The organism is Gottfriedia sp. ABJ_BB2_2 (genome assembly GCF_055484705.1).
Map to the genome: position 1 here is coordinate 57,672 of NZ_JBVFKR010000011.1, position 57,671 is coordinate 115,342.

Consider the following 57,671-nt stretch of genomic DNA (forward strand, 5'->3'; position numbering starts at 1 on the left):
ATTATTACTTATTTACTAAAAGGTATCTTCATTAATCTATATTATTCGAATAAAAAAACATAGGGAGATTTTAGTCTTCCTATGTTTTCATTCATATTATTTATCTGTTTGTTTTTGCTTCTTTTTCAAATACTCTGCACGCATTTTCTCAAGTTGCTGCTTTTTATCAAATTTGGCAGGCGTCTGTTTTTCATGAAACTTTGTCACAGCTTTCTGACCTTTAGTATCCAATTGATATTTTCCCACTTTGTTCACCTACTTTTCTTGTCTTTAAAGAGAGTCTATTCAATTAATATAATATACCTTATTTGCTGAAGTAAACCTTATTACTTTATTTGTGTACTGCTAACCTTGCATATATGCAAAAAAACAGTGACTTTTATGCCACTGTAAGATATATCAAACTGTAAAAATACTTGTTTTCTCTTTTAATTCCTCAGCCATCTTAGATAATGCAATTGAAGAAGCAGCAATTTCTTCCATTGTTGCTAACTGTTCTTCCGTTGCAGCAGAAATATTTTGCGTTCCGGCTGATGAAATTTCAGCAATATTACTTATTTCACCAACTGCTCGTCCGATTTTCTCTGTTCCTGCAACTAATTCTTGGACAGAAGAAGAAACCTCATGTATTTGATTAGTCACTTCATTAATTGAGCTTTGGATCTTACTAAACGAAACTCCTGCGTTATTTACGCTTTCTGTTCCAATTTCTACTTGTTCAGTTGTTATTCCCATTGATTCCGTTGCATTTTTTACTTCTGTTTGAATTGAATTAATTAGTTTTGCAATTTCCTTAGCAGAATCTGCTGATTCTTCCGCCAATTCACGGACCTCCGCAGCAACAACTGCAAATCCTTTACCTTGCTCTCCTACACGTGCTGCTTCAATTGCAGCATTTAGTGCTAGTAAATTCGTTTGATCTGCAATATTTGTAATTACACTTACAATATCACCAATTTCATCAGAGCGTTCACTTAACACATGAATAACTTGACTTAATCCACCAATGGTTTCATGAATTGAGGACATTTGTGCAACTGCTCTTTGAATCACTTGACTTCCTTCAGTTGAAAGGTCTCCTGCTTCTATTGCAGCATCATTAACTTTTATTGAATTATTTCCGATAGTTTGAGCTTCTCCAATCATACTTTGAACAGTGGTTACTGTTTCTTCTACTGCCCTAACCTGGTTATTTGAACCACTTGCCACTTCTAATGTAACAGAAGCAATTTGCTCACTAGATTCACTAGTTTGTTCAGCACTGGCAGATAACTCTGCCGAAAATGCAGCTAGCTGATCAGTCGTGGCTTGAACCTGTCCAATTAGTTGTCTTAATGTTTCAGTAGTTTGATTAAATGCAGACGATAATACACCTATTTCGTCCTTTGAAGAATAATCAACTGTATGAGTAAAATCTCCATCTCGAGCAGCTTCTAACGCTTCTACTAATCTTTTAACAGGATTAACTATTTTACTTGCGATAAAATAACCTATTATAATTGTTAAGATTAATATGCCAATAAATACGCCAACAAATTTTATAATGGCTGAATGAAATGTCTTTGTACTTTCATCAATAATGTCTTTGGCATATTTTATATTTAATTCATCTAATTGATTTCCTTTTGCAATGATTTGATTCAAAATTGGTTCAGTCTTTTCATGAAATAATTTAATACCTTCATCATTCTTATTAGCTTGTCCTAATAGAAATACTTCATCTATACCAGTACCGAATTTTGGAAATAAAGTATTTATTTCATCCAGTACAGCTTTCTCATGATTTGTTAGATTCGCTTTTTTTAATTCTTGAAGTAACTTTAGATTTTCATTATATTTGCTTTTCAAATCCTTACTTATTACGATTGATTCGTTCGCATTTATAACTGTTAGACTTTTCCATATATTTACTAAGATAGCTCGATTATTTAAGCGATATTTCGCTAACGTTATACTAGGTTGTAATCTATCCCTATATAGTTCTTCCGTATTGTTATTTAAAGTACTCATACTTTTAAAACCAATAATTAATAGTGTTGACATAGCAATGACAGAAACTATAACCAAAATCCCAATTTTTTTAAAAATGCTTAAATCCTTAAGTTTCATATTCATACTCCTACTCCTTTCAAAATTAATATTTATTTTCTAATACTCTACTAGTACCTAAAAGTAATAATTTTTTTCACAAATATAACTGTGTATTGTTTATAGTTAGTATGATTAACATAGTTCATCTTGTTTGCTAAAATAAACTTTTCTCCTTACCAATTTTGAATGGCAACTTTTAAATTGTGCTAGAAGCTTTACAATTCTTTGTTTTTCTAGTGAACTACTTAAAGACTTTGCAAAATATCGATCTAATTTAATAAAGTCTGGATCATATTCAATCAAATTTTTAAATGAAGCTGCTTCAGTCCCTATATCATCAAGCGCAAACTTAAAACCTAACTCTTTTATTTTTTTTATTGTTTCTTTTAGAATCGATTGTGACCAAAGCTCATGCTCATGATAGTCTTCGTTTAATTCGAAAACGATTTGGTTATTATTAATACTATTGCTTGAATTTATTTCCTCAATTATTGAGAGAAAATCCGAGTCAATAACTGTAGAAGGAAATATATTAATAAAAAAATTACAATTTAAAAATTTATTCATTTCAATTAATGCTTTATTAATAGAATGCGTATCAAATTTAAAAAGTTGATTATTTTTTCTCGCATTTGAAAATAATTCTTTTACTTCGTAATCTTTTGACCTTAGTAAAGCCTCATAACCAAATATCTCTCCATATCTCATATCAACTATCGGTTGATATACATGAAATATATTTTGAGTAGTGTTTTCCTGGTAATTTGAAGTCAATATTTCTTCCATAAAATTAATCTCCTAGGTATAGCTTTATGTTATATATGGTTACTTACAAACCTATTATGGTTAATAAATAAACCAATTTTCATGGTGTTGCTTTAACTAATTACACTATTGATATATTTAGCAAAAAAAATTAAATTGGGGTGCATAAAATCGATTAAAAATTTACAGACTCAATTAAAGAAAAAAGAATTAACATTAAACTTTGATGATTATCTTTTTTTCACAATTTTAATCCCTTCTATAGAAATTAACTTCTTCACTCCATATGTTAAATAGTGGTTTTGTGAAAAAGTATTTGATCATGCGCGCTGAATAAATAATAATATAAACCTGAATGTACATTATGACTACGTCTTTTTTTACCGGATAAAACGATAAAAAGATAACAAGTTCTAATAATTTTTTTCTTTACGAGACTATTTCTTCAATAAAACGAGACACAATTAGATTATTACTAGACTTCTGTTATTAAGGCTCAGTCGTATTATTTATAAGATCAAATATGATGAATTTCTTTAGTCATTTCAATGTAGATTATTATTTTTTATTGTTCACAACGGTAAAAAAATACGTGGTAAAAAAGTATGGCAGAGTTTATATTTTAGTTGTCCACTCGAACTAGTTAACCAGACAAGTTTACGTGACCAAATACACAAATAAGCCAGGAGTGACATATATGTTAACAACTAAGATTAACCATACGAATAAAAAGCAAAACACTATTATTTTTGTTGAAAATGAATTATTTTTATCTGGTATTGTGAGGATATTGGAGTGTTATCTAATTGAAGTAAAAAAGTTAAGCGATATTCAGGAAGCTTTTCGCCCTAACATTGAAGGCAAGATTTTAATTTGTACAGTGCTATCAAATGAAATGGAAAGTAGCGTCAAAGAAATTCGTAAAAATATTTCAATAAATATCATCATTATTAAAGACCAACTTGATTTTAATGAAATCGAACAGTTCATTGATTTAGGGGTAAAAGGCGTTCTCTTAGCAGATTTAGATGAAACTCATTTAGTCAATACAGTTAAAGAAGTTCACTCAGGTAATTTATTTATTGATTTTCGATTTACTAATACAATTATGAACGAATATAGATCGTTTAAAAAAATATGTAATCAATTAAAACCAGTTAATACAAATGTTCTTTCAACTATCTTAACCAATAGAGAATTAGAAATATTTAAGTTATTAGTGGAAGGATGCTCAAATAATGAGATTGGAGAAAGGCTATATATTTCAAGCAAAACAGTAAAGAACCATGTTTCAAGTATTTTAAACAAAATGGAAGTGAGCGATCGTTTAAATGCAGTAATTAAAGCCGTAAGAAACAATTGGATTAAAATAGAAGCTTGCTAACAATTAATTTTATTATCTGGATGAATACTTTCAGTCGGTCCAGCAACTGAACGTTGAGATTTTGTTTGTTCAACAGATCATTCGTCAAACACGATGCTGTTAGATGAGTGCATTCAAGCGATAATGTTTTACTTAATGGACAATCTATCCTGCCATTTAGTTGAATAAGGACTTTCCATTAATATAAGAAAAGAGGCTAGTGTAATTATTACACATAGCCTCTTAAATATTATTAAGCTTTTATTGGTTTTCTAATAACTACACGCTCATCAATTTCACTTACATGAAAATCTTCTTTAGTTGGAATATTTTCATTTTCGAAATTCATCATGCTATCCAACTCCCATATTGGTTGTTTATCTGTATACGAACAATAAAGTTGGAAAAAAATATTATTACATTATTAATAAATATTTTTATGAATAATTTATTATTTACAAAAAAAGTTGGAAATTTTTTTCAAGTTCCTATAATATAGGTACTTATATTATCATTATGAGGAACGGATTTAATATTCAATTATACAAAAAGACGTTGGAAATACTCCTACGTCTTTTTATTAATTTAATTTAGATAAAATTTAATTATTCTCCAAATCATCAAAAGATAATTGAGTATTTTCAAAAACTAATTCTGCTAAATTTAAAAATTCGGGTGTAATAATATAAGATCTTATTTTTCTTGCTGTTTCCTGGTTCACTCTCTTAATAACATATGCTTGCTTGGAGCTGTCAAAATCAAAACTCAAACCTTTATTACTCAATTTCGTAAGTGCTTCTCTAACATACTTTTTAATAAGCGGTTTCATATGCTTTTGTGCTTCACTAGACCAAACATTCCATACGGGGATCGATTGTTCATATAATGTTTTTAACTTTAATTCAAATTCGATATAACCAATATTTTTACCGATTAATCTACTTAAAGTTAAGCTTACCTTTTGCTGCAGTGATTTCAATGCTTTGGGGTCTTTTTTATTAATGCCTGGATCAATTGGTATCAAATTAATTAACATAGGATTACCATTTTGAATTATTTTAATTCTTTCTTGCTTATCTTCTTCTACTATATTTAAGTAAACATCATTGTTATATACTTCGATTCCCGCTATAGTTACAGGTAGGTTGTCTACTCCTGCATTTTGAACAACCTCGGATAAGCTTGTTAAAGTTTCTTTTTGTAACTCTACATCTTTATTTGATACTGCATATATAATTTTATTTTGCTTACTTAAATGATTTGATTCATCAGTTGTTGTTATTCCTAGATATTGCTGAACATGATTATTGTTACAACTTAAATAGCCCAAAGCTTGTTTTGTATTTCGTTGATTATAATCAACATTAAAACCGTTCACCTTACATTCAAGCAATATTAATGAATTAACTTCTTTGTTTTCATATATTATTTCAGGTTCAACACTTGAATTAATTTTGTGCTCAATATGATTTTCTATTTGAGATTTGTTGTCTATTGGAACAAGAATTTTCTGACCTATAATTTTAATAACATAACCTTCTCTATTAAGGTATGGATAAATATTAGATCCATCTGGATATTCTAAGCCCATATGAATAAATGTATTTAGTTGAAACAATGGATCAACATTAATCATAAAAATTATCACCTTTAGAATAAATTGTTAAATTTTTATTAATCATATCCTCATACTTAGTATTCCCTATCCAAACTTCTAAACTAGGTTGGATAAATCTCTGAATATTTGTAGCTAATCTATGTATTGTATTACCACATGTTCCCCTTGGTAAAAATATAATAAATTCATTTATTCCTAAATCCATAATTACTTCTTGCCATAAGTGTAAATCAAGTCCATAAATGTGAGCTCTATCTTCCTTAACCCATTTTGGTTCTGCAAGAATCCTAAAAGGTTCTTTTCCTTTTGCAATAATGTTATTTACGAAATTCCTTAATACGTTTTTGGAAATTTCTTTCTCAAACTTAAATACAATTGGTCTCCCCTTAAAAGACATTGATACATCATTTTGAGGGGACTTTATAGTTTCATAGTCCAACCAGGCACTGTATTCTATATCTTCTGTTACCTTTTGATATGCTTTAACAGTCTGTTTTATTTGAAATCTATGATCATAAAAATTATTCGATCTATTAGTTACTTTACCATTGTGGTAAAATAGATGCCCACCTTTTCCATTTTCTGCGTAGGTAGGAAATCTCATCGAAGTTATAGAATTAAACTCCGGAAATAATTTTCGTGCTGCACCAATATGCTCAGTAATTTGCCCTATCTCTTTTGATAAAGTAATCTTTGAAGGTTCATCTGAAAATAGATAGTCCTCTTCTGGCTCCGATTCATTATTATCCGAGTTAAAATTAAATAAATTTTGATACTCAAAATTCATTTTTATATATTTACGTGGATGATGTAATTCTTTAACTTGGTTTAAAAATGAATTAAACATTTTTCCAGATATCCATAAGGAATCTATAAAGGTTGAATTCTTAGATAAACCTGTTGCAAATTTGTCTGTTATATCAGCATTCTGTAAAGAATAAATTGTAAAAAACCTATTATTTATAAGTTCCAAATATCCATAAGGAGTACGACTATCACCAAGCAGAAATAGGCCCTCATCGATTTGTTTATAATCAAGTTTTTGAAGTTCGAAAATTTCCTCTAATCTAAAATTATCTCTTAATGTAATTCTAGATGAAATTTCTGAATCATCATTGAAAGTCTCGAAAATATATGATTTTAATAGTGACTGATTTGTTCTGTAATTATCTATTTCACTTTTCGAATTATTAACATATTCATCTAAATAATTAAATATTGAATCTCTCGTTAAGTTCATTTTCACACTCCTTAACATTTTTTTAATTTAAAAATTCTAGCAAGATTAGTCTAATAATAAAAAAAATCCCCACTAAATTAGAGGAGATTTTTTCGAAGGAAGAAATTCTTCAACCTTCCGTAAAGCTGCGCACAGTGCGCGGGGATGTAATAATCCAAAATATATATAATTTATTATATTCTAATTTTAAGAATGGAGCAAGGAATTTTTTGAAATTTAAGAATGAATTTTTTCTGCTTCCTGGTTTTTATAATTAGCTATTTCTAAACAAGCTTTATCATATAATTGTTTTAGCATTTGGTATTCATTAACCAGTTCAGATTGTTTTTCCTCTAAATTTTGATATTTTTCCTTTTCTTTTTCTAATTGTTTATTCAGTTGGATTCTTTCTTCAAAAACTTTAGGTAGGAAATTCTTTAATATAATTTCATCAATCTGATCTAGTTTTTCACTACCAATATTTATAATGGAATTATCTTTCTCCAATGGTCTAACTACTCGGCTTTTATTAATTACTCTAATTTCATCCACTAGAGCTGCACATGGATGATAAAGTCCATTTGATTCATCTAAATCAATATGCATTTCTTCTAAATCATTGTACTTAGAAGTTGTAATAGGAGCAACTAACATAATATTTTGATTATCATACAATACAACTGCAAAATGTTCAAAAGTTAATTCACTACTGTAATGACCAAACAGCTCCACTAAAACTACATTACCTCTAGAGTAATTTGCATAAGAAATATCTCCTTTTTTATCAGAAATGTAACTTTGTAATCCCTTCATCCACTTTAAACCATACTCCTGATTATATGTAATAATAGTAGAATAGAGCTCATCCAATAAATCCTTTATATCTATCTTACATTGAGCATCCTCACTTACTTTTGGAACTACATATGCAGAATTATTTTTTTTAGCCTCCTCATGCTCTTTCAATTTAAATCTAACTCTTTTTTTGAACTCATTTATTTCTTTAATTGTTTTTATCGTCATTGCTTTTCCCCTAATATTTTTACCTTAGGATAACACTATATACAAAATAGTGTAAACAATTTGATAATACTAGTACATAATGTTGTTTCAGTACAAGAACCTGTCACGCTGGTTTCATTTTTCTTCCCTTTTTTAATAAGATAAGGTGCATTAATGTACTTTAGATATTGTTTAAATGATTGATTCTATTAATTATATAATCTCTTACTTCATTGCTACAGTTTTTATAGAAGTCACTATCTGACATTAAACTACTAAGCGTAATATTCTTACGACCTTTCTTCCTTAGTCTTTTAATTTTGTCATCCAATTTCCTTTTTTGATATTCTTCAATTGGTTCAATGTATTTTTCTATAGTAGCTTCAGATTTGGGCAAATATTCTCTTGTGAAGTCCTTACCTCTTCTTAAGCGATTTTGATCTATACTAGATAATTTATTAATCAGTTGTGACTTTTTAATTCGTATTGGTGGAAGTTCTTGGTAAATTTCTTCAGCAATTACTTCTATTTTACTTACAAGTTCCTTATCCACTGTTTCCCAACAAAATTGATTTCGAATCTTCTTACCTAAGCTACTTTTTTTATTATTTAACTTATATTCTTTGCCATAAGAGACTCTAAATAGGTCATTTCCTTCCTCTTCCGTGAGTGCTGAATTCTCTTGAGTACTTTTTTTAATCTCTCCCTGTATATTGTTTCTAATAACAGTTCCAACTTGTTTAGATGATACTCTGGCCTTTATAGCAATTTCTTTTATTTGAGTACCACTTGTGTAGTCATCAAATATGCTTTCCTCAAACAACCAACCAAACCTTATTTTCTTTTCGCGATTATGTAACTCTCCTTTGTTATCTTTATCCCATACTCTAGAGTATCTCATTCCACAACATTCACACTCTATTACTAATGAATTGTGGCTATGCCTATTTACTCTTCTTTTATATGAAAGAATGGTATTCCTTCTATAATTTTTACAATATACATTTATACATGGCCATGGACCAGACCTTTTTATAATAAAATCACCTGACTCATTAAATCGGGTAATTCCCAATCTTTCTTCGAAAAATTTTTTAGTATTTTCTTTGAAAAACATCATAAGAAGAATATATAACTGGTAACGTTGCATTGAATTCTTGTGAAAAACTCCATAAAATACGTACTTTGATTTTATGTAATTTATACTTAAACCAATTTTATTAATGGCATCCTTACCATAATGATTTATCAAGTCATCGGACAAACTATCAATCCTTATCGTATTTTCCGAGATAAGATAATTTTTTCTTTCTATTAAAATCATATACTTTTTTATTATTTCCTCTTTATATATGTTCATTTTTTTGTCAAGAATGTATTCTATATTTCTTAAAAAGGTTAATTTAAATTCATCTTGATATGAAATAATTTTCTCCCTTAAATCATGTCCATTATTACATTTATGTGATGATAATAATATTGTATTATTAGCATTACATAAGTTTATTAGGCAGACAGGACACTTAGTTATTAACTTATTTTTGTGTGTAGGACAAAAATCTAAAAAATCTAATTGATGAATCCTATGTATATAAACTTCACCGTATCGATTAGTATCATCATCTAAACAACTTGGACAATATCTAATATCTTCTGATAATATATTTTGACTTCTATTACTCAAAAGACTTGCAAGATTACTTGGGTTATTTCTCCTCCCATAATTGATTTCATTCAGTATTAATTCAATTCGATCTTTTGAAATAAATGGGTAAACGAGAGGCAAAAATGTATGATTCTGAAGAATATTATATACAAAGTCATTTGATGATTCTGGTATTTTATTAACTAAGTTTTTTAGATTTCTTGGAAGATGTCTGTTAATATGTGTATTTAGATTAAACAACTCCTGTTTACTTTGTCTAAATGTAATGTTTCCAGAACGTTTATGATATCTGTAAACCAAGCTTCTAAAATCTTCGTCAGAGTATGGCTTAGGAAAAAAAGATAAATCCTCTCCCAAAATTATCTCCTCCAATTGTTTCTCTATATTTAATTATTTCTATCTAGATATTCATCTATCTTCTCATTAATAACATTAGAGATAGTAGAACCTAGGCATGCTTTTCTGATTATTTTCCATTTCTTTATTTCAATGTTATTACTTTGCATATCCTTAATAACTCTTTTAATTCTTCTATCTTGATACTCACTATAAGATTCAGAAAGCATGATTAAAACGATTTTAGATAGAAACAATTTATTTGTTTTTTTCTCAAGAAGGCTCTTATGTCGTCCCACTATTCTTCTTAATAAACTTTTAGTAACCCTCCCATGATATTCAGAATTTATCAAATCTATTGAAGTTTTATATATAATAGATGCTAAATCACTATCTCTTTTTTCCCAATCTACTTTTGTTTTACTAGTTATATTCTTCCTTTTGTCTGGTATTTCTTTCTTTAGGTTATTCAAACCAAAATTTGAACTTTTATCTACTGATTTAATATTCAGGTTCTTTTGTTCGATTTTAGAATATTTTATTACTGTATTGACATCAACTCCTAATCTTCTTGCAATTTCTCTCATAGAAATACTCTCTTTAAGTAGCTCATCTAGTTTTATAAACCACAAATTCCCGAAATTTTTAATTCTACCAATCCTGAATTTATCGTCTCCAGAAGTATCTGGCCCCCGCCTTGAATAAGAAAAACCACAAACACACGTAAATGTACCAACAGGTAAGCCGGTTTTTGATTCTCTTTTTATTTCTACATTATCGATTATAAATTCTCTATAATGATGTGAAGCTTTGTTTAAGCATGGAAATGGTGCTTTAAATATGCAAGCTTCCGTGCACCCAATTCTTTTACCTATATTCTCCAAGCTGATTTTCCCTAAAAAATAGAATAATATCATATATCTTAATGGATGTTCTTTCTTCGATGCTTTTCCCCTTACAAATTTATGGATCCAGGTTTCTGAGATATTATCATCAAGATCTACTTGCAGAAGTTTTAAAGTTGAAATTCCACAAAATCTGTTTATATCCTTAATTAATTCCTTAAATCTAAATCTATTAGTAAAAGTGATATAGCCTTTTTCTTTTAATTGATACTTAATTATTTCTTTCAACTCAATTATATTAGGAAGTTCTCCTATACCGTTTAGAATTAATGAAGTTTCTTTCGATATAAATAATAGTAGATCTCTATTTACATCGCTTGGAATATCAATTGAGTTTCTGTTTATAACCCCTTTATCTAACGTAATAAACTCATGCTTATTCTTCCTACCATGCATTTCAACAAATGAGTGTTTTAAAAAGCACTTGTGTATGTCACATATAAATACTCCTGGTAATTGATGTACTCTATGCCAATAAGCTTGTCCGTACTTGGTAACTTCTTGTTTATAGCATTTTTCACAGTACCTTAATTTTTCTGGGTAAGAGATTCTACTAGCTATTATCCCTAATGACATATGTATTTTATTGATATTATTGTAACTTTTCATCATCGCTTTTAATTCTATATAGCATTTATCCGATAGGAAAGGTTTATAGTAAGGTAATAACGTATGCCTCTCAATTAACATATTTGAATCAGTGTTATTTAAAGGAATATTTTCTACTAACATATCTAAGTTACAAGGAAAATCAACAACTGCACATATTGAGTTTTTAGCATATAATTCTCTTGTTGTACTTCTAATATTGATGTTCCCACTGAAATAGTGATATCTTGCCAGAATACTAAATAATAATTCATCATGATTCATGTTTGGAAAATAGCCAGACACTATATCTCTCCTTAAGAAATAAACTCATCAAACGGTGCAATAAACTTATTCTTTTCTAACTCTTCATGTATCGATAACTTATTTTTTTTAGCATTTATTCCGATTATTGGAAGTATTCCTTTATTCTCTGTTGAGTGATCTTTGTTTTTCTTTTTAGGTTGCTTTTCAATACTTTCATTCTTCTGTTTAAATAAAACTCTTTCTGCCACTTCTTTAAATACTTCAGACTCTGCAATCTCCTTGTTATTTAAAATATCTGATACAAGTTCTACTGCACTAGAATCATCTAACCCTAATGAGTTTGCTAATTCTTTTAATTTAATAAAGTTTATATTCTTATTCAAAGTACTACTATGAACATTATTAATATTTCCATATAAATTAGTTGAAGGTAATTGTTTAAGAATATCATCTACGGTCAGCCAATCTGGTTGCAAGTCTTCATACTTTTTCATATCAGTAATGTTTCCTATTCGAAGCGCCTTGAGAAATGGTTGTAAGACTTTAAAATTTTTCAGTGCAGTTTTTTTAATTAAAGATTCAGTTATTTTCTCTTGCCCTTCAATAATGGCTTTGAATTGAACATGAATAAATAAATTTACTATTAGACTTGTAATTCCTTGTGTTTCGTTATAAATAGTATTTTTAATTTTTTCTGTTAATAGAGCTTTGTTTGTTAAGTATTGAAATTCCCATAGTCTATTTATGAAAAACTCATACTCATTATCATTTTTCATTCTATCGACAATTTCCATTCCTTGCTGACTAATTCGTCTTCCATTAGCTAGTAATTTATCAAACAAATGCATGCTTTTATATGTTCCAACAAACAACAATGGTACCCCAAGTTGATTATGCATTTCTACGAAATAATCCAAGGTTTTCTGTCCCTCTTCACCTTTATTCATTCGTTGAATTTCATCAATTACTAATAAACCTAAGCAATGTAATGAGGCAACATGTGCCATTCTTTCTATTAACTCTGCTTCTGTAAGCCTCCTAAACTTTTTCAAATAATCTGTTTTTAGTATAGAATCTACTGCTTTGAAAAAATTTTTACATAGACTTGATCTTGATCCATTAAAAGGACATTCAATTTTTAGCCATACAATCTGTTTCAAGTACCCTAAATTAGGATACATATCTCCCTCTCCTGTATGAATTATTACCTGTGGATACAAAAGTAGAACTTCTTCAACTGCTGTAGATTTGCCTATTCCACTAATCCCAATTATTGCGTTACTAGAGGCTGTTGATCGATTTTTGTTTCGATTATTTTTTTCGTTTACAATATCTTTAAACCCTTCAATAAATTTTCTTGCAAATACTGGTGATGTAGGATTCCTTCCTACATATCCTGTTCTAATCATTCTTGAAACTGATAATTCAATATTAATATGGATAGGGAGAGGTTGTAAGAAATCACCTCTTATCTGTTCTACATGATGAAGTTTTACTTCTATAGGAGAATCTATGTCTTCTTTTAAAACTTTTGGTGATCTTGTTAACATCTCTACCACTTGTTTATTAGTGTATATTTGGGGGAGTGCTTCAATAAGTGGATTCTCACAATAATTTTTAACTTCTTGTTCTACATAGCTTGCTTTAATTTGATATCCCATTAATACTGAGCTTGCTAGCGAGTCATAATTACTTTCCATTTTCATTATTCTAATCTCCAATTTGCATAATAAGGTTTAATAGAGTATTCCTTGAATCATCAGTTTTTTCTTCATAATCTTCTTTGTATCTATGATTATTATTTAATTCATCAGAATTTAAGGTTTCATTCCCATTTAAATTATTCCAACTCTGTGAAAGCCTAATTTCTTCATTTTCCTCTTTACGATTTTGCTTAATATCTCTTCTTCTAGAAGATTGAGATTGAAAAGGATTTTGGGACTCTTTAGTCTTATTTTTTTCTCTATTTATTATGTTTTTCACTTTGTTATTAATATCACTCTTAAACTGCCTTTGTTCAGTGGATTGTAATGATATTTGGGTCGAAAAATAACGTTCCTGCTCAATTACATCTTCCAACCTTATATCCTTTATAAATGTAGCTGTATTGATTTGATCTTCAATTATATTAGCAGTAATAATTTCATTTTTTCCCAAAGTAAAGTGTATTTGACTCAAATTTCTTGGGTCATACACTACATTCAGCTTCCTTCTTTTCCTTCTTGCTTTTTCAAACCATCCTTCTTTTATCGCTACTTCACACGAATAGTTCCTCTTATTTAAAAATATTCCATCTGAGGTGACCGTGGCATTTTTATTGGGAAGCAATGAGAACTTAACAATATTTTCATCTGCAACTCTTAAAATACTACTTCTATTCACTCTACCCCAGTTCCAAATATTTAATGGCGTTGGGATTATATTCTCTTCCATCATCTCTCTTTCAAGTGGATAACTCTTAATGATTGTATTGTTATGCTCTAATATGCTGTATACTAAAAATTCTTCAAATGATTTTAAGGTCAATACAGCATCTAAAGCATAGTCTTTGCCTGTTCTCTTTTTGTGATCTATTTGAACTGCTCCTGGTATCCATTCTTTAATTTTTTCATTTAAAGTCCTAAAATGCCTCTCAACTATACTTTTTAGATCCCCCCTATATGGAGGAGTATTCTTAATCCTTATTCCTAATATTTCAGTTAAACGATCTGATGAATTACTAAGCATTTCACCTCTATCCGCACAAAAAGACCTGGGTATATGAAAGCACGGCCAATCCTCATTTTCTATTTCAATATTCAGACTTTTACAATACTCTTTTTTATTCTTAGTAGCGTTTTCTATAGCCATCATTGCACATATCCAGGAAGGTCCTTCTAATGCAACATGTAAACCAACTACCATTCTCGAATAGACATCTTTTACTATATAAACAATTGGTCTACCTAATAACCTTGAACGATCAATCGCACTTACTAAATAAACATCTGCCATAGTTGCATCTATTTCAAACACTGCCCCAGGTCCATAAGCTTTTCCTGTAGCGTTTCCAATTGTCCTCCTATGTTGTAGTTCAAACTCAAGCTCACCTTTTCTATTTATCATACGTTCTTTAAAATTGAAGTTATTAGCATACCAAAATTGAAATTGTCTAAATGTAGGTGTATATTCGTCTTTTTTTAAGATAGGTGTCAATTCCCCGTATTTCTTTTTATAGCCTTCAATATACAGTTCCTCGCGCATTTTATTATAGGTCTGCATAAGATTTAGTTTTTGATTTATATGAAATTTTTTTATAGCAAATCTAAATAACCTCTCGTCCTCTAACGAGACACCTACTCCGGCCATTTCTGGGTGAAGCTTACTCTTTAATGAGGGTCTGCCTAATTTCTTTCCTTTATATTGTCTTTTTTTTCCCTGTCCGCCACAATTATCATAGTTAGGCAGTAAAGCGTTAATATGCTTACCACCGATCCAGTATCTCCTTAGTAAATTATTTAACCTTTTATCACCAATTCCAAAATTTGATTTTATATCCCTTAACATCTCAACTCTAAATTTTTTATAATAGATATGTGGTTCCTCAATTACTACATCTTTAATAAATTCCCAAGCAACATCTCTTATTTTTTTGTGCTTTTCTAAATAGTCATTCTCTGGATAAACCTTATAAAAATATGGATCTTGTTTAACAATTTTTACTTTTACTTCTTCTAATGAACTTATAAGAGAATCATAATCTCTTATATATGGATTTTCATTTTCAACATCAATCCTTATCAATACAACGTTATCTTTCTTTGGTGACACCCATAGGATTCTTTCAATTGAAGTTACTTCCATTTCTTCGTTACGCCATTCTAAAATTGTATTCTCAAAAATTTGTTGCAATAAAATCACTTCCTTTTTGAGAAACATTCTCTTTACATATCAATATCCGGCTGGGATTAATTTTTTCACTAGAAATGTCTGTTAACCAGATTTTATTTGCTAATAAATGACGAACCACGAAAAGAGATGTACCTGGATCTAGACCTAATTTTTCGTCAAATTCAGATGTTATTTTTGCTAAACCTCTTTCTCGTTTGTTTATTTCTTGTAACAAGTACTTCGCTATTCTATCTATGGAATTTTGCTCTAAGTCATTTCTTAGATCTAAATTCTTGGCATCATGCAGCCACTCTATGTTCTTCACAAAATTTAGATTTATATTTTTATCAGTCACAATACACCAATCAGTTACCCCTTGCTCTAAAAAGAAAACACGTTCAATCTCAAATTTATCAAGTTGTCTACTATCTAAGTCGTTTTCAGATTTAATTGTTCTAACAACTTGCTTAATACCTTCAGGGGTTTGAAGTGTTATTAAAAAATCCGTGGTCATTACTTTATATTCTCCATCTAAATATGGATGATCAATCCCAAGACTTTCTGCGATTTTTATAGTTCGTTCTATAGGCAACAACGGATATTGTTCACGAATATCGATAACATATGGCGACCATTCTAAAGTTAAAAAGTAATTAAATTCCAAATTAGAAAGAAAATGGTGTACCCTCCCTGTTTTCCACCCTTTAGTCCTATCTGTATATGATTTGTTTATTTTAGTTCTAGCGTTAAGCCATGGTTTATAGAGTGAGCCTTCTCCTTGACCTCTACCTTCTTTAATTAATTTATCAATGTTTTTTGGTGAATTTAGATTCCTTTTTCTTCCCATATTGATCTCCTTCAAATAGTGAAATTGTGATTTAATTAAAAACAAAACATTAACATAATAAAATGTCGTAAAATAAGAGAGGAAACTTCAGTATAATTATTTTAGTTCTTTATACCTATTCATAAAAAGTGTAATCAAAATAAGTTAACCTTATATTTATAGGTATAGTTATATATTATTTACTTTTCACCCATTTTTCAAGTTTAGGAGGAAATTTATGGAATCTATAGCAGATCGTATCAAAAAAATTAGAGTAAAATTTAATATGAAACAAAAAAACTTTTCAGAGCACATCGGAATATCGCAAGCAGCATTGAGTGATATTGAAAAAGGTAAATCCAAACCGTCAATAGATACTGTAATTTCCTTAAGTAAAAAATTCGAAGTCTCAACTGACTGGATTTTAAGAGGTGACCCTATTAGAAATGTTACATACCATGACAATGAAGTAATAAACTCCTTATTTATAAAATTATTTAATAATCTTGCTGAATTTTATTCAGTTTTAACTTTCGATGAAAAAGAACTACTAAGTAACTTAAACAATTTGGATAATGAAGAAAAAATTAAAGTACTAGAGAAACTAAAAGACCAGATTTCTGAACATTAGTCTAATTATGTTACTAAAAAACAGTCACCCATATATGAGTGACTGTTTTTTAGTAACATAATTAGAGAGACTATCTTATCAAATTATTTTTTATGGTAAGCTAACTTTTACCGAATTTTCTTATTATTCTATTTCTTATACTTCACAAAAAATTTAGAGGTTGAATCAGTTTCAAGTCAATTCTCTATTGTTAGATTCTTATAATTAATTCTCATTAAAGTCTTTCTTTTTTACTATATCAATCTTTATCTTGCCTAATAGTTATTATGGTTTTACTACTAACTCTTTCCAGTTTCCAATTACTGGAAATATACAAGTACCCATTTTTCTCTGCAACAACTATTCCTTCCAAATACTTTTTATTTTTATTATTCTTTTCTTTATCATTACCGTTAATTTCTAATTTATCATAATCAAAATATACTTTTTCTAACTTTCCTATTTTACTACTAGAAAAACTTGCTATATCCCTAACGAAAATTGACGATCGCATTATGCCAAATGGTAATATTGTGGTTATAAACATGAGCAATATAGGTGTGAATACTAACAAAATTTTCATATCATTGACAAAAATTTTTTTTGTAATTTCTGAGTTAGTCTTTGTATTATTTTTAGAGCTATCTGAGACATGCTTTTTCTCATTTCTATCTTTATTAATTCCTGTAAGAACAAATAATAAAGTAATGAAAACATTCATGATTATTAAAATTACAAAATTACTTTTCTCTGAAATATGAAGCACTTCGTTAATAATTATCTTTATTATCAAAGGAATAAGGAATAGCACGGGAAACATTATCGTAAACTCAATTAATCTATTATTTTTATGTTTATCTTTAAATAGAGTAAACAAACATCCAATTAGTAAAATAAAAAATGGATATATTGCAATTATCAATTCTTTATAATTAGTTTGTTTAGTTGCAACCACTATAATAAATCCAATATAGAATCCCGTTAATGTACCAGAAATTGCTGGCAACCAATATTTTGGTGCATTGCTCATGTAGAATCCAAAAGCAAAAAGTAAAAGGGGTGCAATCCAAATTACTGCAAATTTAATTGTATATATGTCTATTGATAATAGGTTAACGAAAAATGTTGATACACCAAAATGTAATAGAACACAAAATGCAATAAATACTATAAATATAACTATTTTTTCCTCTAATCGCTTAAGATAGGGTTTACTCGATTTCTCTTTCACATAAATTAAAGTTCTAAAAAAATAAATAATAACTGAACTAAAAACACAGCAAAGAACTATAAATATTCCCACAATAATTACTGAATAAAAATTTATTGGTACAGGATTAATAAATATTTCCAAAAGCGAGGTTGGGCTATCTTCAGTACCACCAAATAAAAATCCATATAAAAATATGTATCCAATTGTATATATGAAGAAACTAATTATAGAGACTAAAATTGAAAGCTTAAAAAGCTTATTATGTTTCATAATATATCTTTGTAATAACCAGTAAACAAAGCGATGTAACTTATGTTTCTTGTAATAGTAATAAATTCTTAAACAAGCAAAATACATTCATACTACTCCTTAATTTTTTCTTACTATATTAATTCGGTTACAACATGCCTTTTATTAATAATTTCAAACAAATTTTAAAAAAAAAAAAAAACAAAAAGACGCCTAAGTTGATTATTTTTTACTGATGTTGCACATAGAAGAATCCGACGAAGCGTAGAACTCAAATTAAAATCTGTATTTGAACTTACAAAAAATCATACTCTAAAAAGAATTTAATCTTTAATTCAAACTCATTACTACCAACGCCATGCTTAAATCCTGTACTTACTTCAAGAGAATGAAGCAAAATTCCTTGAAATTTTATCATTTTGACTTTTTGTAGCTCTGAAAGCCCATTTAATATTGTACTTAATTTTTGTATATTAACTGATTCCAAAAAGGCCATCCAATAACGCAAAACACCTACAATCAAGTCAGATACTTGCACTAAGCGTTCATCTTTTGAATCTACAAATTTATAATTTATAGCTTTATGTCCTGATAACTGTATTCGATTAGAGTTCAAAATTTGTTCAACATACAACTCGTGATCCAAAATATGTACTGCCTTAGGATAAGTAACTATTAAGTTAGCATAAAAAGTTGAATAATCACTTATTGCAACCTTATCCTCGTTATCTTCCAAAAATACCAGATGCCGGTTTCTATAGTTTTTTAGTGATTGCCGTAAATATTCTAGATAAAAATTATCACCAATGTTTACAGACCATATCCAATCAACAATTTTCTCAACAAACTTTTTATGATTTTTGATGTTGGGATAATCTACTTCAATTAGTAAGCTTATAAACCAATCTTGATATTCCTTAATCAATAAATAAAAGTGATTTTTCAGTTCTCTATTTAAATCTGGCCCACCAAACCATGACTCTTCCATTGAATCCACTATATCAACGATTGTGTAATAAAAATTATCAACATAAGAATAATGGATTGAGTATTGTTTTTCGTAAATCCACTCAATAAGAGTAGTTACTCTCGGTTTTGATAACAAAGATAAAAAGTCTTGTGCATTTTGACGAATGTGCTTAAATTTAACTTCAGTCACATTTTCCTGCAATAGAAATTTAGAAAAAAGTTCATCAATATCATCGCTAGAAGCAGACTTATCAGATTCAAAACCAATTCCGCCTAGAATAAAGAATTCGTGTTCGTTAACGTTAAACCCATTATCTGTCAATCTAAAAGTACGAGGATTATTAGTTTCGTCATAATACAGTATGTAATTTTTATCTATGTTGGTTACGCCTCCTTCAGAGGCAATAAAATTATATAGTAGAGAATAATCCATTTCGGCTCCCCATTCATTTTATAGTATAAGAAATATATTCATCACAATTTTTTTCATTAGTCCGTTCAATACCTAAGTTTGCTTTTACCTCCTGTGACGAATATTTCTTATGTCTATTCACCCTACCGTGTGAATCATTGGAAGTAACAAACCATCCAAATCTTTTAACAATATCTTTTCCATCTTTCTTCTGTACTCTCCCTTTCTTGTAACTACTATATTGCACTGTAAAAAGTTGAATCCCACTCACCTCCCCCAAAACACCCGATTTAGTCTTCTTTACCCATTCTGGATTGTATCAAACATTCTAATAATGTTAAATAAATGTTCTATATTTTCAGCATATTTAATCATTTTCAATACAGTTAGGTTGTGAACAAAATACATCAATTGGTTGTTTTTGTTGCAATATACACCAAACAGTTGTATATTGAGTATATATAAAAAGAGAAAGGTTTGAGGAAAGTTGGCTAATGGTAGAATTGAATCACAAGCGAATGTAGAAGCGTATTTGGCAACAACTAAAGCAATTTTTAAAGCAAATGGTAACAATATTCAAGTACAAGTAACAAGAATTGGGGAAGATCCTAAAGATCCCCAATATGTTTACACAACGGAATATACACTGAACACACTTCAATATATTGCTGAAGATGTAGTACGGGAAATCAAATCACTTACAAGTAGTGATTATGTTGAAACTGTACCTGATTTAAAAAGACCAGGAACTCCCGATTTTTGGGTGTTTGAAAAGGTCATAGGTGGTAGAAGCGTTTATATCAAATACAAAATGAGAAATAGACGTTTAATCTACTGTATGTCGTTTCATTTCCCTGAGTTTCCTATCGTAAATAAACCATACTAAAAAAAAGGAAGGTATACACTTTATCCGTATACCTTCCAAAAACAAACCAACTTAAACCTTAATAACCTTTTTAAACGGAAAAACTTATTAAAGGAGAATATTTATGGAAAGAATTGAAAAAATAATGATGGAATGTCCATACTGTGATGAAAAACATGAACTATCTATTATTACCTCCAAAGCTAGAACTATAATAAATGAAAAAGAAGTTGAGTATGATAGAACTATTTATTATTGTCCTGTAGAAGAAGAAAGTTTTGTAGACAATAAATTAATGAAACAAAATCTTGCTTCATCATTAGATGCTTATAAAAAAGATAATTTATTAAATTCTAGTGAAATTAAATCTATAAGAAGTCGGTTCGGATTATCTCAAAAAGAATTTTCACATTTACTTGGTTGGGGAGAAAATACCGTACAAAGGTATGAAACAAAATCCATACAAGATGAAACATATGATCAAAAAATGAGAATGGTAGACGAAAATCCTAAATTTGCTCTTAGTGAGTTGGAACGGCATAAAGATAAATTCTCTCAAGAAAAATATAACGAAGTTAAAAGTAATTTAATGGCGCTCATAAAAACTAAATCTGCTAAATATTTTAATAGGGAATTGATTGAATCACTATACATTGAATATAAAGAACCCTCTATTGTAAATGGTTTTAAAACATTGGATTTGAATAAAATTGAAAATATAATCTTGTTTTTCTCTAGTTACTCGGAACGTTTATATAAAGTTAAATTAATGAAATTACTTTGGTATGTTGATTCTATACATTTTAAAAGACATGGTGTCGGAATGTCCGGCCTAATATACAAGCATATGCCATTAGGGGCTGTTCCTCAAGGTCATGAAGATTTATTAAGATATTGTAGTGATAAAATTGAAATAAAGGAGGATTTGATAAACGATAACATTTCATATATGATCTTACCTAAAGATAATATAGATTTAAATAATTTCTCTATTGATGAAATCAATATTCTAAATGATGTTAATAATAAATTTAAAGCTATGGGAAGTAGACAAATTAGTGACTATATGCACGAAGAAATAGCTTATAAAGAAACAACTAATAATGAAATAATTCCATATAGCCTATCAACACAATTAAAAGATTTTTGATAGAAAAAGATGCTTTCAATGAAAGCATCTTTTCTTTTTTTAGATATAACAAACTTGTTGAAAGCTTGATTAATTTGTCTCTGTGATTTGAACCATAATTTCGATTACCCTTAATACTTAAGACATTTTTAATATTTTATTTTTTAAAATAAATACACTAATGCGCTATGCACTTATGGATTAGCATTTGTGATCGACTGAATTTTATCAATCTATTCATTAAAGAATTTTCTACCAAGTAACAACTTTTTTATTCCATTAAATTTAAATTTATCCTCTTTTCGAAAATTATCGATTAAGTATTACATCTTATTGTTTCCCGTAAACTATTTTATAAAAAAACCTTGAAAGGCAAAAAGCCATTCAAGGTTAAAACGTTACCCACTATGAACTTCAAAACAAAAATATCCAAACGCTATATCTTCATCTCTTAATTGCATTTTTCTTTTGGCAATTTCAAATAAACGCGGTAAAAGCGATTCCAAATAATCACGGTATATTATTAGTGACAGCTTAAAACACTCAACATCATTGTGTTCACAAACTGGGTATAGTTTTTTGCCCATCTCAATTTGGTCATTAGATAAAGTTGGGAAATGTTGCTCTAAGCATTCTATTACATGATTTTCTATTTCTTTCTTATCTAACTGTTCCCTACATTCCAAATAAAACATATAATTATCGAATTCAATCTGCATATTAACTTTTTCATTTATATAAAAGGGATTTATTCTTATATATTCTGTAGTTGACTTGGATTCAATTATCTTCTCTATAATATCGTTTAAATGCGTAATTGTTGGATAAAGTCTGTATTTACCTCTATGATAAGTTGTATAATCATAGATTATTTCGTTAATTTTCCCTTCTTTTTTAATTATCATATCATATCACCTACTTTGAAAAATTAGGATCAAATTTCCAATTTGATTTATTCAAATCAGAGACTTGTATTACTTTCTTAGTACCATTATCAACTGCTACATAGTGTGTTTTATCTTTAAAGTAAACTGTAACTTTATTTTTTGTATATTTGTTTACCGCACTAGAAATTTTATATGGTTTATTTATCACTTTTGCTATACTTGCTTTAGTCCATCCACGGTCAGAAACTTGATTTTTATAAGCTGCTTTTTTAAATTTATCACTAAAAACTATATCTTCCGCACTTACTTTACCCTTAAAAGCATTTTTCACAACTTTATAAGTCGTTTTTATTCCATTTTTTATCTTTTTACCTGCTAATTGTATTGCTTTCTTTGCACCATAGCCTGCACCTCCAGCTACAACTCCTCCACCTGAAATACCACCAACACCTGTAGTTTGTCCATCATTCTGTGCTGCGTTTCCATCAAAATCAAAATACATAACCGGATTATTATTACCATATGTGAAACCATTTTGTGAAGCTAGATTATCTACAGTACCGGGATCCGAATCTAATGATAAAAACACACCTTGTTCTGGTTGGTAGTATCTTGCAATTAGATAATACATCTTTAATTCTTTATCATACATGTATCCAGCATATCCAAATGGATTTTCAACAGCTAAACCTGTTCCAGTTGAAGAAATTACATTCCCCCATGCATCATAGGAATACGTTGCAACTATAGCATCACTATCATCAGTCAATGCAACTACATCTCCATGACCATTATAGTGATAGTAGAAAATTTGACCTTGAGTTTTCATTGCTAGACGATAACCATCTGCAGAGTAAATATACGATCTTAGTACAATCCCTGAACTGTCAGTTTCATATAATACATTATTACTATCTCCGTCATAATAATAATTTGTTACTTTCCCGTTAACTGTTTTTTGAATTCTACGATCTTGTTCATCGTACTGATAAGTTGCAAAAGGAGAGCTATCACCTATTTTCTTGACAGAAATTAATTGTCCAGCAAGGTTCCATCCGTAAACATAATTACCGTCTTGCTTACGATTTCCTTCTAAATCGTAGCTAATAATTTGATTTCCGTAATTTATTAATTGATTTGCATCATTAAATTGAGCGTTCGTATGAGTTGTTGTGCTATTCTTAGTTATAGATACCTTTGTACGATTTCCATAGTCATCATACAAGTACTCTTTAAGTGTATCATCAAATTCTTCTGTTTCTAATTGGTTCATTTCATCGTAACTATATTTAATATTTACATTACCTGACTTACTGATCTCCGTACGATTACCATTTTTATCATATTGATATGATTCATCTAAGATAGTCGTTCCATTTTCAAGTTGAACCTTATATGAATCGACAAAATTACGATTGTTATATTGATAAGACGAATACGAGTTGTTTCCTGCTAAGTAATAGTTTACGTTTCCAAATTCATCAAAATAGAATTTAAAATTCTTATTTGAACTCGATACTGTAGTATTTTGATCAAGACTATTGTAACTATAACTAGTCATTTCTGTAATCGAACCACGTGTAAATGAAGAGCTATTTAATTTATCTGAATCTGAATCAAAATCCCAAGATTGAGTGCCTGAAATTTGATTATCGTTTCTACTATCCGTTAACAGTTCAAGCCTTTTCTGATCGTCAAGTATTCTAGTAACTTTTTGATGAAATAGATAATTATCAATAAAAGTTACATAACCATCATTATCATACTCGTACTCAAAGTATTTTGTTGTATTAAAGGAAGTAGTTTTCAACCTATTTGTACCGTCAAATGTATTATCAATAACTATACCACTTGGTAAAGTTGATTTAAGTAAATTATTATTCTTGTCATATAGATTTACCGTTTTAAGACCCATAGAATCAACGATATTCTCTAGATTACCATTCTTATCATAACTATATTGATAAACCTGTGCTGACTTTAATGGATCGTCAGATTGAAATGTACTATTCTTAATTAATCCATTTGGATAATAACTATACTGCACAGAACCACCGTTTGCATATGTTACTTTTTCAATTTGATTATCATTATAATACTCATAAGACTTTGTGTTTCCTAGTGAATCTATAGCGCTATAAATATTACCGAAACTATCATAATCATAAGTTGTTGTAGCATTAGTTGGATCAAAAATTTCATGAACATAATTTCCATCAGAAGTATAATTTGTTTTGGAAACATGATTACTTTCAATTAAACGAATGCCATCAAACCATGCAGTACCTGTAAAGTTTCCACCGAACACAATTGATAATTCAATCTTATCAATCGGTTTACTGTCCGTTGTATTGATAGATTGGTATACTCTGTTCCATTCATTCGTTCCGTCTGTAAAGTTTGCGTAGAATGTTTTGTTTGTCCCATCAGTATAATTAGCAGTTGCCTTTAATGTGAAATCCTTAGAGTCTTTAGTTCCATTAGCCAAAACACTTAGAGACTTTGATAATCCTGTAAGTGTTAATTCTAATGGTTTCTCTGTAATTTTCTGACCAATTATAATTGTTTGCTTATATTCACTTGATGGTTGGGAAGAGTTCACACGTACAATTTTTAATGAACTACTACCATCAAAAACATCAGTTGATTCATTTGTCCCCCCAGCACCAGACCAACTAGTTACTAAATTTTCAAACCCACCATTTACAACTGGATTATAAAGTGATTGAAATTCTGATTTTTCTAGTTGAACATTATCAAACCATACATCACCACTTGCAGTAGATGTATAGTGATCCACTTGGAGGTATACATCAATTTTAGTTGTTCCTGTTGGAGTTTTAAATGTAAAAGGTAAATTCGTCCAATCTTTCTCACCTTTTAACTGACTTACTCTATTGGTAGTGGATGTAATCTTAGTCCCACTAGCATCATAAAAATAAATATTATAAAAAGCTTGTGCTTCTGTTAAATTGGTTTTAATTTTGCTACTAATTGTATAATTCGTATTTTCTTTTATATTATTTACAGATTGTTGAACATAAATATACCCCAACTGGTTTGCAGTAGTTGACGTAGATTTAGTTGTTAATTTAATAGACTTATTTCCTCCAATGTTCCCGGAGCCAATTGTATCAATGCTCATAGTGCCACTATCATTTGCTTTGAAAACGGTCCATCCATTTGTACCATTTTCGAAGGTACTATTGATAAGTAAGTTAGATGCTGCACTTAACGATTCAACACTTTCAACTTCATTACCATAAACATCATAGACACTTCCTGACGCAGTTGCATTAGTAGTATCAAATGAAGAAATTGGATTTTTCTTTGAATCATATGATGTTCTATAGGTTTTATCTTCGGTATCCTTATAATTTGTTAAATTATTATCATTATTGTAAGTAAAAGATTCTAAACCGTAATGAGTATTAGTTGTTTTAACATTGCCTTTCTCATCATAGGAATATGATTCACTAATTTTAGATTCACTATAGTCTTGTGGATTTATTGACTGTTCCAAGTTATTATTCACATAGTTAGTTGATGATGTAATATTTAATCCTCCAACATCTTCAATTACTTTGGTCGGGTTAGCATTAGCATTGTACCAATATTGGTTTTGCTTCAAACTTGGTAATGTAACAGTTAAATTATTGTTATCTTCATTGTACTTTAAAGAAGTAACGTATCCTTTTGGGTCAGTAACCTTTTCAACCTTTTCACTGTCAATTTGATAATCAATTTGAGTAACAATTGGTTCTCCATCAGTTGGACCAATAATCTTGTTTAATCTTTTTGAGCTATCAAACTGATACTCAGTCATAGAACCTTCTGGGTCTTGAACGTTACTTAAAAGCTTACTACTATTATACTCATATTGAATTATACGTGTAGAATACTTAATTGTATCTATAAGGTCAGTTAAACCGCTTGTTGTCTTATATCCTATGTTGACCTTACGACCAGTTGCATCCTCAATAGTGACTAACTTTCCACCTGTGTAAACAAATGTTGTTTTATTGTTATGTTTGTCAGTAATACTTTTTATTTTTCCCGTAGAATAATCAAAGGTGATTATTGTTTGACTAGTATCTTCTAATGTATAATTAGTACCATTATCTTTCAATGTAAGGTATGTTCCTGGTGGTGCAACATATTGTCCAGTTGTATTTTTAGTAAATCTTAGTATTGTACCATCATCGTCAGTATAAATTAAATCTGTACCATCAACTTGTATCGAACTATCTAGATTACTATGCCACCCTAAACCAAATACTCCTGTAACATTAGATTGGCTATTATAAGTACGAGAAACCTCTATCCCTGGACCTCTACCATCTAATGAAAAATCAATTTCTGATGTTACATAGTTTCCTGTTCCTACGTTTACGCTTCCTCTTGGTACATCAACATATGTCCAATAGTCTTCAATACCTAAGAATGGTACTGGTTGTCCTATAGTAGGTGTATATGCCGTAGCTGAATAAGGAGATTCCCCATGCTCATCATATTGGCTTATTCTGAACCAGTAATTTTTATTATTAGGATAAGATGTTGCATAGGTTCTATATAGTGGTGATGGATCTAACGGTAACTCTGTTCCACCATAGTTTGTATCATTTGCACCTACCGGATGGTGTAAAGGTACATTTGTATGTCCCTGAATTTCTTCTGGAAGTGGCCAAATACCTTTATTTTGAGTTGTCCAAGTGTCGGAATTTTCAACATCATATGCCTCGTAAGATTTACCATTATAGATATAAACTTTATAACCAGTAGCCTCAAGATTTTTATTCCAATTTAAGTTTACATAACCCGATTGTTCTGAAACCATATTAGTAAATGCTTTTCCGATTGGTGCTTGTGGTTTATCAAAGATTGTTGGTGTTAAGGCATTCGACATATCACTTTCACCAATACCATCTGCATAAATCACAGATATTCTAAACCAATAATGTTTTGTTGTTGGATACGCACCACCGGTCTTAGCATACAAATAATCGGGATTAGTTGGAAACTCTTGCCCGCTTACTCCATCTGTATATAGTGTTTTTTTTCCTGCATCTATTTGATCTTTCGATGGCCAGATTTTTTTGCCCTTAGTAGTGAATGTTGTTATATTTCCATCATCTATTTTAAAAGATTGATATCCATTACCATTATAAATCCAAACATTATATCCTTTCGCACCAGCAGAAGGTTTATCCCAATTAAGTGTAAAATATCCAGTACCATCCGCGTTATAATAGGTCTTTAATGAATCTACATTTAGAACAGGAGTTGGAATGGTATAATTAATTGAAATATATGGATTTAAATTAGAGTTAGATGTTGATACAATTTTTTTCCAATAGGACTGACCATTTCCATTTGTATGGAGCATAAATCCGTAATTCGAATTTGTTCCATTTAACCAGCTCTTCAACGTATAGGTAGCATCAAATGTAGCCCATTCACCTGCTTTAACTGATACATTATCAAAATTAGCAGATGCTGGTCTATTATTGTAAGTAACTCCTGAAACAGACCACGGTTCATTTATCCTATTAATCCATAGTCCAGTTGCCGTACTGGATGCTGAATGTGTTACATACGCATTGAATGTTGCACTTGTAATATTCAAACCTACGAATTTATCTATTGGTTGAGCTAAAAAGGCTTGACTATTACCTGTTGTAGAATCATAATTTCCAACCTTTAAGACATATTGATTTAAACCTGAATCCCATTTACTTGAAGTTGACGAATAATTTGTATCTGGATAAGCACCCATTACAAAAGCATCATATGAGTTTGTTACGGAAAATGACGGATCAATAAAAATTGGAAATTTTCGTTCCGGACTAGCTAACCAATCAGCATTCGCATTTAAAGTTAGGATATATCCTTCTTCAGTTTCGTCAATGCTAAAATCTACATCACTTGATGTAGAAGCCTCTCCCGATTCCGAGTCAATGTTTGAATCAGACATATATGGTTTCGGTAGATCAAACACTTTATTGCCTTCTTCATCTTTCATTAGAATATTACCAGATTCATCTACTTCAGCTTTTAAGTCTGTGAGTATCTTAAATTTGAAAACATGATATCCATTATATTCATGTAAAACTAAATCTTCTTTAGTATTTTGGTTGAATGTGAAGTTTTGCAAATCAATTTGAGGAAAAATGTCTTCATGGACAATTTTATTTGTATCCTCTACAAATTGAGCATTTACATCACTTGCTTCTAGTGGTGTTTTACCTTCTCCTGATGCTTGCAATATTGATAGTGACATTGAATGCCCTTCGTATGAAAAATTAGCATATTTACCATTTGACATCGTTTTGAGGAACTCTGTATCAACTACAGTATTTTCAGTAGTAACTATGTTTGTTTTAGTATCGTCTTTTGTTAATTCTGGAGATATCTCTTCAAAATTTTCTTTTCCATCTTCCTGCATATGTATAGGTTCAAAGTAAATCTTTTTAGTGTATTTACCATTCCCATTATAGAAAGTCTTTGTGTTTGCTGTACGCTCTTCAACAAGCTCTCCAGTTTGTAAATTACTATTTTGCTCTGGATCTGTTTTGATTACTTTAGCATCTGCATTTTCTACAGGTATAGTTGTTGAAGTTGCAAAGCTTTTAGGTGGTATTATGCTCAAAACAAATACAGTTAGAAGTACTCTGATAAAGAAACTTTTCATAAAACGTTTACTCATGTTGTTTACCCCTCTGTTGTTGATTTCTGCTATGGTTGAACTTGTCTTCTGTCTTCCCTCCGTCTATGTATTGTAAAACTACCTTTATAGTTTATTTATTTTCAATATTAAATACAATAAGAAAATTTAGGAAAGTTATAATGATATAAAACTTTTTTTATTTTCAACTACTTAATTACATACAAAAAAGAAGCTACTTTTACATAGCTTCTTAATTAACTATAATAGGTTTAGTTAACTTCGTTTATTCGATCTCGTGTTGTAACATTAATATTCATGACAACTAGCATCTAAGATGAGACTCGATAAAAAGAATATAACTTTTCTTCTTTGTTTTTAGATATCTAATTTCCTCTTATTCTAGAAAACCCGTTTCCTTTTTGAACCTTCCTTAGAAAAAACAAAAAAAACCGTAATAGACAGACTACAGGTGTAATTTGTTTGTTACGGGTTTGTCCCGATATTTTACATATAGATATATATAAAATATTTGTAAATACTAGACACGTATTTTGTTTACCTTTAAAGGTACCAATTATTCTTTAAGAAAGACCCTTTTTTGCATACTCTAGATGTCCATTTTCAATTAGTTCATTAATGACTTTTTTAAGTTTTTGACTATATTCTTCCTTATTAAGAAAACCTATCCACATCATTTTATATTCATCTAGTAATTCAGTAATATTCATATCTCTATTTTCTTTAAGAAGATAAATTGTAAACCCCGGTACAAATGGGTAATATTGTATTTTAAGACTGACGCTATTATTGGTAAATTCTACATTATTCTCACATTGAAAAGAGTTATGATCTATCTTCTTAATAAAATTAAAGTTGCTTAATTCAGAGGAAATTATTTCATCTGTGGCCTTAGACATATTAAATGGCACATATCGATCCTTTTTAATTAAATCTAATCCAATTCCTTTAAAATGTTCTAAGTGATGTTTGATAATATACTTTAGATGTGAACCACTTGTAAAAAATCTATACTTACCGTCGGTTAGTTCACTCGTTTCATATGAAAGATTATATACTGTCCGATGAGTATGAACATAAAAACCAATTTCATTTTCTGTTATATATATCTTTAATCCTATAGGATATCCACTGTCTTCATTAAAAAAACAATAATCTCCTAGAGAATAATTATTCGTATATTTTTTATTATAATAAAAATTTAATTCTCCTAATTTGTCTTGAAGTGAATCTAGAATTATTTTTCTTACATTTATTTTTTTAGCTTCTTTTCCAAATTTGTGGATAACTAATGAATCATGTTGTTCATTTTCATTAAGTATGTTTTTGGTTAATTGACTAATTTGAACTGTATCCTTAAATTTTTTTAAAAATAGAAAATCACTTAGTTTATTATAATCTATAAGTTCAAACCTAAAATTATCATTTGGTATTAAGTCTTTCAATAATTCAATAGTACCTTTTATTTCTATGTTAGAACCTTCTTTTTGGATAATATCAACATCTAGGGAAAATAATTCTTTTCCTTGATTATAATACTTGAATCCCCATCCATAATCTTCACTTTCATAAAAAGGAACTATCTTAGCCTTATATTTTTCCGACAAACTTAAAGATATTGCCTCAAACTCATAGATGTAATCATTTAATTCTAAAACTATCCATTTTTCATTTAATTTATAAAGTAACCCTGAAGAATGTTGTTTATTTAGAAACATAGTTAGTTTTTTTGTATCAACTAGATTATTCTCAATTAATATAACGAAAAGCGAATTACTCATTTAATCACTCTTTCTTTATTAATAAAGTTTGTAAGTTTTATGAATAAAAAATGTAGAAACGATACAAAAAACAATAAAGTATCATTTCTACAATTAATTATTATATATATGAATTATATAATATTTACTTAAATTTTATTTTAATGCTAATAAGAATTGTATAAAGTAAGTTTCCCTTAGTCAATAGAGGCATCTAAAATTTCATTTGCTCCAGGTACATAGCGAATACCATTAGAAGCTAATACTACTGCTGCAGTAATTGCACTTGCTGAAACCAAAGCAGCTCCAAAGGTCAGAACTCCTGCTACAACTAAACCCACAACTATTACACCTGTTGCAACAGAAGCAGCAATTACTAAACCATTTTTTATATCTTTGGCATAAACAGTATAGTCTTTATTTTCTGCATCTTTGATAACATATGGTACAGTATAATAATTCGACTTTGGAGGATTTGCTTTTATCTTATTATAAAATATCAATCCAGGATTCTGACTATAGTTAGTAAATAAAACGGCAAACTCACCTGAACCTGGAACTAGTATTGCTGTACCGGCTGGATTCCATAAAGTCCCCTTTCCAGCTCTACGATTACCATTTAATGTTGGATATTTATTATATTGGTTAACATATCCTTCAAGTTGATCTGTTGCCAAATTTCTTTTACTAAACGAAGTATAGTTAGAATATGGCTTTATTTCATAAATAGAAGCCGATGTAGTATCGTTATAATATTCAATAAGTAAATCCGGCTTTTGAAGTTTTTCATTTGGAAGCTTAGGTAAACCTTTTCCACTTTTTTTAGTATCTCCTAATAAACGATTACTTGCTGCAAAATACTTTGTAACTTCTGTATGGACTTTCGTACCAAACCATGCACCTTCCCAAGCTGCATAACTTTTATTCGGATACAAACTTATAGCAAGAAATAATACTGATATAAGAATACTTAGTTTCTTTAAAACCGAACAACACATATATTTCTCCTTTATACTAGTTTAATAGATTTACTTTTAATTGATAATTACCTTTTGCAAAAGAAATGTAGTGATTTACTTTAATATAATATTGCGTATTAGCATTAAGATAAGTTGTCATTTTAAAATTTAATGAATTGTAATCATCATTTGAAGTTATTAATTGATTATTTAAATCTCTTAATTCACCAACTGTATCAATGTCCCCTAAACTCTCTATTGAATAATTTCCACTTATATTTGGTGTAAAAACAAAATAATCTTCATCACCCTCAGTTTCAATAGAGCCCTCTAGTGTTTGTCCATTAATTATTGGAGTTGCTAACATACTAGAATTAGAATGATCATCTCCAGTATATGTTACTTGAAACGTATAGCTACCGGTCGGATTTAAAGTTTCCTCTCCCTCACTATTTGATAAAAGTAAATAATATGTAGAATTAGCCTCTAATCTTACTATTATATTTACACTTGTATCAGTATCAGATTTATCATCACTATATTCAATATTCGCTAAATTTTGATCGAATAATTCAGCATACATGTCAAGGTTACTTTGAGTCTTAATTGAATAAATTCCTGTTGTACTTGGAGTAAACTTAAATAAATCGATATCTTCCTCATAATTCAGTGATGCATAATTTGTATTCCCGGTCTGTACAGTAGCTACGTTTTCAAATGAATTCGAATGGTCATCTGGAAAATAGTAAACTTTTAAATTATACTGACCAGTTCCTTCGTTGTTAGCATATTTTACTTGTAAATAATAAGTTTGGTTGCTAGTTAACCCTTTTACAAATCTAAGGTTTGAACTCTTACCATCATCATTAGTTTCAATTAAATTACGATTAATATCATAAAGTTCCCCATAGGTATCTGTGTTGCCAGATGTCTCAATTACGTAGGTTCCCCCACTACCAATAGTAAATCTAAAATAATCAGTATCATTTATCTTTTCAATATTGCCAGAAACATCGATACCTGTAGAAATATATGTTGCAGTATCAAAGTTGTTACCATGATCATCTTGAGTAACAGAAATTCCATATGCTCCTGTGGAACTAGAATTATAGTGTCTAACTTTTATATAATAAGTTTGATTTGCAGATAATGAATATTTCATAGAAAAGTTCGCGCCATCTCCATCATCATCATTACTAGCCAATTCTTGACCCGAAGTATTATATAAGTGACCGTAAGTATCAGTACTTCCAGATGATTCAAAGGTGTAGTTTGAAGTGACGACTGGGATAAATTTAAAATAATCAACATCTCCGGCATAATCTATAGCACCATTTAATGGTGTTGCTAAATTAATTGTAGTTGCTTGCGCCTCACTATTCCCATGATCATCACTAACTGTAATTAAAAAACCATATGCACCTGTTTGGGTACTTGAATAATGTCTAACTTTTATATAGTACATTTCATTTGCTTTAAGATTATATTCCATTGCAAAGTTAGGTGCTTTAGCGTCATCATTACTATTAATCAAATTTCCCATTGAATCATATAACTCACCAAACGTGTCAGTACTACCTGTACTTTCAAATGTGTATTTTCCTGAGCTTGGTGGAGTGAATTTAAATACATCCACATCGCCTGCATAATTTATATTACCGTTTATTAATGAATTAAGACCAACAGTATATCCTTCATTCAAAATGTTTCCATAATCGTCTGTAACTCCGTTATTGATGTATTCGATTTTATCAATTTTAAATCCATTATATTGAATCGATGAATCAGACGTTAGAGAAACTGAGATACTATTACTATTCATCCAGCTACTCCAAACATTAGAAAGTGATCCATGGAAACGATCTCCAGCACTTGTGGTAACAAAATCATAGTTAGGTTCTGTATCAATATAACTAAAATGTACTCTTATTTTCGAAGCACCTGTTTTATTAATAGACCATGAATTACTATAACTATTTGGGTAAGGATTTGGGCTGGTAAGACTATATGATTCTACTTGCCCAGTTGGGAGTAAATATTCTATTTTACTTACTTTAAACCCTTGATTTGTAACTGATCCATCAGTCCTGAAAGTTAAATCAACATATGAACCGGTTACCCAGTTACTCCAAACCCCATTATAAGTACCTGTAAAACTCTGACCATTACTTAATTCTATAACATCATAATTAGCTTCAGTATTTATGTATTCGAAATATACTCTTAGGCCTGTGGCTCCAGATTTTGATATTCTCCAGGTATTATTATAATTATTTGCGTAAGGATTAGGACTTTGTATTACATAAGATTCTTCCGTTCCATTTATCGAAACTAAATCTTCTTCTTTATTACCATTTTTCTTTTTATTCACGAGTCTAGGTTTTAATTTCTTCTTAGGCTTACCTGGTACATCAGAATAATCCTTTATATACTCGTCGTAGATATCAAGTGCATACCCAGCATTTATTAAACCATTACCATAAAAAGATTGGTCTCCTAGATTAGTTGCAGAATAATATAATAGACCTTTGATTGTATCACTAGTTACATTTAAGTTTTTACTCCATAAAAGAGCTGCAACACCTGCAACGTGTGGTGCTGCCATGGAAGTTCCATTTTTTATCCCATAATTATCATGGTTTAAAGTACTATTAATATTAACGCCAGGCGCAACAAGATCTAATTCAGGACCAATACTTGAAAAAGCCGCACGTGCATTTTTTTCATCAGTAGCTCCTACTGAAATAACATTCTCAAACTTAGCTGGATAAACTAGACTATTATTATTGTCTTTTCCATTATTTCCTGCAGATCCTATAATAAGAATCCCGTTCTCGTGTGCTAAATTTATCGCTTCCTCTAAAATTTGAGAATAATTTGTACTCCCAAAACTCATATTTATAATTTTAATTTCATTTTCAATAGCCCATTCAATTCCTTCAATTATCGAAGAATAATTTCCTACCCCTGAACTATTTAGTACTTTTACAGAATACAGGTCTACATTTGGTGCAACACCTACTATCCCTTTGTTATTAAGTGAAGCAGCAATTATACCGGCAACGTGTGTACCATGACCATTATCATCAGTGTAATTGTTATTATTCTCTGTAAATGAAACTCCTCCCTTAATCTGTAAATCTAAATGATTACTAATTCCAGTATCAAATACTGCCACTTTAACACCTTGACCAGTAATATTTGATTTAAATGATATAGGTGCATTAACTTTGTTAACTCCCCAAGGAGTAATCTCTTCAAGTGCTTCAACTTGAAAATCCTGTTCAATAAATTCTACGTAACCACTCTGTTTTAGTTCAACTACTTCTTCCTTTGATAATTTTGCTTTTATTAGCTTACTTTTTTTATATTCTTTTTCTATTTTTTTCCCTTTTTTCAAGATTTCTTTTTCTATATTTGCTTTTTGATCTTGATCCTTATATTTAATTAAAAAATCGAGATCTTTTCCTTTGCTAGATTCATTAGAATAAGTTTTAGCAAATGAGTTTAGCGGAAATGTAGCAATCATAAATATCGATAAAATTAATGCAAAAATTTTTTTCACAATTCAAATTCCTCCAATTTACAAAATATTACCATTATATAGTAACTAAGTACTAATTTAACACATAATTTATAATTTTCAACATTTTTTGCATTTTTTAAATTTTTAGATATCCGTATTCAGTAAAACTTTATTGGAGTCAGTTCGGAAATACCCAAATTAAAAAAGGATTAACTGTAAGTCAACACCGACTTATAGATAACCTTTTTTAATAAAAGTAAATTACTCAACTCTCATTAAAGTTCTGAGAAGCAATAATTTTTCTTTCTTGAGATATTTCAATTTGTTTTTGCTCTACATCTAAGGAATAATAATGAAGTCAGTTCGTTCCCATAATTAATTTACTTAATCCAAATTATATGCAGGCAACTCAATTGGATCCTTTTGTTATTAACCATAACCACAACTTCAACTTAACCGCCTGTAGTTGAATAAAAAAAGAATTTTAAGCTTAAGCATAATTTAATTAAATAAAAAAAGAGTCACAGAAGCGACTCGTGATGATGTGCAACTAACGCGCCAGTTAGTTGAATAAGGTTAATCATGTTTTTTATAAATCAGTGGTTATTTTTAGATGGTTTTTCCTTGAATTATTGATTAATTGAATGAGTTTAATTGGTATATAACCTAATAACCCTCCAAAAGTATTTAAAATTAAATCATCAATGTCAAAACTTCCAAAATCAAATAATAGCTGAATTACTTCATAAGTTAAACTTAAACTAAAAGTTGCAATAACGATAACTTTATAATTTTTGAACCTTTTCAATAATATTGGAAGGATGAAACCAAAAGGTACAAAACCTATAATGTTTCCAACTAAGTTTGTAATCCTTATATTTAAATTTATGTTGCTAAAAACAAATAATAAATAATAGTTTTTAAAGGAATAAAATTATGATCATGCCACCGTTCATCCATATTGTTAAAATTGAAATGACTGATTATTTCTGATGGAGAAACATATTTAAATAGTATTTGATTTGTAAGGGCGACAAGATACAGACAAAATGCTATAGCTAAGACAATTTTCATAAATAATTTCATTGTTCTACGACTCCTAATAATTATTAACCACCCACCAAATATAACATATTTTACCAATTATGTTATTCTCCTTGTTCAACTCTCCTACCAAATTCATAATTAAAAAAGCAGCCATTGACTGCTTTTGGTCTTCAACTAACGCGCCAGTTAGTTAAATAAGCGATATGCAAAATTAATTTATTGAATTCGCTATTTTTATAAGTTTATCTTGGGAAAATCTTGTATTCCCCTTGTACTTTAGCTCAATTTCTAATTCTTTTTTATTATTTTTCCAATTTAATAATTGCTCGCTGGATTTTTCGTGATAATAGAATTTTGTACCTGGAATTAATTTATTCTTGTTCCATTTCGGATCTTTAAACGAACTTGTATTTTCAGAGGCAGTTATTGTAATCTCCTCTTCAGAATTCTTATAAACTAATTTAATAATGTCACAGTTTCTACCACAACCTTTTGTAGTAGCATAACTTTTAGTATATTTTATCGGCATATAACCAGGTCTTACGTGAATGCCTACTGTTTTTTCTGCAAATTTTATTGGCTCTCTAATAAGCCCCGAACCAAATATAATAACAAACAATAATGTAAAAATTGCATAATAAATTATTCTCTTTTTTTTCATATATAAAATCCCTTTATTTTCACACATTTTTTGACTTAACGATTCAAAAATTATTTTACCATATTTAACTAACTACAATGTCAGGTACAGCAAAAAAGACCGCCGAAACGGTCGAACATTTTATATAACCAACGCGCCAGTTAGTTGCATAAGGAATATAAAAAATCTTTAAATATCTCTTTCAATTGTATCTTCAAATATTCTTCTATAATGTTTTAATCCAAATTTTTCTTCAAGGAAACTTATTCTTCTCCAAAACTCTTCTTCATTATATCCTTTAAAATCTTCAACCAAAGCCTCAGTAAGGTGATGAAAAGTATGGGCTATATGAAAAATCTCATCTGCAGAATCATTGCAATTTTTTATATCTAATAATGATTGGTGAACTAATACTTTGTATGCTTTTTTTCTTATATTTTCCAAGTAGAATCCTCCAACTATTTATTATCAAAGTTAATATCTTATTGAACTAACGCATCCGTTAGTTCAATAAGCGTTTTACTATTTCGTCTAATTTCGCTTTAAGTTCTTCTTCAATATCTTCTTCAAATTTTTCATTCGACTTGTCTAAGAATATAAGAAACTCTTTTGATTGTCATTCATATTTTCACACCATTTATTTACATAATAACTCCTACTCCGTCACTAATTACATCAATCACACTTCTAGAGTTGTACCATAAATCAAGAGCTTTTAGAACCTATAAATCATCTGCAGTAACAGGCTGGACATTATAGGGAGAATATATATAAATATGGAAGACCTATATTTGACATTAAATGAAGTAAATAAAATGTATTTCAAATAGTTGTTAATTCCTTTGTTTCCTGTGAAAATATGAAAAAGACTTAAATCAACTTATTAAATATCAAAAGAACCCCAAAATAATAAACTGGGGTTCTTTTGATAAACATTTTTGATTCTTAGTATTAATACTTCCATTTAAACAATCAAAAATTTATCAGTTAATTTTTGATTGTTTCTCTCAGCATTGAAAAGAAGTTAATTAGTATTTAAATCAATTGAAACCTATTCTAATGAATCTAATAAAGGTTGAATTGATTCCTTAATATATTTATTAAAAACAGTATCATTTGTAACCAAATAATAAGTTTCAAAAAATTCTTTAGCAGCTTTAATAACCTCTTTACAAAATACCTTTGGATCAAGTTCGTAATCGTTTGACTCATTACCAACTAATAAGGTAAATCCTTCATTTTTATTCGTCCTTAATACTAAATCGCAATAAAAGTCGGGAAAGAATTCATGTCCTTCTCCATTCTTTAAATAAGCTTCTACTAATTGAAAATATACAAACCACATATCAATTATTGTTCCAAAATATTGGTTACCAATAATAGTTTGATTGTTATATTGTATGTCTACAAAACCATATATTCTATCTTCACCATTAAAGGTGTTATAAATATTAGTATTATTTTTACAAAATTCCTCGTAATAAAGAGGATATTTTGACTCTGGTAAAGGATCGTTAAACCATATCCCATTTTTTGTTACATATGTTTTTACTGATAACATTTTCCTTGTCCTCACCTTTTAGTTTTTTATATAAGTTTGTCTTGGGAAAAATTGAGTAATTCTACCTGTTTCAAAATTGATACCAACTACATAATCAATACCATCTACTTTGGCTTCAAACTGGTCAAATTTTCGAGCGCCTGGTGCTACCTTCTTACCGTGAGCATCTAATACTTTACTTATAATAGTCTCTATACTTCCGTAACCCGTATTTGGTCTGAAAAATGTTTGTGGTTGACCATTTGGAGACCAGGAACCATTCCAGAATCCTGTATGATGTCTACCTAAGAAATGTTTCATGTCGTCTTTGGTAATGTTATATTTTCTACTATTATATGATAAAGTTTTAGTTTTATAGTTTTTTAAGTAATCTGTAAGCTTGCTATAATTAGCTACATTAACTGTCTTAGAAGTCTTATTGGAACCATCTTTTTTCAAAAGTGCTTTCTTTGCCCCATTTATTAATGCTTTAAGAGCATTAGCTCTTGACATTCCTCTTAATGTTGTAGGCGTACTACTTAACGGTGCTGCGAAACTTGCGATTTGCATTGATGGACTTAGATTATCTGTATTTATTTCGGTACTATCAATCAAATAGTCACTTGGTTCTTCGATATACGATGGCTCATATTCAGGGTTAATTATGAACGAATTTTCATCTAGAATAACGTTACCTTCAGCATCCATTTTTGATTCATCAACTAAAAATTGTTCAATTTCAGGTTCAGGGTTTGCTAATTCCTCTTCTTCTAATTGTTGGATTGTTTGCAAATCCTCTGCGCTTAAATCATCTTCTGTAATTACATCGCCAGATGTAAATTCCCCCTCATCAGAAATGGACAGAAGTGTTGGCTTGTAAATTTCAGAGTAGGAAGATATATTTCCACTATTATCATAGGCACTAATTTTAAAAAAGTAATTTAAATAGTTTTCGTAATCAGAATTTACATTTCTATATACAGCAAAAGGTTCATCAGTTAAATTTCTACCTAATCCATCAGTGTGCAACTGATATTTACCAGCAGAGATTTCCTGATCTGTTAACCAAATTCCTTTATCTTTCGTAGACCAGTTAGTAACATTTTTGACATCAAAACCTTGATACTCTTTTCCGTTATATATCCAAACCATATAACCAGAAGCATTTGGTACAGCGTCCCAACTTAAGTTAAAATAACCTTCATTATCAGTTATATAATCTGAGAAACCAGTAAAGTTTTTTGGAGTATCAAGTATTTTCAAACTATTCAACATAGGTTGAGATAAAGAACTTTGAGAATATACAGTTTCTCCATTTGTATTATATGCACTTAATCTAAAAAAGAAATTTTTACTAGTTGCATAACCTGTCCCCATTTTTTCGTATAACTTAAATGGTTCCTTCGGAAGGTCGTTACCTGTACCATCAGTATGGAACATTAACTTTGTAGGAGTGGCATTAGCAATTTCAGTGCTAGTCGGCCATATACCTTTACCCTTTGTTGACCAAGAAGTTACGTTTCCAACATCAATAGCTTCATACTTAGTTCCATTATATAGCCATACTTTATATCCAGATGCACCTGGTATTGGATCCCAGTTTAACTCAGCATACCCATCTATGCCTTCAACTGTATTACTATATATTTTCCCAGATGGTGCATTCGGTAACGGCAAAATAGCAGGTGTACTTGGTAACGACCTTGTACTTTCCCCTAATTGGTATTTTGTCGAAATTCTAAACCAATAATGACGAGCAGTAGGGTAATTCCCACCTGAATATTTATAAACATTCGATGGATTGACGGGAAGTTCCGAACCTAAACCATCATCATGGTGTAGTTGGTATCTGCCAGATACTTTCGGCCAAATTTTTTTATTCTTTGTACTCCATGAAGTTGTATTTCCATCACCTTGTACAGGGAATTCTTCATAACTTACTCCGTTAAAAATCCAAACGGAATAACCCGTAGCCCCCTTTACTTTTTCCCAGCTTAAGTCAATATAACCTGTTCCATCTGAATTAGTATAAACTTTACTTTTTGGTGGATTTGGAACAGGAATTGTATAAGCAATTGATAAATATGGTTTATTTGTAGCATTTGCCGAAGATACAATTTTTTTCCAATATGTTTGACCATTGCCATTTGTATGCAATTTAAATCCATAATTCGGAATTGAGCCATCTGCCCATCCTTTAACTGTTGATGTGACGTTAAAAGCTGCCCATTGATTAATCCCTACACTATCTGATGCTATATTCGTAGAACTAGGCTTAGTGTTCCAGGTAACCGAATTTGGACTAAAATCTGTATCATTACGATCTAACCATATCCCATTCGGTGTTGGACTTGCATAGTAATGATGAGTGACATAAGCATAAAATGTAGCGCGATCTATGTTTAGACCTTGTATGCTTGCAATTGGGTTCTTAAGTAAAGCATAATTTGTTCCGGTTGTTGTTCCATAATAACCAACTGGTAATACGTATTCACCTAATGCTTCTGACCATTTGCTTGCAGGATCTTCATAATTTTTTGTCGGTTCTAAGTTAGAAACGTAAGTGTCTGTTGAAATTGAAATTGAAGTTGTTGGATCAATGAAAACAGGATATTTACGAGCTGGATCTTCTAACCAGTTTGGGTCTGCATTTACAATTAATTGATAGCCTCCATCAATCTTTACCAAGGAGTACGTTACATCATTTGATGAAACTCCCTCTCCCAAGTGCTCATCATAATTGGAATCTGTCATAATTGGTGCTGGTAAGTTAAATATTTCCTTTTCGTCATCGTCGACAAATGAAATTGATGTGTCATCAGATTTCACTGCTTTTAATTCAGTTTTTATTTGGAAGGTAAATTTATGAAAACCTTCATAACTATTTAAGATTATATCTTCTTTAGAATTTTGGTTGAACGTAAAGTTTCTTAAATCAATTTTTGGGAATATCTCTTTGTAGAAAAGTTGATTATCCTCTGTTTTATAAGTTGCTTCTGAATCATTTACTTTAGTAGAGTCTACACCATTTCCGGAAGCTTCTAAAATTGAAAACTCTATCAAATGATTTTTATATTCAAAAGTAGCATATTTACCATTTTCCATTTTAGTAAGGAAATTAGTCTTCAATTTTGTATTTTCTGTTTCAATTAAATTGGAATTTTGTTGATTTGGTGTTAAATCTGCCGATATTTCTTCATATTGACCATCTTCTTTTGTATGAATAGGTTCGAAAAATATCTTTTTAGTATAAGAACCATTACCGTTGTAATAATCTTTAGAATTTTCCGTTCTTTGTTCGATAATTTCACCTATTTCCATGGTCGGTGAATCATTTGTAACTTCGTTTATATGAGTTGTCGTATTGTCCTCAGCAATACCTTTAATAGGTATTGAATTTAGTACAAGTACCAAAACAAATAAACTAATAAAATATTGCTTAAAGTTTTGTTTTTTCATGCTGTCAAACCCCTTAAATTAAATTTTCATTATAAAACTATTAAAAATGAGTCCTCCTTTTTTAATCAAAACCCTATTCATTATAATTCCATTAAAATATTATTACAATTTTTATTTTTTATTTTTATAAATTTTTTAAATTATTTAATTGAACTAAAAAAGACTCCTCGGTAACCGAGAAATCTTTATAGTACAATTCTACTCGGCTCTCATTTTATTCTGAGAAGTAGTAATTTTACGTTCGAGCGATATCTAACGTTGTTTTTGCTCTACATATAACGGAATAACAATGAAATCAATTCGTTCATCTACCACTTTTCTTTCTTTTAGACTAACCGTACCCCTTAAAATAAATTTATCTTATAATATATTGTCCGTTGTACCGTACAATTAAAGTACTTAATCCAAATCCATCAACAATAGCATCCGTGTTAAATTTAGGTGTTAGGATGATCGAATAATGTTAAACCTCTTTTTGTTGTTCAACTAAAGCGCCAGTTAGTTGAACAAGTGATAACTTATACTTCTATAATAATTATAAACATAAATTCCAAAAGGAAAAAGAGCTGCCATTGCAACTCATTATATGCAAATCAATATTTTAATTTAGTAGCCAGTTTTCAAGGTGAGGTATTAAGAAAAATTGAATTCATCATCTATAATTATCCTATGTAATTTTATATTTTCATCAGATATAGAAATGAAATGGTTTCTTTCTCCATTACTAATCCCTCTTATAATCCCATTAATATTCCCTATCTTTTCGAGTTTTTTCTTTCCAATTTCCCAACAAAAAAGCTCACCGCTTGAATCATACCTACCATAAAAGTAAGCATATTTACCTCTAATACAAATAGCATTAGAACCTCGTAATTTTGGTGGGACTTTATAAGTTTTTATTTCTCTTGATTCAGGGTAAAGTTGTATCAAAGGGAATTCAGAATATGGGAATAACCAAATGGATGATCCCCTTCCTTTAGTAATCGCATAACAATCATCTATAGGTGGCCTATTTAATAAGTCTGAATGATACCTAAAAATGATTTTACCATTCAAACAGAATAATACTAAACCCTCTGTCGATATTCCATTTCCAAAGACACCTTCATCAAAGTAACTGATCCAAATACCTTCCTCACCTACTTCGACATCTTCAACTCCATCTCCACAATTAAAAGAATCTATTACTATACCATCTAAGTTTAAAATAAAAACATTATCCTTATTAGAATCGTCTCTAGTATCGACAATAATAATTGTATTATTATCAACCCACCTTACAATTGGAAAGTCTATCTTAATGTTTAGTGAAAGAAAAATTTCATCATTAAAGTAGAGCATAAACTTCTTTTTTTCTTTTAAAATCACTACTAGTCCATACTCGTCTTTCCAATCTGCATCAAATATTTCGTATGTCTCTAGTTTAGATGCCACTTTTGAAAATAATACAGTATCTAAGATTAATTCATTCAAATAAATCCCTCCAATGCAACTAATTTTTATTGGTAAAATTCGAAATTAATATACACTAACTATATAATCAACTAAACTGCTAATTTGCACAATAAAAAAAATCGACTAAACAAGTCGATCGTGTACTACAACTAACGCGCCAGTTAGTTCAATAAGAAACTCGAATTTAACTACTCTACCAATAATTCCAAAGTTCTAATTACCTCTGACACTTGGATATCATCTGCCATTTCTTTAATCGGTAGCCATTTAAATTCTTTCAACTCTTGCTGTTCTAACGGTAATTCAGGGTCAAAGCCTAACTGAGGTGTTGAATTTCGTTCTAGTGTTTGTACCAAGAAACACTTTTCAACACCATGCTCATAATTATTTGTATATAAATGTTTAATTACCTTGACCTTTAAATTAACTTCTTCTTGTACTTCTCTAATTACAGCTTCTTCGAATGTCTCATGGTTTTCAAGTCCACCACCTGGCAATGTCCAAAAGTGCTTTTCACCTTTAATTATGTGAACCATAAGGATATTATCATTCTCAATTATTGCTGCAAATGCTCTTGATCTATTACTCAATGTTTCACCTCACGATAATCGAAAATTACACTTATTTAACTAACGCGCCAGTTAGTTAAAGATCAAATTTTAAATATTTATTCAATTTCTTTTTCGTAATTAACCCAACTCATTTCTTCAATTCCAATTATTTCTTTAAATTCTTCACATAATTCCATTGCGTCGTCTATATCAGGAGCATAAGCTACATTTAATATCTTCTTCAATTGTTCAATTTTATCATTATCGATTTCAAACAGTCTAAAACTTTCAACATTACAATCATTAAAGATATTTTGATAGTATTCTTCAAACACATTTTTTTCTTCTAATTCTTCTCTTAAACCTTCAATTTCTCCAAAATTCTTTCTCATCTCCACTGGATCTCTTTCCATTCCAATCTCATACAATAATTCATCTTCATATTCCAAAGATACATGCAGGTAGGCAATTTCCTCACTCTTATGTATGATACTGTAACCCCAATAGTGATCAGAAAAATTATAAAAATATAAAACTGGCCTCTCGTTAGATAGTATATAAATATAATCAGGTACCTCAGATTCAACATATAAATCCTTTGTTAAGTAAACAAGCCAATCCGAATTAATTTTGCTAATTTTCGACTCGGGAATCGCAAACTTTCTAACTATTGCTTCATTATTTGCTAACAAAAGATTTCCAGAAGTAAATTCGCTCATTTTGTTCTCCTTTTTAAGTTTAATTAATAACGTTAGATTTTCGTCAATCATAAGTAGTTTTACTTATAATATCGGCTGAAATGAGCTTCATTTAATTAAGCAAAATAAACAAAAAAATTAGGGTTAATATAAAAAAATAGACTACCGAAGTAGTCCATGGTTGTATAACTAACGCATACGTTAGTTGAAGAAGAAGTAACGCTATTTTATATTTTTTAGACAGTCTATTAAAAAACTTCGATCTTCCGGAAATGTTAAATCTAAATCTTTTATTTCTTCTGAGGATTTCCATTCTATGTCATAAATTAAGTTATCAGGATCTTGTATTTTTCTCACCCCACCGATTACTTTAACTAAAAAATAGTGAGCTTCAAAAGATATATTAAATCTTTCATAAAAACCCTTTTTTACTTTTATCTCCTTAATTACTTCAACTATATATCCCGTTTCTTCCTCAATTTCTCTAATACAACATTCCTCAAAAGATTCGTTCTCTTCTCTACCTCCTGATGGAAAAGACCACGTTTTTTTCTCTTCAGGCCTTCCTTGTAAAACCATTAGCAACTCATTATTTTCATTTATACATATTCCTGACGACCCAAACCATATTTGCATATTAATTCTCCTTATTAATTAAGACCATTTTAAGTAATAAATTTCTTTGCAAATATTTAAAATCCTCTTTAAATATACTGCCTTAACGGCAAAAAGAGGATAATCGGTTAATGATTATCCTCTTTTTTTGTTCAACTAAAGCGATCGTTAGTTGAAGAAGATCAGTTATTCGTTTTCGTAACAGCTTATCGATAAATGTATACCTAACTCACCTATTAACTTAAGAGCTTCTGGTTCTAGAGAAAAATTGCATTGTTCTCTATAAAATACACCTATAACTAAGTCAATCTCATCTACTCCACATTTTTTAAAATCATCTATAAAATCATATAATGTCTTTGCAACCAAATAAATCTTATTATTATAATCCAAATACACTATACCTTCTGGCGGAAATAGAACACCAGACCCATATTTTACAGGTTGTCCCTTAAAAGGACCTTTTGTTCCAATTTCTCCTACTTCTTTTTTCTGCATCAGTTTTACTCCAGTTAATTCTTCTACCTTTTTTGGAGAAAATTTGTCTCCGGATAAATGACATCTAACATCCAATTCTTCTATCATCTATATCCTCACTTGTTTGATTATTTCACTAAATTAGTTAGTTTTAATATTAATTATATCTAATTGTAAAGAATCCTTCATCCATTCTGACAAATAAGTAAATAAAAAAAGTCGCATTAGCGACTCGTGAACTTATTAAACTAACGCATCCGTTAGTTGCATAAGAGATATAATTATTCTGAGAACAACCAAGGGATTGCTGGTGGTATTCCAGCTTCAGGTAATAGATAAATAAATACGAAATAACAACAAATTAATACCCCAAATATCATTACGAATACAGAAAGTAATGGATTTACTCTCTTGAATATCCCAACCATCCCACAAATAAAGCTAGATAAACCTAGGAATAGTTCAAAAAATGCTACTGGATATACACTATAATGTTCCATTACAAAAATTCTAATAAAGTTAAAAGCAGTAATAAATGCAATAAATAACAGTTGTAAAATTAATCCTAAAACAGGAATACTCATTTGAAAACACCGTCCTAATTGATAACTCAAACTGAAGTATATCAACAATTTACCATTAAGTCTTTGAAAATATTATTTGTACATTTCATTTGATTCTGGTAAAAAGTACAATAAAAAAATCGACTAAATAGTCGATCATGTTGTTTAACTAACGCATCCGTTAGTTACATAAGAAATATAATAAATGTTTATTATTATATTGGCTTTAATTCTAGTAATCCAAATGGGTTAAAAAACAAATCCTCTTGATCATATCTAAAATCATTAATTGCAGTTATCTTTAATACAGGTGTATCTTCGCTGATACTAAATGTTTCTCCATTATTAAAAGTGGGGTTCTCAACTATATTATAGAGATTAAAATTATTTAAAATATCGGCAGCTTCTTCAGTGTCAATTGTAGACGGAATTACAACGTCTGGAAGACCAAATGCCTTCATACCACATGAGAAATAACACTCATCTTCCCCGATAAGAGTGACAAAATGTGAATAGAGAGGAAAAAAATCTTTATTCGATTGAAGTTCGTTCCAATCCTCTTTTGTGTATGCAACACCAGAAGATTCAATTTTAACTGCTAATCCACCTGCTTTTAGTAAGGCAACTCCTACATCTACAACTTCTTTTACATCGCCTATATCTTTTACATCTGCAATAATATATATAGTATAGGTATGTTGTTCAATATCATCTAATAAAGATTGTTGAAAGGTATCTCTACTTGCATATATGAATGCTTCCTTTAGATTTGGTTCATAATCATAGACTTCAACTTGAAATCCAATGTTTTTTTGTGAGTTATGAATGATATTTCCAGCCATCAAATAACCTTCACTTTTAGAAGCAACTGACTGAATTATTTCAGTTCTATTTTTCCAATTACCAGGAATTCCAATAATAATTTGAGTTTCTGACATAAATATGTGACCCCTTTTGGCGTTAATTGTTTCGTTTAGAAAGAACATTATTATTTTTATCATAGAAATTAAATTCAGCAGGAAATGGTTTTTCTATTTTCTTTGGTAATTTTTTATATTTGATAAAGTATCGTTCTGTTGAAACATTTACTGTAAAAGTGTATTTTTCATTTAATAACCTTGCAGCAATATGATCTATTTTCGTTTGGTTAACACCAGTCAAAACACCAAAATGCCCTTTATTTGTCTTAATTGCAGAATACTTAACTTTATTAGTGCCATATCTTGCACCTTCAATTTTCATTTTGTTATTCAAACCCTTTTTAAGTATAGCGTATCCAAGCATTTTTTCAGTATTGAACGAAGCTAAATAAGTATTTGAATCTGCCAATCGAACAACTTCGATTATTTTAGGATCCATTTTATTAACTTCGCCTCTATTAATAAATTTATTTACATTTATCTGAATGGATTCTTTATTATTTCTCACATTAAATTGGTTATTGTAATAAATTAAATACCCTATAACTCCTATAATGAGAAATATAATTAGTATTTTTATTTTCTTCATGAATTTCTCCCTACATTGATGATAGTCCAATTATAAACAATTTCCCCACAAGTATGTACTTAATTATTGTTAAGTATCAAGACATCAACTATTTCAATAATTTTGCATTGCACAAAAAAAGAGACTGCATAAGCAGCCTTCATGAAATTGAACTAATGCGCAAGTTAGTTCAATATGCAAAAATTATGATTACTTGTAGCTCTCACTCCAATTTATTACCTCTGCATTTAATACACTTACTACTCCTAAACTTAAAATGTGAGGAATAAATGGAAACATCCCAAACTTATTGCCTTTCTTATTTTCTTCCTCATAGTAATTTCGGGTATCTATTGGAAGCTCAGTAATTTCTTCATATTCCTCTATATCTATAAAATGAACATCTTCGCTATTTATTTTCGCAGCAGGTCCTATATAATTTTCTTTACTGTATAAATAAACCACATTCTTATTATTTACTAAGTTTTTAGTCGGGATCTTATAAAACATTAAATCTATTTTTACTTTAACACCAACAGTTCTAAGGGCATCATAGACAAGATGTGGATGTAAAGGTAATAAATGAATAACATCATTCCACAAGCAATTCAATTTTGGAATTTCTTTTGCCAAAAGTTTTGGTCGTTCAGGGTGGTCATAGTACTTTTTTGCATACTGTTTATATAGTTCTGAATCCATAACCTTTATTTTATTTAAGGACATAAGTGTTTCTCCACTCATATTTCTTGGAACCATATGATAAACGTATTTAATAAAATCTCCCCCTTTTTTTGGCTTTATTCATAATTATATTTTCATTTATATTAGTCCTTCTTATTGAACTATATTGCATGTACTAGAAAAAAGACCGACCAAACAGTCGATCATGTATAATTCAGTTATTCAATTACATTACGTACATTTAATATGCCATCTTCAGACCTTGTAATAATAACTGTATCACCAACTCTAAGCGTTGGATGTGCCTGTTTGTCTATAATATCTTGGTCAGTAAATCCATCCTTACTTCCATCATCGCAAATAGCTTGATGAAGTTTATTCTCTGCATAAGCAACTTCAACAACTTCACACTCGGTAATATGAATGCTTGTGACAACCTTAATGGAGTCTTTTTTTTCAGGTATTGTAAAATGTGCTTTCGTTTGAGTATTATTGGCTACAACCGGTAGTTCTTTGACGCGATAAAAGTTAAAAATAACGATACTTACGATCAGTCCTAGGCTAACTACAATTGCGGCTAAGATAATTCCCACCTTTTTCATTTAATTCTCCTTCATTTAAAGTAAATATTTCATTTTTTATCTTAATCTTTACCTTATTCCCTAAAATATTAATTAATTCCTTCTTGAATTAATCTGCCAAATAGTGAAATAGAGGATGACCGATTACGATCACCCTCTTTTTGTTATTAAACGCCAGTTTGTTCAAGAACTCTATATATTTGATGATTGGCCCCCGGAGGTGTAATTCAAATAATAATAACATTACTCATACATAAATGATGAACCAGCTAAATGTTGATATAGGTAATAATTATATTGTTTAGTCATATTAACTTCTATGTAACCTAGATGGTTAATTAATTCTAGTGACTTTTCATTTTCATCGTGTTTGGTTTTAACATTTGGTAGGTTTAAAATTCTATTTAATAAAGAAGGATGTGAATTATACTCGTCTTCATTTGCTTTTAATGCTTCTACCAATGATTCATCAATATATTTCGTGTAATCTCCAATATACTCCCGGTAATGATTAAAGTAATTTTCAAATTCAAAACCGTGAACAATTTTTTCACTCATATGCTCATCAATTAAACGATCATATACATCCCCATGACTAACTATCTTACATAAAGCTTCTTTAACAATCTCATTTCCACAAATTAATGTTGCAATGTAATCAGCCCTGTACTCTCTATCTCTTGACATACTCATATTATATTTATGAAAAATTCTAAGATAATACTTCATTAGCAAATTTGGTAAAATCATTGGGACTGAAATAATGCCTAAATGTCTACCATTGTAATTAAAGACTGATGATATATAGTCTAGATAGGTAGCAGCACCCTTATAGACTGGAAGTACAATACGGCTATAAAATAAGTCTCTGCCTGTAAAATGTGCAAATTCATGAGCTAATATTGCTCTAAGTTCATTAATAGTTAATACATTTAATAATGGTAAACTAATTGATAATATCCTACCTTTTGCAACTCCGTTAAAGACTCTAATTTTTCCATTTGATACGAAAAAATTTGACTTTATATGTAAAATGATTGAATCTGGCATTTTAGTATTCATTTCTTTTGAAAGTTCATTAATAAGGTTGTGTAGTTTTGGATGATCGGAATGATTAATTAAAATTGCAGGTTCAAAGTGCTTATTTCCAAATAAGGTAGATACGATTGCTATTACACTGCTTATTAGTCCAATTAAAATTCCAAAGAAAGGTAATGCTGCAAGTAAATAAATGGCTAAATTTGCAAATCCCATTTCACCTACAAATTTATTAATTAAATAATTAATGAAAAGAATTAATCCGCACCCAATCAAAACTATTAATAATGTTGAAATTATAATCATTAGATATACTCCAGGAACAAATAAAAGAGATGCGAAAATTTTCTTTTTTGATATTTGGGGTTCACATACTTTTCTATTCTCTAACAATCTTACACTTCCTTTTTTATGTGTTTACACAGTATTTAAGTTAATTTATTCAACGAGATAGTTTTTTAATCCTGCATCAACTTAAAATCAGAGGAATCTTCTTATACTAAATCCTGTTATAAAAAAGTTGTAAGTAACTTCACATTTTTCACCACTATCATGGAAATGCTAACAGTCCTGATATAAAGGCTTCTGTAATATAAAAACATTATCAAATAGAAAGTACATTGTTGCTCGAAAAGTCCCCTTCAATCATAAAACCCGCCCCTATTTGTGAAGCATTTCACTTAAACTATACTGCCATTTAGTTTAAGTGATAAATGTCACAATTAAAGATCAATATTGCAAATACAAAAAAAGAGGCTACCGTAAACATAGTTTACATCATAGCCTCTTTTTAAGATTAAACTTAAGCTTTAATTGGTTTTCTTATTACTACTCGTTCATCGACTTCACTTACATGAAAATCTTCTTTTGTTGGAATATTTTCATTTTCGAAATGGTTCATTTTTTCCAACTCCTAGTTTTGTTTTAAATAACTTATAAGTGTACACTTGTCATAATTACTTATAACGTTATGTCAAGCTTAAATATAAGTTGTTGCATGCTTTGTTTAACTCACAGATATGGAACTTCATTCCTAACATTAAAAAGAAATTGTTCTAACTTAAAATTTTATTTTCCAACTTTATTGTAAATTTTCCAACTTTATTGTCTTTTTACATTATCGAACATTTACCAAAAAAAATTATTCAACTGTAACAGATTTCGCTAAGTTACGTGGTTTATCAACGTCACAACCACGGTGCAATGCTGCATAGTAAGAGATTAATTGTAATGGTAGTACAGATAAGATTGGTGATAATTCTTCTTGTACTTTTGGTAGTACGAAGCGATCGCCTTCCATTTCTAAACCTTCCATTGAGATAATACATGGGTTTGCTCCACGAGCAACAACCTCTTTTACGTTTCCACGGATGTTAAGGTTTACTGACTCTTGAGTCGCTAATGCAACTACTGGTGTACCTTCTTCAATTAAAGCAATTGTTCCGTGTTTTAATTCTCCACCCGCAAATCCTTCTGCTTGGATGTAAGAAATTTCTTTTAGTTTTAAAGCACCTTCTAAACATACGAAGTAGTCAACGTTACGGCCGATGAAGAATGCATTACGAGTAGTTGCTAAGAATTCAGAAGCAATTTTCTCCATTTCTTCTTTTTGACCACAAATAGATTCCATCGCATTTGCTACGATACCTAACTCTTTTACTAGGTTAAAGTTAACAACTTTACCTTTAGCTTTAGCTAAGTCATTTGCTACGATTGCTAATACTGCTAATTGTGCTGTGTATGCTTTTGTTGATGCTACTGCGATTTCTGGACCTGCATGTAATGGCAGAGTATAGTTAGCTTCACGAGATAATGTAGATCCTGGAACGTTTGTAATCGTAATTGCTTTATAGCCTAATTTGTTTGTTTGTACTAATACCGCTCTGCTATCTGCTGTTTCACCACTTTGTGAAATGTAGATAAATAATGGTTTTTCCGATAGTAATGGCATGTTGTATGAAAACTCACTAGCAACATGTACTTCTACAGGAACACCAGCCATTTTTTCGATGAATTGTTTTCCTACTAAACCAGCATGGTAGCTAGTTCCACAAGCAACGATATATAATCGATCCGCTTCAGCTAAAGCTGCTTTTATTTCACTATCAATTTCAAGTTCGCCATTTTCATTTTGATACTTTTGAATGATGTTACGGATTACTAATGGTTGCTCATCAGTTTCTTTTAACATGAAATGAGGATACGTTCCTTTTTCAATGTCACTAGCATCAATTTCAGCTGTATATGGAGCACGCTCAATTTTATTACCGTTTAAGTCCATTAATTGAACTTCGTCTTTTGATACTAAAATTACTTCTTTATCATGTAACTCGATAAATTGATCAGTAATTTGTAACATAGCCATTGCGTCTGAAGCAATAACATTAAATTCTTCACCAACACCTACAAGAAGTGGGCTTTTATTTTTTGCAACATAAATTACATCTTCATTTTGTTTGTCTAATAATGCAATTGCATAAGAACCTTTTAAAAGTTTTAATGTTGCTGTAAATGCTTCTAAAACTGTTAAACCTTTTTTAATATGCAGCTCTACTAACTGTACGATAACCTCTGTATCAGTATCACTAGTAAAGTTAAAGTCATTTAAATAATCGTTTTTTAACTGTACATCGTTTTCAATAACACCATTATGAACAAGTGTAAAACGTTCAGTAGAACTTTGGTGAGGATGCGCATTACGCTTACTTGGTGCTCCGTGTGTAGCCCATCTAGTATGTCCGATTCCAACATGCCCGTCTGCCTTTGCTGGAATAGCTTCACGTAAAATTGCAATTCTACCTTTTTCTTTATAAACTTCTACACCATTATCTGTTAAAAGAGAAATCCCAGCAGAATCGTATCCACGATACTCTAATTTCTCTAAACCTTTTAACAAAATTTCCTTAGCATTATTATTTCCAATATATCCAACGATTCCACACATAATATCTATTGCTTAGTAAGTCCTCTAACAAGACGTACAAAAGTTGTCTAGGAATGGAATGCTGTTTCCCTAACCGTTTATTATTTAATTTTCTATTCCCTCGTCATGTTTAATAGCGGTAGAGGACTTACAAGCAATATCCACCTACCTTTCGTATTATCGCAATTAGCGAGTTCATTTTATAATTTTTTAAACGGTGTATCAGATTATTTACTTTTGTCCACTCGGTCACCCGCGTGTTTTACATAAATAATTTCGGTTGTGATACATCAACCGGGAGTCATCCGCCGAAACTTCGATAAAACTCCACCTCGTCAACTACACATTTTCGTCCTGTGTAGTTCTGGCGCTTTGTTTAAACCTTTATTAATTCATATCCTCCTCTCATGTTAGGAAAACAATAAAACTACTATACTATAATTCAAAAGTCATGGTCAACAAAAATATTTTTTGAAGTTTTGAAAGTATAGTCGCTTATATAACAAAAATATGCATAGAAGGACACATTAGTGCTCATCTATGCATATAAATTTTTATTTATTATTCGCCAACTTCTTCTTTTACAACATTTACGATTCTTTCAACAAATTGCTTACATTCTTCTGCTGATGGAGCTTCTGCCATTACACGAATTAATGGCTCTGTACCTGAAGGACGTACTAAAATACGACCATTTCCATTCATTTCAGCTTCTACTTCTTCAATTGTTGCTTTAATTCGCTCATTGTTTAATGCTTCGTTTTTATCTGTAACACGAACATTGATCAATAATTGTGGATATTTTTTCATTTCTCCAGCTAATTGTGATAATGTTTTTCCAGTTTCCTTCATGATGTTTACAAGCTGAATCGCACTTAACATGCCATCACCAGTTGTAATATAATCTAAGAAAATGATATGACCTGATTGTTCTCCACCTAGGTTAAAACCATTTTTTCTCATTTCTTCCATCACATAACGGTCACCAACACCTGTTACGGCACTTTTCATTCCATTAGATTCTACAGCTTTATAAAAACCTAGATTACTCATAACAGTCGATACAACGGTATTTTGCTTTAAGCGTCCTTTTTCATTTAAATGCTTTGCACAAATATACATAATTTGGTCACCATCAACGATATCACCATTCTCATCAATTGCAATTAAACGATCTCCATCGCCATCGAATGATAAACCTACATCGGCACCTTTTTCTTTAACTAACGCTGCAAGCGCTTCTGGATGAGTCGAGCCTACACCGTCATTGATATTAAATCCATTTGGATTTGTTCCCATTGTTACGATATCTGCTTCTAAGTCCGCAAAGATATAAGGTGCTAATGAAGAAGTAGCCCCGTGTGCACAATCAAGAGCAACTAATAAACCTGAGAAATCCTCGTCAATTGAATTTTTAAGGAATTGTAAGTACTTTTGACCGCCTTCAAAGTAATCGCTAACTTGGCTAAGATCACTTCCTGTTGGTCTCGGTAAATTATCTACCTCAGCGTCCATCAAGTCTTCAATTTCCTCTTCTTGCTCATCTAATAATTTAAATCCATCTGGACCGAAAAACTTAATTCCATTATCCTCTACTGGATTGTGAGAAGCTGAGATCATTACGCCAGCCTGTGCACCTAATGCTTTTGTTAAATATGCAACTCCAGGAGTTGAAATAACACCTAAACGCATTACTTCTGCACCGATTGATAGTAAGCCTGCAACCAACGCGCCTTCTAACATGTGCCCTGATACTCGTGTATCACGACCTACTAAAATCTTAGGTTTCACATTATTCTTTGTTAAAACATATCCACCACAACGTCCAATTTTATATGCTAATTCTGGAGTTAGCTCTTTATTTGCTACCCCTCTTACACCATCAGTTCCAAAATATTTACCCATTATTATTCTCCTTCTAATTCGATGATTGTCCTACTATTTCTGTATCCTTATCAGATTCGGCCGTATTTTTATCCGTCATTTCGACGATTACAGTATCGTAATTTAATCGATAAATGACACCTTTTGGCGCACTAATCGATAGTGTTACTTCATGTGTCCCTGCTTCTAATCCACTTACTTTTGCTGTGATTATAAGATCTTTCGGGTCTATTGCACTCAAATCTTCCTCAAATCCCCTTGCAGAGACTGTAACTTTACCTGAAGATGGTTTCGTAATTTTATATGTAAAATTTTCATTTTCTCCAGTAAATACGATTGGTATATCTGTAAATTTTTGTTCCGTTTCTTCAGCTAATTCAACTACAACCTCTATCGTACCTGGATCAACTCTAAATGCACCATCTGGTGTTGGAACAGTAATTTCGTATGTACCACTTTTATCAAATGATGATAAATCAACAGGCACCTGAATTGGTCCACTAAAATTATTTAACCAATCCTCAGATGCATATACCTTAACCTCATCAGTATTCGTTATCATACTTTTTAATTTTAAACCATCCTGTAAAGTACCACTTTCGATCATCTCAATCGGAAAATATGCACTTTGTGAAACAATTGGGACAGTTACTTCAACATTCTTTGGGACACTACTTATAGATAATTGTGTACCTTTTTTATTATATAGTTTCACAGGAAGTTCCTGACTAAACGTTTGATTTGCATCTGATACGTCTATATCAACTCTGGCAGATGATACTTGGGCTACTTCTTCAGCAGATCCCACTATTTTTATTTCATTTGGTTTAATTATGGCGTCCTCTGCTTTATAGCCGTGCTTAATTTTGTTTTCATTTATATATACTGCTTTAATTGAGACTACTTTTTCTACTTTTTCTTTAATCGTAACTGTAACAGTCCTTGGTTTAATCGTTGCTTTAATCTTTTCTGATAAATTGCGTACTTTTAAAGGGACTTCATATGTTCCTAATGCATAAGAAGTAAGGTCTATGTAAACTTCAAAATCTCTTTTCATTTCAGCAGTTTTAACGATACTATTTGGACCATCTAACTGTACTGATACAGTTTTTGGAATACCATCTACAATTAGATTTTCTTGATCATAGATTGGCGTTACAGGAATATCTCTCAGTAGCTCTTTTTTATTCATCATTGGTAAATCAATTATGTTCGAGCTACTCGATTGTGGAACTAAATTAACAGACATAAAAAGTAATAAAGTAACTAATAATGCGATTCCTCTTAAAATCCAACGGTTATCCATAAAATTATCCATTACGTTTTACCTTCCAATTCCATTTTGATGTAGTGGACTCTTCTGGTGATTTTAGTTCCGTATTCAATAAATTAACAAGTTCATCTTTTGATAATTCTCTATATAAGTTCCCATTTCTAGCAACTGAAACAGCCCCTGTCTCTTCGGAAACAACAATTGTAATGCTATCAGTTACTTCACTAATCCCTACTGCTGCTCTATGTCTTGTACCTAGCTCTTTAGAAATAAATGCACTTTCTGAAAGCGGTAGGTAACATGCTGCTGCAGTAATCTTTTCACCTTGAATAATAACTGCGCCATCATGTAATGGTGTATTCGGAATAAAAATATTTATAAGCAGTTCCGATGATAAATTAGCATTCAGCGGGATACCTGATTCAATATAATCACCCATACCAGTTTGTCTTTCAAACGATATAAGAGCACCTATTCTTCGTTTTGCCATGTATTCTGTTGCTTTAGCTATACTTTCCACTATGTCGGTTCTATCATTGGCACCGCCAGGAGAAGTTCTAGAGAAAAAACGACCCCTACCAAGTTGTTCTAAAGCTCTTCTTAGTTCTGGCTGAAAGATGATGATCACCGCTAAGAATCCCCATGTTAGTGCTTGATCCATTAAAAATTGCAATGTATGTAAGCCAAATAAGCTACTTAATACCTTAACAACGATAATAATCGTAACACCTTTTAATAATTGAACAGCTTTTGTACCTTGAATGATGATAATTAGTCGATATATAACAAACCAAACTAATAATATATCTAATCCATTTTGTAAGTATTGTAAAAAATTCATATGTAAAGAAGGCACCTTTTACCCTCCTAATTATTTATATTAAAACCCGTATCTTCAGTATTATACCATATTTTCGTTATACACAAAATTTGAGAATTATTAACTATCTTAACAATTATTTGAAAATATGATATTGA

General features: G+C 30.1%; 42 protein-coding genes. 4 read left to right on the forward strand and 38 right to left on the reverse strand.

Annotation, left to right across the window (positions count from 1 at the left end; genetic code table 11):
* Positions 1–96: 96 nt before the first annotated feature.
* From ACX6U0_RS18385 to ACX6U0_RS18395, 3 genes are all read right to left on the reverse strand, one after another.
* Positions 97–246: a hypothetical protein gene (locus ACX6U0_RS18385; protein WP_464961318.1), complete on the reverse strand. Its 150-nt coding sequence runs from the start codon at positions 244–246 to the stop codon at positions 97–99.
* A gap of 153 nt (positions 247–399) precedes the next feature.
* Entirely contained in the window at positions 400–2,115 is a 1,716-nt protein-coding gene (locus ACX6U0_RS18390) for a methyl-accepting chemotaxis protein (RefSeq protein WP_464961319.1), read from the reverse strand.
* A 108-nt stretch (positions 2,116–2,223) separates the two neighbouring features.
* On the reverse strand, positions 2,224–2,877 hold the full coding sequence (locus ACX6U0_RS18395) for an EAL domain-containing protein (RefSeq protein WP_464961320.1): 654 nt from the start codon (positions 2,875–2,877) through the stop codon (positions 2,224–2,226).
* 676 nt (positions 2,878–3,553) lie between these two features.
* Here ACX6U0_RS18395 and ACX6U0_RS18400 point away from each other — a divergent pair.
* Entirely contained in the window at positions 3,554–4,240 is a 687-nt protein-coding gene (locus ACX6U0_RS18400) for a response regulator transcription factor (protein WP_464961321.1), read from the forward strand.
* A gap of 580 nt (positions 4,241–4,820) precedes the next feature.
* On the opposite strand, the gene ACX6U0_RS18405 is transcribed toward ACX6U0_RS18400, so the two are convergent.
* The 8 genes from ACX6U0_RS18405 to ACX6U0_RS18440 all read right to left on the reverse strand — a co-directional run bounded on the left by ACX6U0_RS18405 (position 4,821) and on the right by ACX6U0_RS18440 (position 16,537).
* A complete protein-coding gene (locus ACX6U0_RS18405; RefSeq protein ID WP_464961322.1) occupies positions 4,821–5,855 on the reverse strand; it encodes a hypothetical protein in 1,035 nt (344 codons plus the stop codon).
* Positions 5,848–7,077, reverse strand: coding sequence for a hypothetical protein (locus ACX6U0_RS18410; RefSeq protein WP_464961323.1), 1,230 nt, complete (start codon positions 7,075–7,077; stop codon positions 5,848–5,850). The genes ACX6U0_RS18405 and ACX6U0_RS18410 overlap by 8 nt, the downstream gene beginning before the upstream one ends.
* A 216-nt stretch (positions 7,078–7,293) precedes the next feature.
* Positions 7,294–8,079: a type II toxin-antitoxin system PemK/MazF family toxin gene (locus tag ACX6U0_RS18415; protein ID WP_464961324.1), complete on the reverse strand. Its 786-nt coding sequence runs from the start codon at positions 8,077–8,079 to the stop codon at positions 7,294–7,296.
* A 160-nt stretch (positions 8,080–8,239) separates the two neighbouring features.
* Positions 8,240–10,081, reverse strand: coding sequence for a TnsD family Tn7-like transposition protein (locus ACX6U0_RS18420; protein WP_464961325.1), 1,842 nt, complete (start codon positions 10,079–10,081; stop codon positions 8,240–8,242).
* A 29-nt stretch (positions 10,082–10,110) separates the two neighbouring features.
* On the reverse strand, positions 10,111–11,859 hold the full coding sequence (locus tag ACX6U0_RS18425) for a TnsD family Tn7-like transposition protein (protein ID WP_464961326.1): 1,749 nt from the start codon (positions 11,857–11,859) through the stop codon (positions 10,111–10,113).
* Positions 11,860–11,870: 11 nt separating this feature from the next.
* On the reverse strand, positions 11,871–13,526 hold the full coding sequence (locus ACX6U0_RS18430) for an ATP-binding protein (protein ID WP_464961327.1): 1,656 nt from the start codon (positions 13,524–13,526) through the stop codon (positions 11,871–11,873).
* Between the two features lie 4 nt (positions 13,527–13,530).
* Positions 13,531–15,711, reverse strand: coding sequence for a Mu transposase C-terminal domain-containing protein (locus tag ACX6U0_RS18435; protein ID WP_464961328.1), 2,181 nt, complete (start codon positions 15,709–15,711; stop codon positions 13,531–13,533).
* Positions 15,695–16,537, reverse strand: a complete 843-nt coding sequence (locus ACX6U0_RS18440) for a TnsA endonuclease C-terminal domain-containing protein (protein ID WP_464961329.1) — start codon at positions 16,535–16,537, stop codon at positions 15,695–15,697. Before ACX6U0_RS18440 ends, ACX6U0_RS18435 begins: the two co-directional genes overlap by 17 nt.
* Before the next feature lie 217 nt (positions 16,538–16,754).
* Here ACX6U0_RS18440 and ACX6U0_RS18445 point away from each other — a divergent pair, with 217 nt between their 5' ends.
* Entirely contained in the window at positions 16,755–17,147 is a 393-nt protein-coding gene (locus ACX6U0_RS18445) for a helix-turn-helix domain-containing protein (protein WP_464961330.1), read from the forward strand.
* Positions 17,148–17,385: 238 nt separating this feature from the next.
* Here the strand turns inward: ACX6U0_RS18445 and ACX6U0_RS18450 are convergent, their stop codons facing one another.
* The gene (locus tag ACX6U0_RS18450; RefSeq protein WP_464961331.1) at positions 17,386–18,696 is read right to left on the reverse strand and encodes a hypothetical protein; all 1,311 of its coding nucleotides are present in this window, start codon (positions 18,694–18,696) and stop codon (positions 17,386–17,388) included.
* A 187-nt stretch (positions 18,697–18,883) separates the two neighbouring features.
* On the reverse strand, positions 18,884–19,990 hold the full coding sequence (locus ACX6U0_RS18455; protein WP_464961332.1) for a DUF3800 domain-containing protein: 1,107 nt from the start codon (positions 19,988–19,990) through the stop codon (positions 18,884–18,886).
* 466 nt (positions 19,991–20,456) lie between these two features.
* Between ACX6U0_RS18455 and ACX6U0_RS18460 the strand changes: the two genes are divergently transcribed.
* Both ACX6U0_RS18460 and ACX6U0_RS18465 read left to right on the forward strand, forming a co-directional pair.
* Positions 20,457–20,855: a hypothetical protein gene (locus tag ACX6U0_RS18460; RefSeq protein ID WP_464961333.1), complete on the forward strand. Its 399-nt coding sequence runs from the start codon at positions 20,457–20,459 to the stop codon at positions 20,853–20,855.
* 103 nt (positions 20,856–20,958) lie between these two features.
* The gene (locus ACX6U0_RS18465; RefSeq protein WP_464961334.1) at positions 20,959–21,984 is read left to right on the forward strand and encodes a type II TA system antitoxin MqsA family protein; all 1,026 of its coding nucleotides are present in this window, start codon (positions 20,959–20,961) and stop codon (positions 21,982–21,984) included.
* Positions 21,985–22,361: 377 nt separating this feature from the next.
* Here ACX6U0_RS18465 and ACX6U0_RS18470 read toward each other — a convergent pair whose 3' ends face one another.
* The 25 genes from ACX6U0_RS18470 to cdaA all read right to left on the reverse strand — a co-directional run bounded on the left by ACX6U0_RS18470 (position 22,362) and on the right by cdaA (position 57,549).
* The gene (locus ACX6U0_RS18470; RefSeq protein WP_464961335.1) at positions 22,362–22,868 is read right to left on the reverse strand and encodes a hypothetical protein; all 507 of its coding nucleotides are present in this window, start codon (positions 22,866–22,868) and stop codon (positions 22,362–22,364) included.
* A 10-nt stretch (positions 22,869–22,878) separates the two neighbouring features.
* Positions 22,879–29,556 (reverse strand): DNRLRE domain-containing protein, encoded by a 6,678-nt coding sequence (locus ACX6U0_RS18475; protein ID WP_464961336.1) that lies wholly within the window; start codon positions 29,554–29,556, stop codon positions 22,879–22,881.
* Between the two features lie 542 nt (positions 29,557–30,098).
* Complete coding sequence (locus ACX6U0_RS18480) at positions 30,099–31,316, reverse strand: hypothetical protein (RefSeq protein WP_464961337.1); 1,218 nt, start codon at positions 31,314–31,316, stop codon at positions 30,099–30,101.
* 176 nt (positions 31,317–31,492) lie between these two features.
* The gene (locus tag ACX6U0_RS18485) at positions 31,493–32,293 is read right to left on the reverse strand and encodes a hypothetical protein (protein ID WP_464961338.1); all 801 of its coding nucleotides are present in this window, start codon (positions 32,291–32,293) and stop codon (positions 31,493–31,495) included.
* A 16-nt stretch (positions 32,294–32,309) separates the two neighbouring features.
* Complete coding sequence (locus tag ACX6U0_RS18490) at positions 32,310–35,819, reverse strand: S8 family serine peptidase (protein ID WP_464961339.1); 3,510 nt, start codon at positions 35,817–35,819, stop codon at positions 32,310–32,312.
* A 550-nt stretch (positions 35,820–36,369) separates the two neighbouring features.
* A complete protein-coding gene (locus tag ACX6U0_RS18495) occupies positions 36,370–36,669 on the reverse strand; it encodes a VanZ family protein (protein WP_464961362.1) in 300 nt (99 codons plus the stop codon).
* Positions 36,670–37,038: 369 nt separating this feature from the next.
* On the reverse strand, positions 37,039–37,488 hold the full coding sequence (locus ACX6U0_RS18500) for a hypothetical protein (RefSeq protein ID WP_464961340.1): 450 nt from the start codon (positions 37,486–37,488) through the stop codon (positions 37,039–37,041).
* Positions 37,489–37,656: 168 nt separating this feature from the next.
* Positions 37,657–37,911: a hypothetical protein gene (locus tag ACX6U0_RS18505; RefSeq protein ID WP_464961341.1), complete on the reverse strand. Its 255-nt coding sequence runs from the start codon at positions 37,909–37,911 to the stop codon at positions 37,657–37,659.
* A gap of 607 nt (positions 37,912–38,518) precedes the next feature.
* Entirely contained in the window at positions 38,519–39,028 is a 510-nt protein-coding gene (locus ACX6U0_RS18510; protein WP_464961342.1) for a hypothetical protein, read from the reverse strand.
* An 18-nt stretch (positions 39,029–39,046) separates the two neighbouring features.
* On the reverse strand, positions 39,047–42,466 hold the full coding sequence (locus ACX6U0_RS18515; RefSeq protein WP_464961343.1) for a DNRLRE domain-containing protein: 3,420 nt from the start codon (positions 42,464–42,466) through the stop codon (positions 39,047–39,049).
* Positions 42,467–43,099: 633 nt separating this feature from the next.
* Positions 43,100–43,939, reverse strand: a complete 840-nt coding sequence (locus ACX6U0_RS18520; RefSeq protein ID WP_464961344.1) for a TetR family transcriptional regulator — start codon at positions 43,937–43,939, stop codon at positions 43,100–43,102.
* Between the two features lie 170 nt (positions 43,940–44,109).
* Entirely contained in the window at positions 44,110–44,511 is a 402-nt protein-coding gene (locus ACX6U0_RS18525) for an NUDIX domain-containing protein (RefSeq protein WP_464961345.1), read from the reverse strand.
* A gap of 77 nt (positions 44,512–44,588) precedes the next feature.
* Positions 44,589–45,191, reverse strand: a complete 603-nt coding sequence (locus ACX6U0_RS18530) for a hypothetical protein (RefSeq protein WP_464961346.1) — start codon at positions 45,189–45,191, stop codon at positions 44,589–44,591.
* A 201-nt stretch (positions 45,192–45,392) separates the two neighbouring features.
* Positions 45,393–45,806: an NUDIX hydrolase gene (locus tag ACX6U0_RS18535; RefSeq protein WP_464961347.1), complete on the reverse strand. Its 414-nt coding sequence runs from the start codon at positions 45,804–45,806 to the stop codon at positions 45,393–45,395.
* Positions 45,807–45,971: 165 nt separating this feature from the next.
* Positions 45,972–46,370 (reverse strand): hypothetical protein, encoded by a 399-nt coding sequence (locus tag ACX6U0_RS18540; protein WP_464961348.1) that lies wholly within the window; start codon positions 46,368–46,370, stop codon positions 45,972–45,974.
* Positions 46,371–46,543: 173 nt separating this feature from the next.
* Positions 46,544–46,846, reverse strand: coding sequence for a hypothetical protein (locus ACX6U0_RS18545; protein WP_464961349.1), 303 nt, complete (start codon positions 46,844–46,846; stop codon positions 46,544–46,546).
* A gap of 194 nt (positions 46,847–47,040) precedes the next feature.
* Positions 47,041–47,763: a DUF4261 domain-containing protein gene (locus ACX6U0_RS18550; protein WP_464961350.1), complete on the reverse strand. Its 723-nt coding sequence runs from the start codon at positions 47,761–47,763 to the stop codon at positions 47,041–47,043.
* A 22-nt stretch (positions 47,764–47,785) separates the two neighbouring features.
* On the reverse strand, positions 47,786–48,334 hold the full coding sequence (locus ACX6U0_RS18555; RefSeq protein ID WP_464961351.1) for a hypothetical protein: 549 nt from the start codon (positions 48,332–48,334) through the stop codon (positions 47,786–47,788).
* 189 nt (positions 48,335–48,523) lie between these two features.
* On the reverse strand, positions 48,524–49,036 hold the full coding sequence (locus tag ACX6U0_RS18560; RefSeq protein WP_464961352.1) for a group-specific protein: 513 nt from the start codon (positions 49,034–49,036) through the stop codon (positions 48,524–48,526).
* Between the two features lie 176 nt (positions 49,037–49,212).
* The gene (locus tag ACX6U0_RS18565) at positions 49,213–49,596 is read right to left on the reverse strand and encodes a hypothetical protein (RefSeq protein ID WP_464961353.1); all 384 of its coding nucleotides are present in this window, start codon (positions 49,594–49,596) and stop codon (positions 49,213–49,215) included.
* 222 nt (positions 49,597–49,818) lie between these two features.
* Complete coding sequence (locus ACX6U0_RS18570) at positions 49,819–50,919, reverse strand: M48 family metallopeptidase (protein ID WP_464961354.1); 1,101 nt, start codon at positions 50,917–50,919, stop codon at positions 49,819–49,821.
* 835 nt (positions 50,920–51,754) lie between these two features.
* Positions 51,755–53,557 (reverse strand): glutamine--fructose-6-phosphate transaminase (isomerizing), encoded by a 1,803-nt coding sequence (glmS, locus tag ACX6U0_RS18575; protein ID WP_464961355.1) that lies wholly within the window; start codon positions 53,555–53,557, stop codon positions 51,755–51,757.
* Between the two features lie 540 nt (positions 53,558–54,097).
* A complete protein-coding gene (glmM, locus tag ACX6U0_RS18580) occupies positions 54,098–55,441 on the reverse strand; it encodes a phosphoglucosamine mutase (RefSeq protein WP_464961356.1) in 1,344 nt (447 codons plus the stop codon).
* 13 nt (positions 55,442–55,454) lie between these two features.
* Positions 55,455–56,738, reverse strand: a complete 1,284-nt coding sequence (locus ACX6U0_RS18585) for a CdaR family protein (protein WP_464961357.1) — start codon at positions 56,736–56,738, stop codon at positions 55,455–55,457.
* The gene (gene cdaA / locus ACX6U0_RS18590; protein WP_464961358.1) at positions 56,731–57,549 is read right to left on the reverse strand and encodes a diadenylate cyclase CdaA; all 819 of its coding nucleotides are present in this window, start codon (positions 57,547–57,549) and stop codon (positions 56,731–56,733) included. Before cdaA ends, ACX6U0_RS18585 begins: the two co-directional genes overlap by 8 nt.
* Positions 57,550–57,671 lie beyond the last annotated feature (122 nt).

Coding starts and splice junctions, on each gene's coding strand:
- ACX6U0_RS18390 (WP_464961319.1), bottom strand. CDS start 2,115: ATGAATATGAAACTTAAGGATTTAAGCATTTTTAAAAAAATTGGGATT.
- ACX6U0_RS18395 (WP_464961320.1), bottom strand. CDS start 2,877: ATGGAAGAAATATTGACTTCAAATTACCAGGAAAACACTACTCAAAAT.
- ACX6U0_RS18400 (WP_464961321.1), top strand. CDS start 3,554: ATGTTAACAACTAAGATTAACCATACGAATAAAAAGCAAAACACTATT.
- ACX6U0_RS18405 (WP_464961322.1), bottom strand. CDS start 5,855: ATGATTAATGTTGATCCATTGTTTCAACTAAATACATTTATTCATATG.
- ACX6U0_RS18410 (WP_464961323.1), bottom strand. CDS start 7,077: ATGAACTTAACGAGAGATTCAATATTTAATTATTTAGATGAATATGTT.
- ACX6U0_RS18415 (WP_464961324.1), bottom strand. CDS start 8,079: ATGACGATAAAAACAATTAAAGAAATAAATGAGTTCAAAAAAAGAGTT.
- ACX6U0_RS18430 (WP_464961327.1), bottom strand. CDS start 13,526: ATGAAAATGGAAAGTAATTATGACTCGCTAGCAAGCTCAGTATTAATG.
- ACX6U0_RS18440 (WP_464961329.1), bottom strand. CDS start 16,537: ATGGGAAGAAAAAGGAATCTAAATTCACCAAAAAACATTGATAAATTA.
- ACX6U0_RS18445 (WP_464961330.1), top strand. CDS start 16,755: ATGGAATCTATAGCAGATCGTATCAAAAAAATTAGAGTAAAATTTAAT.
- ACX6U0_RS18450 (WP_464961331.1), bottom strand. CDS start 18,696: ATGTATTTTGCTTGTTTAAGAATTTATTACTATTACAAGAAACATAAG.
- ACX6U0_RS18455 (WP_464961332.1), bottom strand. CDS start 19,990: ATGGATTATTCTCTACTATATAATTTTATTGCCTCTGAAGGAGGCGTA.
- ACX6U0_RS18465 (WP_464961334.1), top strand. CDS start 20,959: ATGGAAAGAATTGAAAAAATAATGATGGAATGTCCATACTGTGATGAA.
- ACX6U0_RS18470 (WP_464961335.1), bottom strand. CDS start 22,868: ATGATAATTAAAAAAGAAGGGAAAATTAACGAAATAATCTATGATTAT.
- ACX6U0_RS18475 (WP_464961336.1), bottom strand. CDS start 29,556: ATGAGTAAACGTTTTATGAAAAGTTTCTTTATCAGAGTACTTCTAACT.
- ACX6U0_RS18480 (WP_464961337.1), bottom strand. CDS start 31,316: ATGAGTAATTCGCTTTTCGTTATATTAATTGAGAATAATCTAGTTGAT.
- ACX6U0_RS18485 (WP_464961338.1), bottom strand. CDS start 32,293: ATGTGTTGTTCGGTTTTAAAGAAACTAAGTATTCTTATATCAGTATTA.
- ACX6U0_RS18500 (WP_464961340.1), bottom strand. CDS start 37,488: ATGAAAAAAAAGAGAATAATTTATTATGCAATTTTTACATTATTGTTT.
- ACX6U0_RS18510 (WP_464961342.1), bottom strand. CDS start 39,028: ATGTTATCAGTAAAAACATATGTAACAAAAAATGGGATATGGTTTAAC.
- ACX6U0_RS18515 (WP_464961343.1), bottom strand. CDS start 42,466: ATGAAAAAACAAAACTTTAAGCAATATTTTATTAGTTTATTTGTTTTG.
- ACX6U0_RS18530 (WP_464961346.1), bottom strand. CDS start 45,191: ATGAGCGAATTTACTTCTGGAAATCTTTTGTTAGCAAATAATGAAGCA.
- ACX6U0_RS18535 (WP_464961347.1), bottom strand. CDS start 45,806: ATGCAAATATGGTTTGGGTCGTCAGGAATATGTATAAATGAAAATAAT.
- ACX6U0_RS18540 (WP_464961348.1), bottom strand. CDS start 46,370: ATGATAGAAGAATTGGATGTTAGATGTCATTTATCCGGAGACAAATTT.
- ACX6U0_RS18545 (WP_464961349.1), bottom strand. CDS start 46,846: ATGAGTATTCCTGTTTTAGGATTAATTTTACAACTGTTATTTATTGCA.
- ACX6U0_RS18550 (WP_464961350.1), bottom strand. CDS start 47,763: ATGTCAGAAACTCAAATTATTATTGGAATTCCTGGTAATTGGAAAAAT.
- ACX6U0_RS18555 (WP_464961351.1), bottom strand. CDS start 48,334: ATGAAGAAAATAAAAATACTAATTATATTTCTCATTATAGGAGTTATA.
- ACX6U0_RS18560 (WP_464961352.1), bottom strand. CDS start 49,036: ATGTCCTTAAATAAAATAAAGGTTATGGATTCAGAACTATATAAACAG.
- ACX6U0_RS18565 (WP_464961353.1), bottom strand. CDS start 49,596: ATGAAAAAGGTGGGAATTATCTTAGCCGCAATTGTAGTTAGCCTAGGA.
- ACX6U0_RS18570 (WP_464961354.1), bottom strand. CDS start 50,919: ATGATTATAATTTCAACATTATTAATAGTTTTGATTGGGTGCGGATTA.
- glmS (WP_464961355.1), bottom strand. CDS start 53,557: ATGTGTGGAATCGTTGGATATATTGGAAATAATAATGCTAAGGAAATT.
- glmM (WP_464961356.1), bottom strand. CDS start 55,441: ATGGGTAAATATTTTGGAACTGATGGTGTAAGAGGGGTAGCAAATAAA.
- ACX6U0_RS18585 (WP_464961357.1), bottom strand. CDS start 56,738: ATGGATAATTTTATGGATAACCGTTGGATTTTAAGAGGAATCGCATTA.